This window comes from Allobosea sp. 05T439 (assembly GCF_056396005.1).
The window spans coordinates 1-57,671 of record NZ_JBFTKP010000031.1 but is presented as its reverse complement, the minus strand read 5'-3'; the positions used below and the strand labels follow the sequence as shown (position 1 = coordinate 57,671).

45 protein-coding genes, 2 tRNA genes and 1 pseudogene (1 of these 48 running past the window's edge) are annotated in these 57,671 nt (G+C 64.9%); 32 read left to right on the top strand and 16 right to left on the bottom strand.

Annotated elements, in window-relative coordinates; genetic code table 11:
- The 3 genes from accB to AC1DIO_RS26475 form a co-directional block, all read right to left on the bottom strand.
- A protein-coding gene (accB, locus tag AC1DIO_RS26485) for an acetyl-CoA carboxylase biotin carboxyl carrier protein (protein ID WP_441489988.1) crosses the window boundary here: on the bottom strand, positions 1-269 show its 5' portion. Its footprint begins 190 nt before the window's first position; 269 of the gene's 459 nt are visible here — the first part of the coding sequence; its start codon is at positions 267-269; its stop codon lies off the left edge, out of view.
- A gap of 82 nt (positions 270-351) precedes the next feature.
- Positions 352-810, bottom strand: coding sequence for a type II 3-dehydroquinate dehydratase (aroQ, locus tag AC1DIO_RS26480; RefSeq protein WP_113512750.1), 459 nt, complete (start codon positions 808-810; stop codon positions 352-354).
- 124 nt (positions 811-934) lie between these two features.
- On the bottom strand, positions 935-1,750 hold the full coding sequence (locus AC1DIO_RS26475; protein WP_441489989.1) for a DsbA family protein: 816 nt from the start codon (positions 1,748-1,750) through the stop codon (positions 935-937).
- A 350-nt stretch (positions 1,751-2,100) separates the two neighbouring features.
- Here AC1DIO_RS26475 and AC1DIO_RS26470 point away from each other — a divergent pair, with 350 nt between their 5' ends.
- Both AC1DIO_RS26470 and AC1DIO_RS26465 read left to right on the top strand, forming a co-directional pair.
- Positions 2,101-3,291, top strand: coding sequence for an aminotransferase class I/II-fold pyridoxal phosphate-dependent enzyme (locus tag AC1DIO_RS26470; RefSeq protein WP_441505387.1), 1,191 nt, complete (start codon positions 2,101-2,103; stop codon positions 3,289-3,291).
- Positions 3,292-3,382: 91 nt separating this feature from the next.
- Positions 3,383-5,650 (top strand): mechanosensitive ion channel family protein, encoded by a 2,268-nt coding sequence (locus AC1DIO_RS26465; protein ID WP_441505388.1) that lies wholly within the window; start codon positions 3,383-3,385, stop codon positions 5,648-5,650.
- Between the two features lie 4 nt (positions 5,651-5,654).
- On the opposite strand, the gene AC1DIO_RS26460 is transcribed toward AC1DIO_RS26465, so the two are convergent.
- Positions 5,655-6,020, bottom strand: coding sequence for a hypothetical protein (locus AC1DIO_RS26460; protein WP_441489992.1), 366 nt, complete (start codon positions 6,018-6,020; stop codon positions 5,655-5,657).
- 58 nt (positions 6,021-6,078) lie between these two features.
- Entirely contained in the window at positions 6,079-8,826 is a 2,748-nt protein-coding gene (locus AC1DIO_RS26455; RefSeq protein WP_441489993.1) for an Rne/Rng family ribonuclease, read from the bottom strand.
- A gap of 615 nt (positions 8,827-9,441) precedes the next feature.
- Between AC1DIO_RS26455 and AC1DIO_RS26450 the strand changes: the two genes are divergently transcribed.
- The 5 genes from AC1DIO_RS26450 (at position 9,442) to AC1DIO_RS26430 (ending at position 16,390) form a co-directional block, all read left to right on the top strand.
- The gene (locus AC1DIO_RS26450; RefSeq protein ID WP_476854337.1) at positions 9,442-10,722 is read left to right on the top strand and encodes an N-acetylmuramoyl-L-alanine amidase; all 1,281 of its coding nucleotides are present in this window, start codon (positions 9,442-9,444) and stop codon (positions 10,720-10,722) included.
- 203 nt (positions 10,723-10,925) lie between these two features.
- On the top strand, positions 10,926-13,376 hold the full coding sequence (locus tag AC1DIO_RS26445; RefSeq protein WP_441505390.1) for a penicillin-binding protein 1A: 2,451 nt from the start codon (positions 10,926-10,928) through the stop codon (positions 13,374-13,376).
- Between the two features lie 120 nt (positions 13,377-13,496).
- The gene (locus AC1DIO_RS26440; RefSeq protein WP_441489996.1) at positions 13,497-14,009 is read left to right on the top strand and encodes a DUF1697 domain-containing protein; all 513 of its coding nucleotides are present in this window, start codon (positions 13,497-13,499) and stop codon (positions 14,007-14,009) included.
- A gap of 120 nt (positions 14,010-14,129) precedes the next feature.
- Positions 14,130-15,258 (top strand): peptide chain release factor 2 gene (prfB, locus tag AC1DIO_RS26435; RefSeq protein WP_441489997.1). Its coding sequence is split into 2 segments (ribosomal slippage): positions 14,130-14,198 and positions 14,200-15,258, totalling 1,128 coding nucleotides; the frame shifts between segments, so codons are not numbered across the junction.
- 16 nt (positions 15,259-15,274) lie between these two features.
- Complete coding sequence (locus tag AC1DIO_RS26430; RefSeq protein WP_441505391.1) at positions 15,275-16,390, top strand: SGNH/GDSL hydrolase family protein; 1,116 nt, start codon at positions 15,275-15,277, stop codon at positions 16,388-16,390.
- Between the two features lie 372 nt (positions 16,391-16,762).
- On the opposite strand, the gene mdoH is transcribed toward AC1DIO_RS26430, so the two are convergent.
- Positions 16,763-18,922: a glucans biosynthesis glucosyltransferase MdoH gene (mdoH, locus tag AC1DIO_RS26425; RefSeq protein WP_441505597.1), complete on the bottom strand. Its 2,160-nt coding sequence runs from the start codon at positions 18,920-18,922 to the stop codon at positions 16,763-16,765.
- Positions 18,923-18,927: 5 nt separating this feature from the next.
- A complete protein-coding gene (locus AC1DIO_RS26420) occupies positions 18,928-20,364 on the bottom strand; it encodes an OpgD/OpgG family glucan biosynthesis protein (protein WP_441489999.1) in 1,437 nt (478 codons plus the stop codon).
- Between the two features lie 442 nt (positions 20,365-20,806).
- Between AC1DIO_RS26420 and glmU the strand changes: the two genes are divergently transcribed.
- Both glmU and glmS read left to right on the top strand, forming a co-directional pair.
- A complete protein-coding gene (gene glmU, locus AC1DIO_RS26415; protein ID WP_441490000.1) occupies positions 20,807-22,186 on the top strand; it encodes a bifunctional UDP-N-acetylglucosamine diphosphorylase/glucosamine-1-phosphate N-acetyltransferase GlmU in 1,380 nt (459 codons plus the stop codon).
- A gap of 107 nt (positions 22,187-22,293) precedes the next feature.
- Positions 22,294-24,120 carry a glutamine--fructose-6-phosphate transaminase (isomerizing) gene (gene glmS / locus AC1DIO_RS26410; RefSeq protein ID WP_441490001.1) on the top strand — a complete coding sequence of 609 codons (1,827 nt, stop codon included), beginning with the start codon at positions 22,294-22,296 and terminating at the stop codon, positions 24,118-24,120.
- A gap of 19 nt (positions 24,121-24,139) precedes the next feature.
- Here glmS and AC1DIO_RS26405 read toward each other — a convergent pair whose 3' ends face one another.
- Positions 24,140-24,538 (bottom strand): YbaN family protein, encoded by a 399-nt coding sequence (locus AC1DIO_RS26405; protein ID WP_441490002.1) that lies wholly within the window; start codon positions 24,536-24,538, stop codon positions 24,140-24,142.
- 166 nt (positions 24,539-24,704) lie between these two features.
- Here AC1DIO_RS26405 and AC1DIO_RS26400 point away from each other — a divergent pair, with 166 nt between their 5' ends.
- On the top strand, positions 24,705-25,388 hold the full coding sequence (locus AC1DIO_RS26400; protein WP_441490003.1) for a DUF502 domain-containing protein: 684 nt from the start codon (positions 24,705-24,707) through the stop codon (positions 25,386-25,388).
- 37 nt (positions 25,389-25,425) lie between these two features.
- Here the strand turns inward: AC1DIO_RS26400 and AC1DIO_RS26395 are convergent, their stop codons facing one another.
- Both AC1DIO_RS26395 and recG read right to left on the bottom strand, forming a co-directional pair.
- Entirely contained in the window at positions 25,426-26,259 is an 834-nt protein-coding gene (locus tag AC1DIO_RS26395) for an AraC family transcriptional regulator (protein ID WP_441505392.1), read from the bottom strand.
- 189 nt (positions 26,260-26,448) lie between these two features.
- Positions 26,449-28,551, bottom strand: a complete 2,103-nt coding sequence (gene recG, locus AC1DIO_RS26390; RefSeq protein ID WP_441505393.1) for an ATP-dependent DNA helicase RecG — start codon at positions 28,549-28,551, stop codon at positions 26,449-26,451.
- 145 nt (positions 28,552-28,696) lie between these two features.
- Here recG and AC1DIO_RS26385 point away from each other — a divergent pair, with 145 nt between their 5' ends.
- Both AC1DIO_RS26385 and mfd read left to right on the top strand, forming a co-directional pair.
- Complete coding sequence (locus tag AC1DIO_RS26385; RefSeq protein ID WP_441490006.1) at positions 28,697-28,993, top strand: FAD assembly factor SdhE; 297 nt, start codon at positions 28,697-28,699, stop codon at positions 28,991-28,993.
- Positions 28,994-29,013: 20 nt separating this feature from the next.
- A complete protein-coding gene (mfd, locus tag AC1DIO_RS26380; RefSeq protein ID WP_441490007.1) occupies positions 29,014-32,562 on the top strand; it encodes a transcription-repair coupling factor in 3,549 nt (1,182 codons plus the stop codon).
- Between the two features lie 198 nt (positions 32,563-32,760).
- On the opposite strand, the gene rnd is transcribed toward mfd, so the two are convergent.
- Positions 32,761-33,900: a ribonuclease D gene (gene rnd, locus AC1DIO_RS26375; RefSeq protein ID WP_441490008.1), complete on the bottom strand. Its 1,140-nt coding sequence runs from the start codon at positions 33,898-33,900 to the stop codon at positions 32,761-32,763.
- Between the two features lie 327 nt (positions 33,901-34,227).
- On the opposite strand from rnd, the gene aspS reads away from it, so the two are divergent.
- Genes aspS through AC1DIO_RS26355 form a run of 4 tightly spaced genes read left to right on the top strand, consistent with a single transcriptional unit; the run spans position 34,228 to position 37,642 of the window.
- On the top strand, positions 34,228-36,003 hold the full coding sequence (gene aspS, locus AC1DIO_RS26370; RefSeq protein WP_441505598.1) for an aspartate--tRNA ligase: 1,776 nt from the start codon (positions 34,228-34,230) through the stop codon (positions 36,001-36,003).
- Positions 36,004-36,036: 33 nt separating this feature from the next.
- Positions 36,037-36,384, top strand: coding sequence for a hypothetical protein (locus AC1DIO_RS26365; RefSeq protein ID WP_441505394.1), 348 nt, complete (start codon positions 36,037-36,039; stop codon positions 36,382-36,384).
- Positions 36,385-36,396: 12 nt separating this feature from the next.
- Complete coding sequence (locus tag AC1DIO_RS26360; protein WP_441505395.1) at positions 36,397-36,699, top strand: hypothetical protein; 303 nt, start codon at positions 36,397-36,399, stop codon at positions 36,697-36,699.
- A gap of 43 nt (positions 36,700-36,742) precedes the next feature.
- On the top strand, positions 36,743-37,642 hold the full coding sequence (locus tag AC1DIO_RS26355) for a glycosyltransferase family 2 protein (protein ID WP_441505396.1): 900 nt from the start codon (positions 36,743-36,745) through the stop codon (positions 37,640-37,642).
- A gap of 113 nt (positions 37,643-37,755) precedes the next feature.
- Here the strand turns inward: AC1DIO_RS26355 and AC1DIO_RS26350 are convergent, their stop codons facing one another.
- From AC1DIO_RS26350 to AC1DIO_RS26340, 3 genes are all read right to left on the bottom strand, one after another.
- A complete protein-coding gene (locus AC1DIO_RS26350; RefSeq protein ID WP_441505397.1) occupies positions 37,756-38,574 on the bottom strand; it encodes a class I SAM-dependent methyltransferase in 819 nt (272 codons plus the stop codon).
- A gap of 67 nt (positions 38,575-38,641) precedes the next feature.
- Positions 38,642-39,337 carry a CatB-related O-acetyltransferase gene (locus tag AC1DIO_RS26345; RefSeq protein WP_441490013.1) on the bottom strand — a complete coding sequence of 232 codons (696 nt, stop codon included), beginning with the start codon at positions 39,335-39,337 and terminating at the stop codon, positions 38,642-38,644.
- The gene (locus AC1DIO_RS26340) at positions 39,327-41,168 is read right to left on the bottom strand and encodes a hypothetical protein (RefSeq protein ID WP_476775431.1); all 1,842 of its coding nucleotides are present in this window, start codon (positions 41,166-41,168) and stop codon (positions 39,327-39,329) included. Before AC1DIO_RS26340 ends, AC1DIO_RS26345 begins: the two co-directional genes overlap by 11 nt.
- 182 nt (positions 41,169-41,350) lie before the next feature.
- Between AC1DIO_RS26340 and AC1DIO_RS26335 the strand changes: the two genes are divergently transcribed.
- The 10 genes from AC1DIO_RS26335 to AC1DIO_RS26290 all read left to right on the top strand — a co-directional run bounded on the left by AC1DIO_RS26335 (position 41,351) and on the right by AC1DIO_RS26290 (position 49,122).
- Positions 41,351-41,827, top strand: coding sequence for a DUF192 domain-containing protein (locus AC1DIO_RS26335; RefSeq protein ID WP_441490015.1), 477 nt, complete (start codon positions 41,351-41,353; stop codon positions 41,825-41,827).
- A gap of 284 nt (positions 41,828-42,111) precedes the next feature.
- Entirely contained in the window at positions 42,112-42,717 is a 606-nt protein-coding gene (locus AC1DIO_RS26330; RefSeq protein WP_441505399.1) for a transglutaminase-like cysteine peptidase, read from the top strand.
- 83 nt (positions 42,718-42,800) lie between these two features.
- On the top strand, positions 42,801-43,607 hold the full coding sequence (locus AC1DIO_RS26325) for a hypothetical protein (RefSeq protein ID WP_476854336.1): 807 nt from the start codon (positions 42,801-42,803) through the stop codon (positions 43,605-43,607).
- A gap of 1,452 nt (positions 43,608-45,059) precedes the next feature.
- Positions 45,060-45,136: transfer RNA gene (locus tag AC1DIO_RS26320), tRNA-Pro, on the top strand.
- Between the two features lie 66 nt (positions 45,137-45,202).
- A complete protein-coding gene (locus AC1DIO_RS26315; protein ID WP_441490017.1) occupies positions 45,203-45,508 on the top strand; it encodes an ETC complex I subunit in 306 nt (101 codons plus the stop codon).
- Positions 45,509-45,545: 37 nt separating this feature from the next.
- Positions 45,546-45,622 (top strand) — tRNA-Arg (locus AC1DIO_RS26310).
- A 66-nt stretch (positions 45,623-45,688) separates the two neighbouring features.
- The gene (locus AC1DIO_RS26305; RefSeq protein ID WP_441490018.1) at positions 45,689-45,904 is read left to right on the top strand and encodes an alkylphosphonate utilization protein; all 216 of its coding nucleotides are present in this window, start codon (positions 45,689-45,691) and stop codon (positions 45,902-45,904) included.
- 371 nt (positions 45,905-46,275) lie between these two features.
- Complete coding sequence (locus tag AC1DIO_RS26300; RefSeq protein WP_441505475.1) at positions 46,276-47,964, top strand: ArnT family glycosyltransferase; 1,689 nt, start codon at positions 46,276-46,278, stop codon at positions 47,962-47,964.
- A 64-nt stretch (positions 47,965-48,028) separates the two neighbouring features.
- Positions 48,029-48,778 carry a glycosyltransferase family 2 protein gene (locus AC1DIO_RS26295; RefSeq protein WP_441505476.1) on the top strand — a complete coding sequence of 250 codons (750 nt, stop codon included), beginning with the start codon at positions 48,029-48,031 and terminating at the stop codon, positions 48,776-48,778.
- Positions 48,778-49,122, top strand: coding sequence for a lipid-A-disaccharide synthase N-terminal domain-containing protein (locus tag AC1DIO_RS26290; protein WP_113519074.1), 345 nt, complete (start codon positions 48,778-48,780; stop codon positions 49,120-49,122). The genes AC1DIO_RS26295 and AC1DIO_RS26290 overlap by 1 nt, the downstream gene beginning before the upstream one ends.
- Positions 49,123-49,168: 46 nt before the next feature.
- Here the strand turns inward: AC1DIO_RS26290 and AC1DIO_RS26285 are convergent, their stop codons facing one another.
- Both AC1DIO_RS26285 and metC read right to left on the bottom strand, forming a co-directional pair.
- Positions 49,169-49,891 (bottom strand): transporter substrate-binding domain-containing protein, encoded by a 723-nt coding sequence (locus AC1DIO_RS26285; protein ID WP_441505477.1) that lies wholly within the window; start codon positions 49,889-49,891, stop codon positions 49,169-49,171.
- A 20-nt stretch (positions 49,892-49,911) separates the two neighbouring features.
- A complete protein-coding gene (gene metC, locus AC1DIO_RS26280; protein WP_441505478.1) occupies positions 49,912-51,102 on the bottom strand; it encodes a cystathionine beta-lyase in 1,191 nt (396 codons plus the stop codon).
- A gap of 274 nt (positions 51,103-51,376) precedes the next feature.
- Between metC and AC1DIO_RS26275 the strand changes: the two genes are divergently transcribed.
- The 6 genes and pseudogenes from AC1DIO_RS26275 to AC1DIO_RS26250 all read left to right on the top strand — a co-directional run.
- Positions 51,377-52,390, top strand: coding sequence for an amino acid ABC transporter substrate-binding protein (locus AC1DIO_RS26275; RefSeq protein WP_441505479.1), 1,014 nt, complete (start codon positions 51,377-51,379; stop codon positions 52,388-52,390).
- A 156-nt stretch (positions 52,391-52,546) separates the two neighbouring features.
- Complete coding sequence (locus AC1DIO_RS26270) at positions 52,547-53,569, top strand: amino acid ABC transporter substrate-binding protein (RefSeq protein WP_476770740.1); 1,023 nt, start codon at positions 52,547-52,549, stop codon at positions 53,567-53,569.
- Between the two features lie 159 nt (positions 53,570-53,728).
- The gene (locus tag AC1DIO_RS26265) at positions 53,729-54,751 is read left to right on the top strand and encodes an amino acid ABC transporter substrate-binding protein (protein WP_441505481.1); all 1,023 of its coding nucleotides are present in this window, start codon (positions 53,729-53,731) and stop codon (positions 54,749-54,751) included.
- Positions 54,752-54,886: 135 nt separating this feature from the next.
- Positions 54,887-56,080 (top strand): amino acid ABC transporter permease, encoded by a 1,194-nt coding sequence (locus AC1DIO_RS26260; RefSeq protein WP_441490026.1) that lies wholly within the window; start codon positions 54,887-54,889, stop codon positions 56,078-56,080.
- A gap of 10 nt (positions 56,081-56,090) precedes the next feature.
- On the top strand, positions 56,091-57,467 hold the full coding sequence (locus AC1DIO_RS26255) for an amino acid ABC transporter permease (RefSeq protein ID WP_441490027.1): 1,377 nt from the start codon (positions 56,091-56,093) through the stop codon (positions 57,465-57,467).
- A 41-nt stretch (positions 57,468-57,508) separates the two neighbouring features.
- A pseudogene (locus AC1DIO_RS26250) lies at positions 57,509-57,671 on the top strand (amino acid ABC transporter ATP-binding protein); the annotation flags it as partial.

Below are 57,671 nucleotides of genomic sequence, written 5' to 3'. Positions count from 1 at the left end.
CGGCGATAGGCGGTGCCGACCATCGGGGAGGGCACGGTGCCGGGGTGGGCGGCTGCCGACTTGACCTCGACCGGCGCGGTCGCGACCGGTGCATGGGCCATGGCCGGGGCATGCGAGGCGACGGGCACCTGCACGGTTGCGGAGATGGTGCGGGCCACACGGACGCGCAGATCACCCTTCTCGACCTCGATCTCGGACAGGTCGGTCTCGTTGAGGAGCTGCGCGAGTTCGCGCACCAGTTCGGGATCGATCGGGCTCTTGGTCGCCATGGCGGGTTTCACCGTCTTCGTCGTCTTGGTTGAGAGGATGGGCAGCCGCGAGGCGCCACCCTGCTGGATTGAGCCGGCCCGTTCAGGCCGCCGTCTTTTCCGCGCGCTTCTGGAGAAGCGGCACGATCGCGTCGAAAGCAAGGTCGTAGCTGGCGACGCCGAAGCCGCAGATCACGCCAACGCAGACCGGTGCCATGTAGGAATGGTGCCGGAATTCCTCGCGGGCGTGCACGTTGGAGACATGGACCTCGATGGCGAGGGCCTCGGTGCCCTTGATCGCATCGCGCAGCGCGACGGAGGTGTGGGTGTAGGCGCCGGCATTGATGATGATGCCGGCTCCCGCCAGCCCTGCCTGCTGCACGCGGGTGACGAGCTCACCTTCGAAATTGGTCTGGCTGAAGGTCAGCTCGACCCCGGCAGCGGCGGCCCTCGCCTTAAGGCGTTCCTCGACGCCGGCGAGCGTCACCGAACCGTAGGTTCCGGGCTCGCGGGTGCCGAGCAGATTCAGATTGGGTCCGTTCAGGACGTGGACGGCGACCATGGCTCGCGTTGATTCCTCAAGCCGCGAAGCTGCGGCGTCGGCGTCGTCTTAACCGGAACGGCGGGACAGGGGAAGCCTGTGACGCCGGCCTGCGATGAGAGCCACCACAGGCCGGCCGGTTTCATCAGCCGCTGCAGGTGGCCTTGCCGCATTTGCGGACGGCTTCGATCTTCTCCTTCAGCGCCGCGGCGCCAACGGCGCCGAAGACAACTTCGTCACCGATGATGAAGGCCGGAGTGCCGGTCAGGCCGAGCCGATCGCCGAGTGCGACCGTGGACTCGATCGCGGCGCGGGTTGCAGGCGCGTCCATGTCCTTGCGGGCGCGCTCGACATCGGCGCCGGCGTCCTTGGCGATCTCCAGCGCCTTGGCGCCGTTGATCCGGCCCTTGGTCGCCATCAGCTTGTTGTGGAAATCCCAGTACTTCTGGCCCTGCAGCTGGTTCTTCACGGCGATGGCGACACGGCTCGCCTCGACCGAATCGGGGCCGAGGATCGGGAAATCCTTGATCACGACGCGCAGCTTCGGGTCGTCCTTGGCGAGGGTGCGGACATCGTCGAGCGCCCTTTTGCAGAAGCCGCAATTGTAATCCATGAACTCGATCAGGGTGACATCACCCTGCGGATTGGCGGCGATGATCGATGTCGCGGGATCGACGAGGTTCGCCTTTTCGCTGGCGACGGCGCTGCGCTGTGCCTCGGCCTGAGCGACCTGATTGCGGCGCTCGAGTTCGACGAGCGCTTCCTGGATCAGTTCAGGGTTCTTCAGCAGCGTCTCGCGAATGAGATCGGTGACGGCCTTGCGCTGTTCGGGTGACAGGGGCTGTCCCTGCGCCTGAACCGGAGCGGCGGCCAGGGTTACGGCGAGGCCGAGCCCGCCCAAGACCAGACCCGCGCGCCTGATTCCGGCGAAGGCCGGGCGGAGCAGGGTGAACAGAGCCATGTCGTCATCCTTTCGGGCTCGCCGGCCCTTGGCCACGGCAAGCGTTGAACCGGTCATCTTGCGCCCCTTCTCCGCTCTCGCGCGGGCAGCGTCAATTCACAGCTTTGCCAGCGGTTGCGGCGGGAGCATGACCTGACCTGTGCGCAGCGTCGCTCAACACCATTGCGAATGCGATGGTCGGTCACCTCCTGTCGCCGAGTTGGAGACGGGGCAGGCGCAAGCCGGCCTCTCGAAGGAGGCCCCCGGTCGTCGTCTGTGCCACAAACGGCTTCCCACGCTCCCTCCTGATGCTCTAGGGCACTGCTTCAAGTGGCGGGCGGGGCTCCGCCGGTTCCCGACGCGAGATCTGCATGACAACCGATGTTCACCGCCTAGCGACGCCGCCCGCGCTCTCCGCTCGTGCGGCCGAGGTCGCACCCTTCATCGTCATGGACGTGATGAACCAGGCCGCAGCGATCGAGCGGGCCGGTGGTTCGGTCGTGCATATGGAGGTCGGGCAGCCTTCCGCGCCGACACCGGCCAGCATCCGCGCTGCAGCGGCGCGCGCGCTCGAGCATGGTCGCATCGGCTATACGCAGGCGCTCGGCACCGACTCTCTCAGGGCGCGTATCGCGCGCCACTATCAGGACGCCTATGGCGTCAGCATTCCAGCCGATCGTGTCATCGTGACCACCGGTTCGTCGGGTGGCTTCATTCTCGCATTCCTCGCCTGTTTCCAGCCGGGCGCACGCGTCGCGATCACGGCGCCGGGCTATCCGGCCTATCGCAACATCCTGACCGCGTTGGGGCTGGAACCGGTCGCGATCGAGGTTGGCCCGGAGACCCGCTACGCGCTGACCCCGGACCTGATTGCGAAAGGTCACGCCGAGCGCCCGCTCGCGGGCGTCCTGACCATGAGCCCCGCCAATCCGACCGGCGTGGTGATGGCACCAGACGCGATCGCTGCCGTCGCCGCTGAATGCCGCCGGCTTGGGTTGTGGTACATTTCCGACGAAATCTATCACGGCTTGACCTATGAGACGCCCGCGACGACGGCGCTGAGCGCCGATCAGGACGCGATCATCGTCAATTCGTTCTCGAAATATTACTGCATGACGGGCTGGCGCGTCGGTTGGCTCGTGGTGCCGCAGCGCATGGTGCGCACGATCGAGCGGTTGCAGCAGAATTTCTCGATCTCGGTGCCGTATCTCAGCCAGGTGGCGGGTGAGGCGGCCTTCGATGCGACTGCCGAGTGCGAGGCAATCAAGGCCGGTTATGCCGCCAACCGCGCCTATTTGCTGAAGGCTTTGCCTGAAATCGGCCTGGGCGATTTCCTGCCTGTCGACGGGGCCTTCTACATCTATCTCGACATCGGACGATATTCGAACGATTCCATGGCCTTCTGCCGCGATGTGCTCGAACAGGCTCATGTCGCGATCACCCCCGGCCTCGATTTCGACGGGGGGCGTGGCGCACGCACGGTGCGACTTTCCTTCGCCGGTTCGCTGGCTGAATGCGAGGACGCGGTCTCGCGCTTGGGCATGTGGCTGAAACGGCGCTGAGAGCCTGTAACGATGCCAGCGCGGAATGCTTGCCAAATGGATGTATTCCCGTCCAAGTCATAGGAGAGCAGACAAGGGGGAACCGGTTTTGATGCGAGCTTTCTTTGCGTCTTCGCGCGGTCATGCCCTCCCGGCGGCGCTGGTCCTCCTTGCCTTTCTGCTCATCGGATCGGGATCCGCAGCGTTCGCCCAGGCGTCCGGTGACAACAGCGTGACCCTGATCCTGCGCGGGGACGAGGCGCCCGACGCGCTGCGCAAGACCATCACGACGCTGGAGGCGGGGGGGCGCAAGGTCATTCTCCGCATGGCTGGCCCCGGCGAGGCCGTCGCAACTGCACCGGCGGCAGCGGCCACACCTGTCAAGCCCGCGCCTGCGGAAACGCGCGTTGCGGTTGCCGAAACGCGGCTGGAGGAGGTTGCCAACCATTTCGTCGAAGGGTTCGACTATGGCAACGCCTCGATCCCGTCCGCGACGCGCATACCGAGCGACTGGGCTCGCGCCTGGGCCGCCAATCAGAATGGCGCCACGGGAATGTCGGCGGGGGCCCGCGTCCTGCTCGTCCTGTTTGCCGCCACGGCTTTCGCCGTCATCCTCTGGAAAATGACGCGCGGCTTGATCGCCAAGCGCCTGGTGCCGCGGGACGACACGCTCTTCGAACGGTTCGTTGCCTCCTCGATCGGCTTTGCGCACGATTTCGCCGCGCTCGTGGCCCTATGGCTCGCCGGGCGAACCCTGGTGCGGTGGCTTCTGCCGCAGCTCGATTTCGCGCAACACATCGCCACGGCCGAACTCTACGGACTGGGGATGTTGTGGTCGTTCGCGATGGCCGGGCGGTTCCTGCTTTCCCCGGGGAACCCGGCGCGGCGCATCCTGCCTCTGCCGCGTGCCGAACGGCATTTCGGGCTGATCATGATCTATGCCTTCTTCGGGCATATCGTTCTGGTCGTGAACGCGCTCGGCGAAGGCTCGGCGTCGGATCCTGCCTCGATTGCCGGATGGTTCGCGGTGTCCTCGCTGCTGCTGACGGCCTACAAGGTCTGGTGGTTCTGGTACGCACGGCATGACCTTGTCAGCCTGGCGCAGCCCGGCCCCTCGGCAAGCGGCTTGCGCCGCTTGGTTGCTGCGGCGACGCCCTGGCTCTTGATGGCGAGCGCCGTGTTGATCTGGGCCGTGGGCCGCAGCGCCGCTGTCATGCCTGATGGCGCGCACTGGGGCGTCAAGGCGGGGACCACGCAGTTCATCGTCGTGCTTGCTCCGATCGTGGCGTCGGGGCTTGGGGCGCTGATCCGCTCGTGGCTGAACTGTCGCTCCGTGGAGCGCGAGCAGACCCCACTCTCGAGTGCAATGGGCAGGACCTTGCAATCGAGCGTGGTGGGCTTCGTCTGGCTCTGCGCCCTCTATTTGCTGGTCCGGCTCTGGAGCGGTTTCGTCATGGACGCCGATGCGCCCGATACCGTGTCGTTCGGTCAACGCCTCCTCAGTGTCGCCTCCCTGGCCTTCATGGGATGGATCGCGCTGACCTTCCTGCGTGCCTTCTTCGATGCCTATACGCCGCGTGCCGTGCATGCAGGGCCGACAGACGAGGAAGCTCCCCCAGACGACCATGTCCCGTCCAGGCTCGGCACGGTGCTCCCGGTGCTGCGCGGTGTCGTGCTCGGGGCCGTGATCGGCCTGACCAGCCTTGTCGTGCTATCACGGCTGGGTGTCGATATCGGGCCCCTCTTGGCCGGCTTCGGCATCCTGGGCCTCGCCGTGTCCTTCGGTTCGCAAGCGCTCGTGCGCGATATCGTCTCCGGCTTCTTCTTCATGGTCGAGGATGCCTTCCGCGTCGGCGAATACGTCGATACGGGGCGGCTCAAGGGCACGGTCGAGAAGATTTCGCTACGCTCGGTACAACTGCGCCATCAGAGCGGACAGATCCATACAGTGCCCTTCGGCCAGATCCCGTCCCTGACCAATGCCAGCCGCGACTGGGCAACGGTGAAGTTCAACGTCCGGCTCGACCGCTCCGCCGATATCGAGAAGGCGCGCAAGACAATCAAGAAGATCGGCCTCGCGTTGCTGGAGGACCCGGAATTCGGACCTCACTTCATCGCGCAGCTCAAGATGCAGGGTGTGGCCGAGATTGCCGACACTGCGATCGTCATCCGGCTGAAATTCACCGCCAAGCCGGCTCAGGCCGGTGCGCTCCAGCGTGAGGCGCTGAAGCGGATGTATCAGGCGCTCAACGATGCCGGCGTAGCCTTTGCCTCGAACGCCGTGACCGTCAGGGGCGGTGAAGGGCAGGCCTCTGCCGGGGCCGCCGCATCGATCACGACCATCCAGCCGCCGACGCCGCTGGCGCCTTCGGCCGGGTAGGGTCTCAACGACTGGCTTCGAGGATGAAGAAGAAGCCGAAGCCAATGGCTGTCAGCAGGAGGCCAAGCCCGAGTCCGAGGCGGGCGGCAGAAATCTGGGCGACGAGTTGGGTGCGAAAGCCCGCTCGCTCTGCCTCATGCTCACGGCCATGCTTGTGGAATTGGCTGGCATAGAGATCCGGCGTCATCTGGTGGCCGACGGGCCGGTTTTCCTCGAGCTCGAAGCGGATCGCCACGAAGGCGATGAAGAGGCCGAGCAAGCCGACGCCGAACCAGCCGATCGCCTGCAAAGCCAGCCAGGCGAGACCGAGCAGCGCCGCGATGCAGACGACGACGAGCGCCAGTCGCTCAAAGCTTCTCGGCGGCGGCATCGACGGTCACCCCCTTAACGAAGAAGGCCGCTGCGAGTGATCGCAGCGGCCGGAAGTCTTACTTGCGTCCGGCGAGCTTGTTCCACCAGCCGCCGCGCTTCGGCCGGTCCGGATCCGGCGGGGTCAGGACGACCGCGACGGGTTCCTCGACGACACGCGGGGCAGGTTCGGGAGCGGGCTCAGCTTCGGAGGTGATCGGCGTCTCGACCGGAGCAGCCGGAGCTTCGACTGCGGGGGCGGGAGCCTCGGCGGCGACGCCGTCCTCGGTGATCGGTACGACCTTCTTGCGTGCCCGACTACGCTTCGGCTTCTCGGCCGGTGCGGCCTCGGCGGCGACGGTCTCCGTCACGCCCTCGGCTGCCTTCGCCGCTTCGGGGGCTGCCTCTTGCTCGGTTTCGGCCTTGATCTTGCGCGTGCTGCGGCGGGCGCGGCGCGGCTTGGCCTCCTCGACGGCTTCGGCTGCAACCTCGGCGACAGGCGCTTCGGCTGGCTCGGCTACGGGAGCCGGGGTGGCTTCCGCGACAGCGGGGCTGTCGGCGTGCTCGTCGCCATCCTCGTCGCCTTCATCGCCTTCGGCGTCGCTGCCGCCCTCGATCTGCTGGCCGTTCGCATCGCGCTCGCCACCACGCCGGCGCCGACGACGGCGGCGGCGCTTGCGTCCGCCGTCCCCACGGGCTTCGCCATCGCCGCGTTCCGCAACGGCGTCTGCCTGGGTAGCGTCTTCCTGCTCGTCTTCGCTTCCTCCGGCGGCCTCCGCCTCGGCCGCTGCATCGAGCGCATCGTCATCGACATGCGCGATCGCCTCGGCCTTGAAGGGGCTCGGAACGACGCGGCCTTCATTGCCGACGAACTCGCCGCGCTCGACCTCGAAATAGCGGGTGCCGAGCAGGGTCGCGTCGGCCGAGACCGTGATCGCGATGGCGAAGCGTGTCTCGAGGTCGGTGAGATGCGCGCGCTTCTGGTTGAGGACATAGAGCGCCACTTCAGGCCGCGTCCGGACCGAAAGATTGTGCGAGGCGCTCTTGATCAGGGTCTCTTCCAGCGCGCGCAGGATCTGCAGCGCCACCGAGGAGGTCGAGCGGATCATGCCGGCACCCGCGCAGTGCGGGCAGGGGACCGAGGAGCTCTCGAGGACGCCGGTGCGGATGCGCTGACGCGACATCTCCAGCAGGCCGAAGGCCGAAATCCGGCCGACCTGGATGCGCGCACGGTCGTTCTTGAGGCAGTCCTTGAGCTTCTTCTCGACGGCGCGGTTGTTGCGATTCTCCTCCATGTCGATGAAATCGATCACGATGAGACCTGCAAGATCGCGCAGCCTGAGCTGGCGGGAGATTTCCTCCGCCGCTTCGAGATTGGTCTTGAGAGCCGTGTCCTCGATATTGTGTTCGCGGGTCGAGCGGCCCGAGTTGATATCGATCGCGACCAGAGCTTCGGTCTGGTTGATGACGATATAGCCGCCGGACTTCAGCGTGACGGTGTTCGAGAACATTGCGTCGAGCTGGCTCTCGACGCCGAACGAGGCGAAGAGCGGGGTCTGGTCGCGATAGGCCTTCACGCTCTTGGCATGGCTCGGCATGAGCATGCGCATGAAGTCCTTGGCCTCGCGGTAGGCCTCCTCGCCGGCGACATGAACCTCGTCGATGTCCTTGTTGTAGAGATCGCGGATCGAGCGCTTGACGAGGTTTCCTTCCTCATAGACGAGCGCCGGCGCGACGGAGCCGAGCGTGAGTTCGCGCACGCTCTCCCACATCCGCATCAGATACTCGTAGTCGCGCTTGATCTCGACCTTGGTGCGGGAGGCGCCGGCCGTGCGCAGGATGATGCCCATCCCTTCCGGCACCTCCAGTTCCTGGGCGATTTCCTTGAGGCGCTTGCGGTCCTCGGCATTGGTGATCTTGCGCGAGATGCCGCCGCCCTTGCCGGTGTTCGGCATCAGCACCGAATAGCGGCCGGCGAGCGAGAGATAGGTGGTGAGCGCCGCGCCCTTGTTGCCGCGCTCTTCCTTGACGACCTGGACCAGGATGATCTGGCGGCGCTTGATCACCTCCTGGATCTTGTACTGGCGGCGCGAGTGGCGCGGGCGCTCCGGCATATCGTCCAGGGCGTCGCCGCCGCCGAGCTGCTCCGGCTCTTCCTGCGGCTCGTCGTGGCCATGGTCGTCGCTGTCTTCGCCGTTCTCGTCCTCGTCATTCTCGGACGGACGGCGCGCTTCCTCGTTGTCAGCGGACGCCTCGCCGACTTCTGCAGAGGCTTCGATCACGGTCTCGAAGGTCAGCGGCGCAGCGTTCTCGACGACGGTCTCGTCACTCGATTCTGCGACCTCCGGTGCAAAATACTCGCCGAAGGCGGGCGCGCCTTCGTTGACCATGGCGGCTTCCTTGCCGTCGGTCTCGACGACATCGGCGCTGACGGTCTCGTCGTTGCTCGCCTTCTTGGCGCGTCCGTCGCGGTCACGCCGGCCGCGGTCGCGGCGGCCGCGCTTCTCGCGGCGTTCCTCGTCGCGCTCTTCCTCGCGGTCGGCGCGTGCTTCCTCGGCGAGCAGGGCCTGCCGGTCGGCCACCGGAATCTGGTAGTAGTCCGGATGGATTTCGGAGAAGGCGAGGAACCCGTGACGGTTGCCGCCATATTCGACGAATGCGGCCTGGAGCGAAGGTTCGACCCGCGTCACCTTCGCCAGATAGATATTGCCCCGCAGCGGCTTGCGGCTGGCAGATTCGAAATCAAATTCCTCGACGCGCGAGCCGCGCACCACCACGACCCGGGTCTCTTCCGGGTGTGTTGCGTCGATAAGCATCTTGTTGGCCATAAGAGATTTCCATTGGCGCAGCCGCCGACAGGACCCGCCGGGCTGCGGAAGGATATCCGCTGCCGCGGGCAGGGGCGCCGCGCATGAGCCGGCATGAACCGGCATGTTGCAGGAGGGAGTGAGGGATCAGGACGCGATGGCGGATCGGGAAGCCTGCCCGGGCAAAAAGCCCGCCGCAGTCCCGAAGGTATGGACGATGCACCGATGAGCTAAGCGGCGTCGTATGCCCCGACATCTGACCTAACCTGCAGTGCGTGCGTCGAAGACGATTGCACCGCGTTTGCACGCTCGCGAAAGACTGCCATGCGTCGAACCTCATGCCTGACGCAGGCCGTCCGCGGACGATCCGTTGGCGGCTGCCCTGCCGCGACAAGTCCTGTAAGGGCCTGTCGCTTCGCCGTGTCCCGGACGCCAACGGATCCTCGAATCCGGATGCGCGCTACGGGTGGCTTTGCAATGCAACCACCCCCATTACAGACAGGTGACAGTGATTTGCAAGTCACATCGCTTGGGCAACATCATGGCGGTGGCGCCGGGGCGGTTCTCGCCATCACAATTGCGTGGTAACCGGCTGTTAAGCTTCTGCGTCGCTATGGTTAAGCCTTGGTGACGCCAATGGGATCCATTCGCCTGACGTTCCATTCCCACAGCGCTGGCCTGAACCGGCTGACGGTTTCAGGCGTGGTCCGTCTGATGCTCGGGTCCTGGTTGATTCTAGCGCCATGCGCGCCGGTAAACGCCAATCCTGCGCCCAGGACTGCAAACGAGTTTCCAGTCGCGACCGATGCCAGGATCGAGCAGGCCGGTGAGGTCGTCAGGCTCACCATGGCGCTCTCGCGTCCCGTCGAGATCAGCGCCTCGGTGATGGCCGCGCCCGATCGGGCGGTGATCGACCTGCCATCGGTCAATTTCCAGGTTCAGCCGAATACGGCGCGCAAGAGTGCCGGCTTCGTCAGCGCCTTCCGTTTCGGGATGTTCACGGCCGATCGTTCCCGCATCATTCTGGATCTCGCTCAGCCAGCCGTGGTCGCGAAGGCCGAGGTCCGCAAGGTGCGCGGCGGATTCGGCGAGCTGGTCGTGGAGTTGAAGCGCGCAAGCCGGGCCGAGTTCCAGGCAGCTTCGGTGCGCCCGGCTCCGCAGTCGCAGGAGGGGCCGGCGTCTCAAGTGCCCAAGCCGCACGGCGAGACACGCCAACTCGTGGTGATCGACCCCGGACATGGTGGGATCGATCCCGGTGCCGTGGTTGCCTCGATCGCCGAGAAATCCGTCGTCCTCGCCTTCGGGCTGGCTCTGAAGGAGCAACTCGAAGCCGGCGGCCGCTATCGGGTGATGATGACGCGCGATGACGATACCTTCGTACCATTGGGGCAGCGCGTGAAGATCGCCCGCGCCGCCGGCGCCGATCTCTTCATCTCGATCCATGCCGATTCGCTGACGCAGGCGCAGGATGTGCGCGGCGCAACGATCTATACCGGCTCGGAGCGCGCCACCGACGCCGAATCGGCCCGGCTCGCCGCCAAGGAAAACCAGGCGGATGCCGTCGCGGGCCTCGACGCGGCCGAGGACGTGCAGGACGTCGCGGGCATCCTGATGGATCTCGCCAAGCGGGAAACCCGGACATTCTCTTCGGTCTTCGCGCGAAATCTGGTCGAGAAGCTCGGCGGTTCGGTCAAGCTGCACAAGGTACCCTTGCGTTCCGCAGGATTTCGTGTCCTGACCGCGCCGGATGTTCCCTCCGTACTGATCGAGCTCGGCTATATGTCGAGCCCCAAGGATGCGGAGTTGCTGAATTCGCCATCCTGGCGAGCGCAGGCAGTCGGGGCGGTCCACAACGCGATCGATGGCTATTTCACCAGTACGCTTTCGGCTGGAAAAGCTGCCGCGAACCAACGTTGAGACCTGTTGATGCGGTTGGCGAAGATTGTGGTCGTTAGGCCACGGTTCCGCCATCTCAGCCGTGTTATAGACCTGATTTGGAAGCGACGAGGACGAGAGCTGGGAGCGAGACGGTGGCAGCCGTTTCTTGCACGAGATCGGCTCTGTTGCGGCGAACCCGGCGAGACCGGTCACTGCACAGCAATCAGGGGCATGGGCCTTAGATGCGGTTTATTCTGCGACTCTTCGGGTGGCTATTCGCTGCGGGCACGATCGTATTCGTCATCGGCGCGGTCGTGGCCGGCGGGTTCATCTGGCATTATTCGAAGGATCTGCCCGACTCGGCGCAGCTGCGGAACTATGAGCCGCCGGTGATGAGTCGTGTGCATGCCGGTGACGGCAGCCTGATCGCCGAATTCGCCCGCGAGCGCCGCCTCTATCTGCCGATCCAGGCGATTCCCAAGCTGGTCGTCGACGCCTATCTCTCGGCTGAGGACAAGAATTTCTACAAGCATATGGGTGTCGACCCTGAGGGGCTTGTCCGCGCGGCGATCACGAATTTTCGCAACCGCGCGTCCGGTCGCCGGCCGCAGGGCGCCTCGACCATTACCCAGCAGGTTGCGAAGAACTTCCTCGTCGGCTCGGAGCAGTCGCTGGAGCGCAAGATTCGCGAGGCGCTGATCGCGCTGCGCATCGAGGGGACCTATTCCAAGGACAAGATCCTCGAGCTCTACCTGAACGAGATCTATCTCGGAGCTCCGGCACCAGGGCAGGGCAGCTACGGCGTTGCCGCTGCCGCACTGAATTATTTCGGCAAGTCGGTGCATGAGCTGAACCTGCAGGAGGTCGCCTATCTCGCGGCTCTGCCCAAGGCTCCGACCGACCTTCACCCCTTCCGCAATCGCGAACGGGCGATCGAGCGTCGCAACTACGTGCTCGATCGCATGGCGGAGAACGGTGTGGTCAAGCGCGAGGAGGCCGAGGCCGCCAAGAAGCAGCAGCTCGGCGTCAACCCGCGTACGATTTCACCCAACAACATCGCGGCCGGCTATTTTGCCGAAGAGATTCGTCGCGAACTGCAGGATCGCTACGGCGAGAAGAAGCTGCTCGAGGGCGGCCTTTCCGTGCGCGCCACCGTCGATCCCAAGATGCAGCTGCTTGCCCGTAAGTCGCTGGTCGACGGGCTCGTGCGCTTCGACGAGGCGCGCGGCTGGCGCGGTGCCATCCAGAAGCTCGACATCAGCGCGCGCGACTGGGGCATTGCGCTCGGCGACTTGCCGGTGCTCGGCGACGTGGCGCCCTGGCGCCTTGCCGTCGTGCTCGATGTCAGTGGCGACAGCGCGCGACTCGGCCTGCATCCGGGACGCGAGAATTCCGGTCATCTCCGGACCGAGCGCGATACCGTGACGCTGACGGGTGACGGCATCCGCTGGACCCGACGCGCCCGCGTCGCCCAGGCCGTCTCGGTCGGCGATGTCGTCTATGTCGAGCCGATTGACAGCAGGCCCGGCCAGGTCCGCCTGCGCCAGATGCCCGAGGTCAACGGTGCCATCACCGTGATGGATCCGTATTCCGGCCGCGTGCTGGCCATGGTCGGCGGCTTCTCGCATGACCAGTCGGAGTTCAACCGCGCGACGCAGGCGCTGCGCCAGCCGGGCTCGTCCTTCAAGCCTTTCGTCTACGCCACTGCGCTCGACAACGGCTATACGCCGTCGAGCATCGTGCTCGACGCGCCGATCGAGGTCGATCAGGGCGGCGGCCTCGGTGTCTGGCGGCCTGAGAACTATGATGGCAAGTCGACCGGGCCACGCACCCTGCGCTACGGCATCCAGTTCTCCAAGAACCTGATGACGGTCCGCCTTGCCAAGGATGTCGGAATGCCGCTGATCGCGGAATATGCCCGTCGCTTCGGCATCTATGACGACATGCTGCCGGTGCTCTCGATGTCGCTCGGCGCCGGTGAAACCACCGTAATGCGCATGACGGCGGCCTATTCGATGCTGGTCAACGGCGGCAAGCGCATTCGTCCGACCTTGATCGACCGCATCCAGGATCGCTTTGGTGGCACGATCTATCGTCACGATCAGCGCGTCTGCGAAGGCTGCAATGCTGACAAATGGGCGAGCCAGAAGGAGCCGCGCCTGATCGACAATCGCGACCAGGTGCTCGATCCGCTGACGGCCTACCAGATGGTTTCACTGCTCGAAGGCGTGGTGCAGAACGGCACGGCGCAGGTGGTCAAGTCGGTCGGCAAGCCACTCGCGGGCAAGACCGGCACGACCAACGAGGCCAAGGACGTCTGGTTCGTCGGCTTCTCGCCGGATCTCGCGGTCGGCGTCTATATGGGCTTCGACAAGCCGAAGTCGCTGGGCAACTCGGCGACGGCCGGCCAATATGCCGCTCCGATCTTCCGCGACTTCATGATGGCTGCGCTGAAGGACAAGCCGGCGACGCCGTTCCGCGTGCCGGCCGGCATCAAGTTGATCCGCGTCGATCCGCGCAGCGGCATGCGTGCCGGTGGCGAAGGCGGCATTCTCGAAGCCTTCAAGCCGGGTACCGCTCCGCCCGACAGCTACTCGGTCATCGGTGCTGCGGGTGAGGGTGGCGGCGCGCCGTTCAACGTCTCTCCCGGCGGCGGGCGCAGCGTCGGGTCCGGCACCGGCGGCCTGTACTAGATCCGTTATCGCCGGCGTGGGAGCGAAGGCCAGATCGGCCCCGTGTCTCGCGCCGGCGTTCTGTATCCCGGCCGGCGAGGGCGCCGGCATTGGGCCGAACTCTGCATGCGGCGAGACGCCATGACGGCCTATATAGCCCTGTTGCGCGCGGTTAATGTCGGGGGAACGGGAAAACTCCCGATGACCACTTTGAAGGCGATGTGCGAGGAAGCTGGCCTTAGCCAGGTGCGCACCTATATCGCCAGCGGCAATGTGGTGTTCACGAGCGATGCGGACGAAGCGCAGATCAAGTCGGTGCTCGAGGACAAACTCCGGACCCATGCGGGAAAGCCAGTCGGTGTGCTGGTCAGATCTGCCGCCGAGATGTCCGGGGTGCTGGCGCGCAATCCCTTTTCGGACAAGCCTGGTAACCGCACGGTGGCGATCTTCGTCGACGAGCCGCTTCCCGCTGACACCCTGGACCATGCCCGCGGTATCCGGGGTGAGCTGGTGCATCTCGCCCAGCGCGAAGTCTATATCTTTTATGGCGACGGGATGGCGGATTCACGCTTGCGCATTCCGGCCTGCGACCCCGGCACGGCGCGCAACATGAACACGGTGGCGAAGCTCGTGGAGATGACTGCACCTCTCTGATGGCCTCGCGGAGGCTGGAAAACATTCTGTGCCGTTTACACCCGCGCCTTTCGCCCCTATCTGAACAGCTCCGTCCGGCATGCCGGATCGAATCCCATCAAGGAAAGTTCTGCTGGCATCATGCGTCCTGAAGTTCAGACCCAACTTGATAACGCCAAGCAGTCGATTGGACTGCTGAGGAGGCATCTTTGACTGGGATGTCGCACAACGACGCCTCGCGGAGCTGAACGCACTTTCCGAAGGCCCCACCTTCTGGGACGATGCCGAGCAGGCACAAAAGCTCATGCGCGAGCGGACCTCGCTCGAAGACCAGATCAACGGCATCCTGAAGCTCGAGCGCGATCTCGACGATGCCCTGACGCTGATCGAGCTGGGCGAGATGGAGAGTGATGCCGCCTCCATCACGGAAGGCGAAGTCGCGATCAAGGCTGTCGAGCAGGAAGCGGCACGCCGGCAGGTCGAGACACTGCTCTCCGGAGAGGCCGACATGCTCGATACCTATGTCGAAATCCATCCTGGCGCCGGCGGTACCGAAAGCCAGGACTGGGCCGAGATGCTGCTGCGCATGTACCGGCGCTGGGGCGAGCGGCGGAAGTTCAAGGTCGAGATGCTCGACTATCAGGATGGCGATCAGGCCGGCATCAAGTCGGCGACGCTGCAGTTCAAGGGCCACAATGCCTATGGCTGGCTGAAGACCGAATCGGGCGTGCACCGGCTCGTGCGCATCTCGCCATTCGATTCGAACGCCCGCCGGCAGACCAGCTTCGCATCCGTCTGGGTCTATCCCGTCGTCGACGACCGGATCGTTATCGACGTCAAGGAATCGGATTGCCGGATTGACACCTACCGCGCCCAGGGCGCCGGCGGGCAGCACATCAACACGACCGATTCGGCGGTGCGCATCACGCATATCCCGACGGGGATTGCGGTCACCTGCCAGCAGGAGCGTTCACAGCACAAGAACCGCGCCAAGGCGTGGGACATGCTGCGCGCCCGCCTCTACGAGGTCGAGCTGAAGAAGCGCGAGGAAAAGGCGAATGCCGAGGCGGCCTCCAAGACCGATATCGGCTGGGGCCACCAGATTCGCTCCTATGTGCTGCAGCCCTATCAGCTGGTGAAGGACCTGCGCACCGGAGTGAGCTCGACGGCGCCGTCGGACGTGCTCGACGGTGATCTTGACCCGTTCATGGAGGCGTCGCTCGCGCAGCGCGTCTATGGCACCGAGGTCGAAGTCGAGGATATCGACTAGAGCAATGAGCGGGAGCATGACGGTGGAGAAACCTCGCTCCCGCCTGCGCAACGGCCTGATCAATCTTGGCGTGTCGCTGGCCAGCCTGCTGGTGTTTCTCGCGTTTTGCGAGCTTGTTCTGTTTCGCTTCGTGCTGCCGGGCAGCGACGTGCCGCGCAACGACTTCGCCAATGAACTCGTGCGCTATGCTCCGAACCAGACCGGCGTCTGGCGCGTGCGCGACGAGATCGCGGCGCCATTCTCGATCAACGCCAAGGGGTGGAATTCGCCCTTGCCGGATTATCCGGCCGAGCGCATTCCCGGGCGTCGACGGGTCGCCTTTGTCGGCGACAGCTTCGTCGAGGCCCTGCAGGTTCCGGTCGGGCGCAGCGTCGCCGACGTGATTCAGGGTGGCCTTGCCAGCGCGGGCCCCGTCGAGGTCTACCGCTACGCCATCGCCGGGGCACCCTTCAGCCAATATATCCAGATGATCGACCGTGAGGTGCTGGCGGCGAGGCCGGACCAGATCGTCGTGCTGCTGGTCCATAACGACTTCGACGAGAGCTTTGTCTTCACGCCGGGCCGGTATACGTCGAGCTTCCTGAAGCTGCGTGTCGAGGGCGGCAAGGTTCTAGGCGAGATCGCGCCTGAGCCCTGGCGTCCCCGCGCCGTGGAGTGGCTCAGGCAGACCGCGACGGCGCGCTATTTCCTCTATCGCTGGCAGGTGCGCCCGCAGGCTCTGCTGGATGCGTTCCTCGGGCCGGCCCAGGCCGAGGATACGCGCTTTGCGGCCAATATCGATGTCGCGTCGGTGCTGAGTCGCGAGGCCGATATCCGCGCCGCGACGGATTACATGATGGTCCGCCTTGCGGCGCAGGCCCGCAGTATCGGCGCCCAGTTGCTGGTGGCCATGGATGGCGATCGCAGCGCGATCTACGCCGGCCGCCCCGACAGCCCGGCGCTGAAGCTCAACCGTATCGCCGCCGAGGCCGCATCACGGGCGGGGATCGCCTTCCTCGACCTGCACCCCGTCTTCGCCGAGGACTGGGCTCGCAACCAGCGGCGATTCGAGTTCGCGGCGGATGCTCACTGGAACGAGAATGGCCACGCCGTCGCCGCTCGGGCGATCCAGGATGTCCTCACCAGGCAGTGAGCAGCCCGAGGACTTAAGCGCCAGACGGCGAATGCGCGTTGGCACGAGGCTGGTGATTTCGGCTGGGATGATGCGGAACCGCGGATCTTCCGGCGACCGGAAAGCCCAGGGAACCCTGACCGGGCCAGTGAAGGCTCTCTTCCCGCATGGGCCACAGCTCCGAGCCGCCGAAGCCGCCCGGCCGGGATGCTGGTTTGAATGCAGCGTGCTCTGAGGCCGCAGCCGCTTGCGAAGCGACCGGGCGCTCAGAAGGCGGCCATGTAGCGAATGGCTGACGCTCAAGCGCAGCGTCGCGGGTATGCAGGGCAGACGACGACCGGCGATCTGTTTCCCGTCCCCCGCCGTCGCTCCGAAACTGACGAGCTTCCCCGTCTAGTCCTTCGACGGCTGCAACGAGGACAGCAAGCCAACCAGAGCGCGGTCGTGAAGCACGACCATACGTTCCCTCGGCTTCAGCCAGATCGCGGCCTCGTCGATCGTTTCCGCGTCGACCAGCTTTGCCTGTGCGACGGCGCGCTCGGGCTCGACTTCACCGCGGCGGCGCGGATGCCCCTCGGGGAGCATCATGTCGTGCTCGGCACGCAGGCGCGGATCGGCATGCAGCGCCTTGAGGCCGTCGGCTTCGTCGAAGCCCGCCTTGGCGAATTCCTCCTGCAGCGCATTGGCACGCAGCGCGATCGCCGGCGGGTCGCCTTCCTCCGGCGTCACCAGGAGCTTGTGCCGCTTCAGCCAGAGCCCGAGCGCGAGCTGGCCCGATGCCCAGGACAGCGGAATGGCCAGCACGAGACCCACGATCGTCGGCGACATCCAAGCGAAGAGCGAGGTCGCGATCATGAAGGCCGAGATACCGGCGATGGCGCCGAGTGCGGTGTGCATTCGGTGGCGCCGGATGATGTCCTTCAACGGAATCGAGCCGTCGTCGCGGCGCTGCGGGTTCCAGCCCGTGTCGCGTCCGAGCAGGATCTGGAAGACCGAACCCGATTGGATCAGCATCATGATCGGCGCGAAGAAGGCGGAGAACAGGATCTCGAGCAGCGACGAGAGAATAAGCCGGATGGTACCGCCGCAGGCGCGCCGCAGCTTGCCGTCGAACAGGGTCAGCAGCAGCCCAAAGAGCTTTGGTGCGAGCAGGATCGCCATGGTGAGGGCGAACAGGTTCAAGGCGCGCTCGGGGTCGAAGCGCGGCCAGACCGGGAAGAGCGTGAACTCCTGGGTGAAGTATTCAGGGCGCGCGTAATTGACCTGCAGCACGATCAGGATGCCGACCACGAGCTGCATCAACCAGAACGGCGAGGCGAGATAGCCCATGATGCCGGTGGCGAAATGCTGGCGCGTCGACCAGACGAAACCCTTCGCGCCGATGATGCGCGAGTGCTGGAGATTGCCCTGCGCCCAGCGGCGGTCGCGCACTGATATGTCGATCAGGGAGGGCGGGCTCTCCTCATACGAACCCGTCAGGTCGGGAAGCATATAGACCGACCAGCCGGCGCGGCGCATCAGCGCGGCCTCGACGAAGTCATGGCTCAAGACATGTCCGCCGAAGGGCGGCTTGCCGTTCAGATCGGGCAGTCCGCAATGATCGGCGAAGGCCTTGGTGCGAATGATCGCGTTATGGCCCCAGTAATTGCCGTCGCGGCCCGACCACATGGCGAGGCCGGTCGCGATCACCGGTCCGTAGACCCGTGCCGCGAATTGCTGCAGCCGCGCGAAGAAGGTGTTGCGATTGATGATCAGCGGCAGCGACTGGATGATTCCTGCGTCGGGATCGGCCTCCATCGCGACAGCGAGGCGCACGATGCAGGTGCCGGTCATCAGGCTGTCGGCGTCGAGCACGACCATGTGCTCGTAGTCACCGCCCCAACGGGTGACGAAATCGGCGATGTTGCCGGCCTTGCGGTGATGGTTCTTCGGGCGGTGCCGGTAGTAGACGCGCGCGCCGGGGCCGAGCCGTTCACGCAGAGCGAGAAAGGCGCGCTCCTCGGCGATCCAGACATCAGGATTGGTCGTGTCCGAGACGATGAAATAGTCGAAATGCGCCCCGAGGCCCGTGGCCTCTACCGATTCCCGGATCGCGGCCAGCGCCGCGAAGGTTCGCGCGGTCGACTCGTTGTAGATCGGCATCACCACGACGGTGCGATGCTGGAGGGATTCCGCCCGTTCGGTCCGGCCGGTCCTAAACAGCAGGCCGAAGAACCCCATCAGTGCGCTGGTGAAGGCGAGTGCGATCCACGAGAAATTGACCGTGAACAGCAGCAGCAAGACGTACTGCAGGAAGGTCGTGCGGCTGACCGACACGACATGGTACATTTCCCAGGCGCCATAGGCGGTGAGCGCGAGACCGCCACCGAAGACGAAGAGGCGCTTCAGCCACGGCGTCGTCCAGGCCAATGGTGCGGCGGGCTTGCGGCGTTCCGAGGCCTTCCAGCTGCGGAAGGACTGGACCGGCATCACCAGCCGGTTCTCAGGCGGGGTCGCTGCCTCCGGACGGGGCAAGCCCGGACGGGGAGCGGTTTCGACCGCGCGCGGCGGCATCTCGGTCACCACGTCCATCGATTCAACCACGTTTCCGATACGGGCTGGCCGCCGGCTTCGAGCACAAGGCGCAGTTCGGAGAGATTCTCATTGCCAGGGTCGACCTCGAAGCGGACCCGCATCAGCTTGCGTTCCGGATAAGGCCAAAGACGCAAACCCTGGATCGCCCCGGTCGTCGCCGTGATATTGGCGCGCGTCGCGGCAACCACAGCGGGGTCCGCCAGCTTGTCACCTGTGAACTCGACCATGAACCGTCGACGCCGACCCTGCGTGCCGCGGCCTTGACGCATGCGCGTGGCCAGGGCGAGCGGTGGTCGCTCGGGTGGCTGCCAGCACCAGGCCTGGCGATAGGCGATCGTGGTTTCGCTGCCCGCGGCGATCGGCTGGCGCGGCCGCCAGTAGGAAATGATGTTGCTGTTGATGTCGGAATCGCTTGGGATCTCGATCAGCTGGACTGAACCGGCTCCCCATTCTCCAAGCGGCTCCATCCAGACGCTGGGGCGAAGCTCGAAGCGCTGGTCGTCATCCTGGAACGCTGCCGGATCGCGCTCCCGCTGGACGAGACCGAAGCCGCGCGGATTGGTGTCGACGAAAGAAGAGACCTGCAGATTGGTCGGGTTGCTGACCGGGCGGTAGATCCATTCGCCGGCGCCGGTGAGCATCTGGACACCGGAGACCTCGTGCACGGCCGGGCGGACGTCGTCGAAGGTCCGGCGGCTCTGAGGCCCCGACATGAAGGTGCCCGTGGTGCAGCCGAAGCCGACATGGTCCAACACCTGCCGCGCGAACAGGGTCATCTCGACATCGATGAATGTGACGTCGCCGGGGCGCAGAGTCATCCGGGCCGCACCTGACAGGCTCTCGGAATCGAGCAGGGCGTGAATCACGAGCATGCCCGATGCCGGATTGGGGCGCTCGATCCAGAAGGCGCGGAAGAAGGGAATCTCCTCGCCCCGCGTCTCGCCGGGACGCAGGATCAGCGCGCGCGCCAGCGCACCGAAGTTCTGGCCGCGCGCCACGGCGCGGAAGAAGGTCGCGCCCTGGAAGATCGCAACCTCGTAAGGCCGCTCGAGCCCGGCGGAGACCCGGAAGCCGGAGAACTGCAGATCGACGCCCGCCGGGGGGGGAGCAACCTTGCCGTAGTCGAACTTGCCGCGATCGAACGCAACGCGGCGCACGACATCGTCTTCGACCGTGAACAGGCTGACGGGAGCAGAAAAGACGTAGCCGCGATGCAGCGGCTCGACCGTGAAGCCGCGGTTCTCTCCAGCCCAGATCAGGCCGCCGGGTTGCGCACGAATCCCGGAGAACTGGTCGAAGGGCAGGGTGGCGTAGCCTTCGGGCAGATCATTGGTCGTCACCGGAACCATCGGGCGCCGCGACAGCATGCGGGCGGCCTCGACAACCAGTGCGGCATCGAAACGCTGACCTTCCGCGATCACCGACTGTACAGTTGCGGCCCAGCTGGCCTGAGAAAATGCAGGGCTCGTGCCCATAAGCGGCGCGGCGGCGAGGCTGTACGCCGCACCCTCCAGAAACCATCGGCGATTCAAGGATTTCGACATTATTTCCAACATACGCGGGCGGCGCAGTCGCACCCCAGCGCTTCTAGATCATTTCCCGGCTGGCTGAAAAGCGGTCGCCGCTTAAAAATTGCGTGCGGCCAGCGACTTGGGCAACGCGTTTGCGTTGCCGGCGGAAAGGTATTGCCATTGCGTCTCGCCCCTCGAATACGCCGGCCGAAGATCTCTCCGGAGGTTTTGGCAAATGCCATCAGGATCGGCTATCCACGGCGACCGCAATGCCACCATGCACCAAATCGCCCACGCGACACCGTCAGGGTCACGGGAGCGAAAGGCTAGATCCGCAGGGAAGCCGACAATCATGACCGAAATACAGCCCGGACGTACCTGCCTTGCAGTTATTCTCGCCGCGGGCGAGGGCACAAGGATGAAATCGCAGCGCCCGAAGGTGCTGCATGAGATGGCCGGCCGCTCGCTGCTCGGTCATGCGCTCGCGGCAGTTGCTGCGGCGGGGGCAGATGCGGTCGCGGTGGTGATCGGGCCGGATCGGCCGGACGTCGCAGCCGAGGTCGAGGCGCTCCTGCCGTCGGCACGCGTCTTCGTCCAGGCCGAGCGCCGCGGCACGGCGCATGCGGTGCTGGCGGCGCGTGCGGCGCTGGCCGAGGGCTATGACGATATCCTCGTCGCCTTCGCGGATACGCCGCTGGTTCGGCCCGAGACCTTCCTGTCGCTGCGGGCTGGGCTCGCCGATGGTGCGCCGGTTGTGGCGCTGGGATTCGAGGCTGCCGACCCGACTGGCTACGGGCGGTTTGTGATGCGCGACGGCGTGCTGGAAGCGATCGTCGAGCACAAGGATGCGAGCGCGGCCGAGCGGACGATCCGGTTCTGCAATGCCGGGCTGATGGCCTTGGACGGTCGGCACGCACTTGCCATTCTCGATTCAATCGGCAGCTCGAACGCCCAGAACGAATTCTATTTGACCGACGCCCCGGCGCTCGCTCGCGCCAAAGGCTTGAAGGTGGTCGCGCTGAGCGCCCCCGAAAGCGAAGTGCAGGGCGTCAATGACCGCGCCCAACTCGCTGCTGCGGAAGCAGAGTTCCAGCGCCGCAAGCGCCTGGCGGTAATGAAGGAGGGTGCGACGCTGATTGCGCCCGAGACCGTGTTCTTCAGCTACGACACGACAATCGGCAGCGATGTCCTGATCGAACCCAATGTCGTTTTTGGCCCCGGCGTCAGCGTTGCCGATGGCGCGGTGATTCATGCCTTCTCGCATCTGGAGGGCGCCGAGGTTGGCCCGCAGGCGAGTGTCGGGCCTTATGGCCGGCTGCGCCCCGGCGCGAAGCTGGCGCGCAAGGCCAAGGTCGGGAACTTCGTGGAGATCAAGGCGGCGGATATCGGGGAAGGAGCCAAGGTCAGCCATCTCACCTATATCGGGGATGCGAGCGTCGGCGCCGAGGCCAATATCGGTGCCGGTACGATCACCTGTAATTATGACGGATTCTTCAAATACAAGACGACCATCGGTGCCGGCGCCTTTGTCGGTTCGAACTCGTCGCTGGTTGCCCCGGTGACGATCGGCGATGGGGCTTATGTCGGCTCCGGTTCGGTCATCACCTCCGATGTTCCGCCTGACGGGCTGGCGATCGCTCGCGGCAGGCAAGTCGGGCGGGACGGTTGGGCGAAGGTGTTCCGAGATAGGGCAAAGGTCAGGAAGCTGAGCGCGGCCAAGAATACGGATTGAATCGACGCCGAAACCGCCTGTTCACAGTCTGACATTCAACGTGATTGGGTGTTTTTGGCGTTCGCAGCTACACGGGCCGGCAACGGCAACACTCAAAGAGGTCGGGCATGTGTGGCATTGTGGGGATCCTGGGCAAGGAAGCCGTAGCCATTCAGGTGGTCGAGGCGCTGCGGCGGCTCGAATATCGGGGTTATGATTCCGCCGGCGTCGCGACGCTGGAGAAGGGTCTGCTCACGCGCCGCCGTGCCGAGGGCAAGCTCAGGAACCTCGAGATCCGCCTGTCGAACGAGCCGCTCGATGGGATGATCGGCATCGGCCATACGCGCTGGGCGACGCATGGCAAGCCAAACGAGACCAATGCTCACCCGCATGCGACCGAGAAGCTCGCGGTCGTGCATAACGGCATCATCGAGAACTTCCGCGAGCTGCGCGCCGAGCTCGAAGCTGCGGGCCGCGTCTTCGAGACCGAGACCGATACCGAGATCGTCGCCCATCTCGTCACCAGCGAGATGGAGCGGGGCAAGAATCCGGTTGCGGCGGTTGCAGCCAGCCTGCCACGCCTGCGCGGTGCCTTTGCCCTCGCATTCCTGTTCCAGGGCGAGGAAGACCTGTTGATCGGCGCTCGCAAGGGCTCGCCGCTCGCGGTCGGCGTCGGCGATGGCGAGATGTATCTCGGCTCTGACGCGTTGGCGTTGGCCCCTTTCACCAATCTCATCGCCTATCTGGAAGAAGGCGATTGGGTCGTGCTCCATCGCAAAGGCGCGACCTTCTACGACGTCACGGGCGCGCAGGTGGAGCGTCGCGCGCAGCGGGTCGCCGCCGGCACCTTCCTGGTCGAGAAGGGCAACTACCATCATTTCATGGCCAAGGAGATCCACGAGCAGCCGGAGGTCGTCGGCCATACGCTGACGAAGTATCTGGACATGGCTGCGGGAACCGTGCGCCTGCCCTTCGATGCCCCCTTTGACTGGAAGGCGCTGTCGCGGCTGTCCATCTCGGCCTGCGGAACCGCCTATTATGCGGGACTGACGGCGAAGTACTGGTTCGAGAAGCTGGCGCGGTTGCCCGTCGAGATCGATGTCGCCTCCGAGTTCCGCTATCGCGAGGCGCCGCTGCCCAAGGACGGTCTCGCGCTCTTCGTTTCGCAATCGGGTGAAACCGCCGATACGCTTGCCTGCCTGCGCTACGCCCGTCAGGAAGGGCAGCACGTCCTTGCCGTCGTGAACGTGCCGACCTCGACAATCGCGCGAGAGAGCGATGTCGTGGCGCCGACCCTGGCCGGGCCGGAGATCGGCGTGGCTTCGACCAAGGCCTTTACCTGCCAGTTGACCGCGCTCGCGAGCCTGGCCCTTGCGGCGGCTCGCGCCCGCGGCACGCTTTCGGAGGCGGAAGAGGCCCGATATGTCCGCGAGCTGATCGCGCTGCCGGGATTGATGGCGCAGGCATTGACGCTGGAACCCGAGATCGAGAAGCTCGCCCGAAAGCTGTCGAAGGCACGCGACGTGCTCTATCTCGGCCGGGGCACGAGCTTCCCGATGGCGCTCGAAGGCGCTCTGAAGCTCAAGGAAATCAGCTATATACACGCCGAAGGTTATCCGGCAGGTGAGCTGAAGCATGGTCCTATCGCACTGATCGACGAGGACATGCCGGTCATCGTCATCGCACCGCATGATACGCTGTTCGAGAAGACCGCCTCCAACATGCAGGAGGTCGCGGCACGTGGCGGCCGGATCATCCTGATCACCGACGCCAAGGGCGCTGCCGAATGTGGCATCGAGCCCGAGGTGACGATCGTGATGCCGGATATGGACCCGCTCTTCGCACCGATCGTCTATGCAGTCCCGATCCAGATGATCGCCTATCAAACGGCCGTCTTCATGGGCAAGGACGTCGACCAGCCGCGCAACCTGGCAAAATCCGTCACTGTCGAGTGATCAATCCTCGGTCGAGTGATCAATCCTGGCGGGTCGGCTCCGGCCGGCTCGCGACATAGCTTCCGGCGGCGAGCAGGCTGGCGCCGCTGGCCCAGAGCGCGACAGGCGGAGCGTCGCTCAGCGCCACCAGTCCGAAGCTGAACAGCATGGAGCCGCAGGCGATCCATTTCGCCCGACGGTCGATCGCGCCGGTTGCGCGCCAGCGACGGACGTGCGGACCCAGCCTGGGATGGCCAAGCAGCCAGGCCTCGAAGCGAGGCGAAGACCGCGAAAAGCACCAGGCCGCGAGAATCAGGAAGACTGTTCCCGGCATCAGCGGCAGCACGAGGCCGATAACCCCGATTCCCGTGAACACCCAACCAGCGGCGAACATCAGCGGCCTGTACCAGCGGCGGAGTTGCCGGGGTGTTTCGGTCACGAAATCCATCCGCATTCGCGTCGGCACGTGAGACGGGGCTGGTCAGCAGCACCGGCTCGGCTATCCTGCTCATATCGCGATGCAGCGCCGCCGAGGCAAGCACGCCCTGTGGAGATCGGATTCCCGGACCGCCATGACGTTAGACGGCCCTCCTGATCCCAGCCACATGCTTCAGCCGGATTTGCTGCGGCCGACTGCGGGCACGCGGCTACGCCGCTATTTCCTGACCGGGCTCGTGATCGCGGGGCCGCTGGCGATCACCGCTTCGGTGACCTGGTGGTTCATCAACCTGATCGACGGGGTGGTGAAGCCGCTGATCCCCAACAATTATCTGCCCGAGACCTATCTGCCTTATCCGATCCCCGGCTTCGGGCTGGTGATCGGATTGATCGGCTTGACGCTGCTCGGCTTCCTGACGGCCAACCTGGTCGGGCGTACCCTGCTCGATGCTGGGGAGGCGATCCTGCACCGGATGCCGGTGATCCGCGGCCTCTACAAGGGCGTGAAGCAGGTTTTCGAGACGATATTCTCGCAATCGGGCACATCGTTCCGCAAGGTCGGCATGGTGCAGTTCCCGCAGCCGGGCATGTGGTCCATCGTTTTCATCTCTCAGGAGGCGGCGCCCGAGATCAGCTCACGGCTGCCGGATGGCAGCGAACAGATCGGCGTCTTCCTGCCCTGCACGCCGAACCCGACCACGGGTTTCTTCTTCTACCTGCCGCGTCGCGAGGTGGTGGAGCTTTCAATCTCCGTGGAGGACGGCGCCAAGCTCATCATGTCCGCCGGGCTGATCCAGCCGGGGGAGAATGGCTCGAAGGCGCCACCAGGCAACGGCAAGTCCCAGAACTGATCTGCGGACTTGCCGTCCTTTTTGGTCCGGGAGGTCGTCAGGCCTTCAACGGAACCCAGATTTCGACGGTTCCGGTACCGCTTTGCGGATCGAAGCGCTCGTCATAGCGCTCGAAGCTCGGCCCTTCCGAGGCTTTCCAGCCCTTCTTCGGCAGCCAGTCGCGCCAGATTGCGTCGAATGTGCCCTTGATGCCCGAGATATGGCCGTGATGCAGGAACACGACATAGTTCTGCTCGGGAATGCGGATGCGGTCGAATTCGGGTGGCAGGTCGGAAAAGGATTTCACCTCGACGCCAGCGAGATAGTCGAAGCTGCCCTCGTCGTCGGCGTTGTAGCAGACCCCGTAGCCGATGCCCCCGATCTGGCCCGGGACATGGCCGAAATGCGGGGTGAGCTTCTGCCAGAGCGACGGAATGCCGGCAGTGGTCTCATAGGTGTAGCGGCTGCCGAACCCGGCAACGAGCATGCTCTTGCCGGTCAGTGAGCGGGGTTCTTCCAGGATAACGGTTGGGCTTGCGTCCATGACGATGGGCTCCACGAGCTTGAGCGCCGAGAGGTCGCGCCGCTCGCGCAGTTCTTCGGGCGTGAGGCCGAATTGCTCGCGAAAGGCGCGGGTGAAGGCCTCGTGAGAGCCGTACCCCCAGTCCAGCGCGACGGAGAGGATGTCCGGCGCGCCATTCGCCAGTCTCCGGGCGGCTTCGGTCAGCCGGCGTTCGCGCACATAGCGCATCACCGAGCGGCCGGTCGCGTTGCCGAAGGCGCGGCAGAGATGGAAGCGCGAGACGCCGCTGACCGAGGCGATCTCGTCGAGCGAGATCCCGGAGGCGAAGCGGCTCTCGACGCACCACACGGCTTTGCTGATTGGGTCCATTGTGGTTCTCACGAAGGCACACCCGGACGATGCCGATCCCGCGCTACGGCCGCTTGATCGGGATTGATCTCCCGCAGGATCTCCAGCGCTAAAGCATCGGCCCGAAAAGTGGATTGCGGTTTTCGGGAAAGCCGATGCAATCACAGATGGCTAGATCGTCGGACCGGATACGATATCCGGTCCGACGATCTAGCCGGCGCGCAAAAGCTTGATCGCGACGTCCCTCTCGAACAAATAGAGCAGCGTCCTGACGGCTTCGCCGCGTTCGCCGGCGAGGTGCGGGTCGCGCTCTATCAGGAGCCGCGCATCATCGCGAGCGGCGGCCAGCAGATCGCCATCGATTTCGGGGCGGGCAACGCGCCAGTCGGGGGATCCGGACTGGCGCGTGCCGAGCACCTCGCCTTCGCCACGCAGGCGCAGATCTTCCTCGGCAATCCGAAAGCCGTCCTCGGTCTCGCGCATGATGGTCAATCGCGCTTCCGCGACCGGACCCAACGGCCCCTTATAGAGCAGGAGGCAGGTCGATGCGGCCGAGCCGCGCCCGATCCGCCCGCGTAGCTGGTGGAGCTGGGCCAAGCCAAAGCGCTCGGCATGCTCGATCACCATGACGCTGGCATTGGGCACGTCGACCCCGACCTCGATGACGGTGGTCGACACCAGGATGCGCGTCTCGCCGGCAACGAAGGCCGCCATCGCAGCGTCCTTGTCGCGCCCGGGCATCTGGCCATGCAGCAGCCCGACCCTGGCGCCGAAGTGCCCCCCCAGTTCCTCGAAGCGCTCCTGCGCGGCGGCGACATCGAGCGTGTCCGATTCCTGAACGAGCGGGCAGACCCAATAGACCTGCGCGCCGGCCTCCACCGCGCGGCCGACTGCGCCAACGACCTCGTCATAGCGTTCGAGCGAGATCGCGCGTGTCGAGATCGGTTTGCGGCCGGCCGGCTTCTCGGCGAGCACCGAGACATCCATGTCTCCGAACCAGGTCAGCGCCAAGGTGCGCGGGATCGGCGTTGCCGTCATGACCAGCACGTCGACGGCCTCGCCCTTCGAGCCCAGCATCAGGCGCTGATGGACGCCGAAACGGTGCTGTTCGTCGACCACCGCCAGCGCGAGATCGTGGAAGACGACGCCTTCCTGGAACAGCGCATGGGTGCCGACCACGATGGCGATCTCGCCGCTCGCCAACCGCTCGAGCACCTGGCGTCGGCCGGCGCCTTTCTCGCGGCCGGTCAGCAGGGCGAGCTTGAGCCCGGCCGTTTCTGCCAGCGGCGCCAGCCGTTCGGCATGCTGGCGCGCCAGGATTTCGGTTGGCGCCATCAACACCGATTGCCGGCCGGCTTCGGCGGCTGCGACCATCGCCATCAGGGCGACAACGGTCTTTCCCGAGCCGACATCGCCCTGCAGCAGACGCAGCATGCGCTCGGGCTTCTCCATGTCCGAATGGATATCGGCCACGGCCTGGCGCTGGCCATCGGTGAGCGAAAAGGGCAGGGCTGCTTCGATCGCCTTGAGCATGCGGCCGTCACCGGCGGTGACGCGCCCGGCTGCCTTCTTCTGCTGCCGGCGCACCAGGGCAAGCGCGATCTGGCTCGCCAGCAATTCGTCATAGGCAACGCGCCTGCGTGCGATCGTGTCACCCTCGACGGCGCGCAGGTCCGGCGGGTGGTGTAGGGCACGGATGGCCTCGGCGAAGGAGGCGAAGCCGGCCTTCTGCAGAAAGCTGCGGTCCTGCCATTCGGCGAGCTCCGGACATTTTTCCGCCGCTGCTGCCACGATGCGTGTCATGACGCGGGGCCCGATGCCTTCGGTCAGGCCGTAGACCGGCTCGATCGACGGCAGGCTGGCGAAGGCCCGGGCATCCATGATGCGGTCGGGGTGGACCATTTGGCGCATACCGTCCCAGAGCTCGAGCTTGCCCGAGATGATGCGGAACTCGCCGACCGGCAACGTCTGCTGGAGATGGCGGACATCGGCATGGAAGAAGACCAGGGTCACGTCCCCGGTCTCGTCCTCGACGATGACGCGATAGGGAGCTTTGGCCTTGCCGGGCGGGGCCGGGCGATGCTCGGTGACACGGGCCGAAAAGGTCGCGACATCGCCGACCGGAGCGTCGGCGATGCTGGCGCTGGGGCGACGATCGATCGCGCCCGTGGGAAGGTGGAAGAGCAGGTCGACGACCCGCGCTGGCTGCGTCTCGTCGCCGAGCAGCTTGTCCAGAAGCTTGCCGAGCTTGGGGCCGACGCCGGGCAATATCGTCGCGGGAGCAAAGAGCGGATCAAGCAGGGAAGGACGCATCTGCCTCGGGTGGGAACCGGAATTGCGGGAAACGCGGCGGTTCGGCCACTGACTCGCCCCGACACCATCGCTATATAGCCTGCATCGGCAGGTTCCGCGACGGGGCCGGCCCGTTCCGCCATTTGCATTTCATGCGAGGCTTACGATGAGTGGCTCTTCCCGCACCAGTGCCGATCTCGATCCGCGCCGCCGCAAGATCCTGTTCCGTGCCTGGCATCGCGGCATGCGGGAGACGGACCTGATCATGGGCCGCTTCGCCGACGCCGAGATCGGCACGTTGAGCGATGCCGAACTCGACGAGTTCGAGCAACTGATCGAGGTTCTCGACCGAGACCTGCTGTCCTGGATCACAGGAGAGGCCGAGGTGCCGGTGAACTACGATACGGCCGTGTTCCGACGGCTGAAGGCGTTCCACAACCACAGCAAGCCGATTCACGTCTGAGCACGCAGCGACAATCCGATATGAGCATTCCGCCCCCCGCCCAGCTCGCCAAGCTGCAGATCGACCGCATCCTCGACGCGCTGAAGCGGGGCGACAAGCCGACGCTCGCCAGCGTGCCGGACGGGTTCGACGCCGTCGTCCTTGCCGATCTCGTCCGGACCCGGGCGAAGAAGGTGGAAGGCGCGGCAATGCTCGTCTTCGTCGCGCGTGACGGGCAGCGGCTGCAGGTTCTGGAAAATGCGCTCCAGTTCGTGGCGCCCGATCTGGAGGTGATGAGCTTCCCGGCCTGGGACTGCCAGCCCTATGACCGCGTCTCGCCGGCTCCTGCCATCGTGGCCCATCGCATGACGACGTTGTCGCGACTGGCCAAGACCAAGTCAGGCGACAAGCCGCGTCTGCTGCTGACGACGGTCAACGCCGCGCTGCAGCGCGTGCCGGCCTTCAGCAAGGTGGCCTCGGAGAGCTTTTCGGCTGCGCCAGGCAACATGGTCGACACAGAGCAACTCGCACGCTGGCTCGACATGAACGGCTACCTGCGGACCTCGACGGTGCGCGAGACCGGCGAGTTCGCGGTGCGCGGTGGCATCGTCGATCTCTTTCCGCCCGGCATGCCTGCGCCGATCCGCCTCGACTTCTTCGGCGACGCGTTGGAATCGATCCGGACCTTCGACCCCGAGACGCAGCGCACCACGGGCCAGTTGCGCGGACTCGATCTCGTGCCGATGTCCGAGGCGCAGATGACGAGCGAGAGCATCAAGCGCTTTCGCCAGTCCTATATCACGAGCTTCGGCACGCCCGGCCGTGACGACATGCTCTACGAGGCGGTCAGCGAAGGCCGGCGGCCTGCGGGGCTCGAGCATTGGCTGCCCTTGCTGGCCGACCGGCTCGACACGCTCTTCACCTATCTGCCGGATGTGCCGCTGGTTCTCGACGCGCAGGCCGAGGATGCGGTCGGCGAGCGCATCAGCCTGATCAAGGACTACTACGATGCGCGCAAGGCCGCCCTCGACCAGGGCGGCACGGGAGGGACGCCCTACAAGCCGTTGCCACCCGATGCGCTCTACCTGTCCCCGGCCGAATGGCGCGGCGTGATCGACAATGCCGGCGTCGCGTCGCTGACGCCGTTCCAGCTGCCCGATAGCGACGGCAAGCTGATCGTCGATCTCGGCGCCCGCCAGGGTCGAAGCTTTGCGGCCGAGCGCGCCGACAATGCCGGCAGCGTCTTCGATGCGGCGGTCGCCCATGTGAAAGCGCTGCAGGCCGATGGCCGGCGCGTCATCCTTGCGGCATGGTCGGAGGGCTCCCGCGAACGCCTGGCCCATGTGCTGGCCGATCATGGCCTCAAGACCGTACAGACCACGGGGTCCCTGCGCGCGGCCTTCGATCTGAAGCCCGGCATCACGGCACTCGCGGTCTGGGGCTTCGAGACCGGCTTCGAGGCCGGCAAGCTTGCGGTCATCGGCGAGCAGGACATCCTGGGCGACCGCCTCGTGCGCCCGCGCCGCAAGACGCGCCGGCCGCAGGATTTCATCGCCGAGCTGTCATCGCTCGCGCCCGGCGACCTTGTCGTCCATGTCGATCACGGCATTGGCCGCTTCATTGGATTGCAGAGCATCACGGCGGCCGGAGCGCCGCATGATTGTCTCGAAATCCACTATGCGGGCGATGCCAAGCTGTTCCTGCCGGTCGAGAATATCGAGCTGCTCTCGCGCTATGGCTCGGAGGACACCGAGGTTCCTCTTGACCGGCTTGGCGGCGGTGGCTGGCAGGCGCGCAAGGCCAAGCTGAAGCAGCGCATCCGCGAGATGGCGGGCAAGCTGATCCAGATCGCTGCCGCCCGCGCGCTGAAGGAGGCGCCGCGCCTCGTTCCGCCGGACGGGCTCTATGATGAATTCCGGGCTCGCTTCCCGTTCGAGGAAACGGAAGACCAGCAGAACACGATCGATGCGGTACTGGACGATCTCGCGGCCGGTCGGCCGATGGACCGCCTGGTCTGCGGCGATGTCGGCTTCGGCAAGACCGAGGTGGCGCTGCGTGCCGCCTTCACGACGGCGCTGGCCGGCAAGCAGGTCGCGGTCGTGGTGCCGACGACATTGCTCGCCCGCCAGCATTACCGGAATTTCGCCGAGCGCTTTGCGGGGTTGCCGGTGAAGGTCGGCCAGGCCTCGCGCTTCGTCTCGGCTCAGGATCTCAAGGCGGTCAAGCAGGGCATCGCCGACGGCACCATGGACATCGTCGTCGGTACCCATGCCCTGCTCGGCAAGGGCGTCGAGTTCAAGGATCTCGGCCTCGTCATCGTCGACGAGGAGCAGCATTTTGGCGTCAACCACAAGGAGCGGCTGAAGGAGTTCCGCGCCGAGGTGCATATGCTGACGCTGTCGGCCACGCCGATACCGCGTACGCTCCAACTCGCCATGACGGGTGTGCGCGAGCTCTCGATCATTGCGACCCCGCCGGTCGACCGGTTGGCCGTGCGGACTTTCGTCACGCCGTTCGATCCGCTGATCGTGCGCGAGGCGTTGCTGCGCGAGCGCTATCGTGGTGGCCGCAGCTTCTATGTCGTGCCGCGCATCGAGGACATCGCCGAGGTCAAGGACTTCCTCGACAAGCAGGTACCCGAGGCCAAGGTCGGCATTGCCCATGGCCAGATGGCGGCGGGCCAGCTCGAGGACGTGATGACGGCCTTCTACGAGGGCCAGTACGACGTTCTGCTCTCGACCACGATCGTCGAGTCCGGGCTCGATATCCCGACGGCTAACACCCTGATCGTGCATCGCGCCGACATGTTCGGCCTCGCCCAGCTCTATCAGCTGCGCGGGCGCGTCGGCCGCTCGAAGATCCGCGCCTACGCGCTCTTCACCATGCCGGCCAATCGCAAGCTGACCGAGCAGGCCGAGCGCCGGCTGAAGGTTCTGCAATCGCTCGACACGTTGGGTGCGGGGTTCCAGCTCGCCAGCCACGATCTCGACATCCGTGGCGCCGGCAACCTGCTCGGCGACGAGCAATCCGGGCACATCAAGGAGGTCGGCTACGAACTCTACCAGCAGATGCTCGAGGAGGCGGTGGCGCAGCTCAAGGCCGGCATCGACATCGTTGCCGAAAGCCAATGGTCGCCAAGTATCCAGATCGGCGCGCCGGTGATGATCCCCGAGCACTATGTCACCGACCTGACGCTGCGCCTGACCCTCTACAAGCGGCTCTCGACGCTCGACGAGGATGGCGAGATCCAATCCTTCGGTGCCGAGCTGGTCGACCGTTTCGGGCCGCTGCCGGAAGAAGTGCAGCAACTTCTGGAGATCGTGGCGATCAAGGCGCTCTGCCGCCGGGCCAATGTCGAGAAGGTCGAGGCCGGACCGAAGGGCATCATCGTTGCTTTCCGCGACAACGAGTTCGCCAATCCCGAGGGGCTGGTCGGCTATGTCGCGAAGCAGGGAACGCTGGCCAAGGTCCGTCCCGACATGCGCGTCGTCTTCATCGACGACTTCGAGACGGCGGAGCAGCGGCTCAAGGGCACGCGCCGGTTGCTGACCGATCTGGCGCGCATCGCCGAGCGAAAGAAGGCGGCGTGAGCATCAGCACGAGACGCTGGCCTTAGCCTCGTCTGTCATGGGAGGGGCGCGGCGGCGAAGCAATCCCGGCCTCTGCCTGAGGGGATTGCTTCGCTCGTGACGACGAGACAGGGCGTCTCTGACGCAAGGCATAGGCCCGAAACGCGGACGGCTTTCGGGAAGGCTGCTGCAAGCGCAGAAGGTTAGATCATCGGCCGCTCAGGCGACGGTCACGCGCCCGCGGGAGATCTTCAGGCTCAGCTGCCCGTTCTTCAGCGCCAGCGCCTTGTTGCCGAAGACTTCGCGGCGCCAACCCTGCAGGGCCGGTACATCGGCCAGGTCGTCCGAGGCGATGGCCTCGAGATCGTCGGTCGAGGCCAGGATCTTGGGGGCGACGCGTTCGGCATCGGCGGTCGCCTTCAGCAACACCTTGAGCAGGTCGAGTACGGCGCCATTGGTCGGGCGTCCGCGCTCGCGTTCGAGACGGGGCAGGGTCCTGGGATCGAGCGCCAGGCCGCGCTCGATCGCCGCGAGCACCTCGCCGCCGGCCCGCGAGCGCTCGAAGCCGTTCGGCACGGAGCGAAGCTCCGCCAGCGCCTCGACCGAGCGCGGACCGCGCTGAACGATATCCATCAGCGCATCGTCCTTCAGCACCCGCTGGCGCGGCACGTCGCGGCTTTGCGCCTCCCGCTCCCGCCAGGCGGCGATCTCCATCAGCAGCGCGACTTCCTTGGGCTTGCGAATCCGGCCCTTCAGGCGCTGCCAGGCGTTCTCGGGCCTGACCTCATAGGTGCCTGGCGAATTCAGGATCGCCATTTCCTCGGCAACCCAGCCCTCACGGCCGCTGGCGGCGAGATCGGCCGATAGGGCGAGATAGATGTCACGCAGATAGGTGACATCGGACTCGGCATAGGTCAGCTGCGCCTCGGTCAACGGTCGGCGCGACCAGTCGGTGAAGCGCGAGGATTTGTCGATCCGCGCCTTGGCGAGGTCGTTGGCGAGCTGCTCGTAACCGACGGAGTCGCCATAGCCGCAGACCATTGCGGCGACCTGCGTGTCGAATAGCGGGGTCGGGAGCATCTTGCCGATGATCCAGATGATCTCGAGGTCCTGCCGTGCGGCGTGGAACACCTTGACGACGTTCTGGTCGGCCATCAGCGCCAGGAAGGGCGCGAGGTCGATTTCGGGGGCGAGCGGATCGACAAGCACCGCCTCGTCGGGCGAGGCGAGCTGGATCAGGCAGAGCTTCGGATAATAGGTCGTCTCCCGCAGGAATTCGGTGTCGACCGTGACGAAGGGATGCTGGGCCAGCCGCGCGCACGCCTCGGCCAGATCCTGTGTGGTGGTGATGAGGCTCATGATTAGCGGCTTAGCGGAGGAACGGGTTGTCCGTCGAGTCCGCGTTTCATGCTTCTGCTCGCCGGCGCCGCATGACCTTCAGAAGAACGGGCCTGTCCTTCGGGGCCCGGACAAGGTCATCTGCCTTGTCTACGTATTGAAACCTTCACACCATGGTGCGACGGCCTCTGCCGCCTCCTTGCGGCGAACAGCTGGAATGCCGGCTTCGCGCATCACGATTATCGCTGCCATTCTTGACAATCCGCGCGCCTGCGTGTGCTTACGCCGAAGGTTTCAGCTGGCCTTGCGCCGGCTCCTTCGCATTTCCGAGAGACGAGTCCCGTGACCTTGCATCGCTATCGCTCCCACACCTGCGGCGCCCTTCGCGAGAGCGATATCGGCAATCAGGTTCGCATTTCGGGCTGGTGCCACCGCATCCGCGACCATGGCGGTGTGCTCTTCATCGATCTGCGCGACCATTACGGCATGACCCAGGTCGTGATCGATCCGGACTCGCCGGCTTTCGCCGAAGCGGAGAAGATTCGGGCCGAGTGGGTCATCCGCATCGACGGCAAGGTCAAGGCTCGCCTCGAGGGGACCGGGAACGCCAATCTCGCGACCGGTGCGATCGAAGTCTTCGCCGCGGCGCTCGAAGTGCTGGGTCCTTCAGGCGAGCTGCCGCTGCCGGTGTTCGGCGATCTCGAATACCCCGAGGACACGCGCCTGAAATATCGCTTCCTCGACCTGCGTCGCGAGAAGCTGCACAACAACATCATGCTGCGTGGCAAGGTCATCGACTCGCTGCGCAACCGCATGAAGACCTCGGGCTTCTCGGAATTCCAGACGCCGATCCTGACCGCGTCCTCGCCGGAAGGCGCGCGCGACTTCCTGGTGCCGAGCCGGCTGCATCCCGGCCATTTCTACGCCCTGCCGCAGGCACCGCAGCAGTACAAGCAGCTGCTGATGATGGCGGGCTTCGACCGCTATTTCCAGATCGCGCCCTGTTTCCGCGACGAGGATCCGCGCGCCGACCGTCTGCCGGGCGAGTTCTACCAGCTCGACGTCGAGATGAGCTTCGTCACGCAGGAAGACGTCTTCCGCACCATGGAGCCGGTGATCGCCGGCGTTTTCGAGGAATTCGGCGGCGGCAAGTCGGTCACCAAGAACTGGCCGCGCATTCCCTATGCCGAGTCGATCCGCAAATACGGCTCGGACAAGCCTGATCTTCGCAACCCGCTCGAGATGCAGGATGTGTCGGAGCATTTCCGCAGTTCGGGTTTCAAGGTCTTCGCCCGCATCCTGGAAGACGAGAAGAACCAGGTCTGGGCGATTCCGGCACCGGGCGGCGGTTCGCGTGCCTTCTGCGACCGCATGAACTCCTGGGCTCAAGGCGAAGGCCAACCCGGCCTCGGCTACATCATGTGGCGCGAAGGCGCGGGTGCTGGCCCGATCGCCAACAATATCGGTCCGGAGCGGGTCGAGGCGATCCGCATCGCGCTTGGTCTGAAGGATGGCGACGCTGCCTTCTTCGCAGCGGGCAACCCCGACAAGTTCTACAAGTTCGCCGGCGCCGCCCGTAACAAGGTTGGCTCGGAGCTCGGCTTGATCGACGAGAACGCCTTCGCTTTCGCCTGGATCGTCGATTTCCCGATGTACGAGTACAACGAGGACGAGAAGCGGGTCGATTTCTCGCATAACCCGTTCTCGATGCCGCAAGGCGGGTTGGAGTCGCTGCAGAAGGACGATCCGCTGGCGATCAAGGCCTTCCAATACGACATCGCTTGCAACGGCTACGAACTCGCCTCGGGCGGCATTCGCAATCACCGCCCTGAGGCGATGGTTAAGGCCTTCGAGATCGCCGGTTATGGCGAGGAGACGGTGATCGAGCGCTTTGGCGGCATGTACCGGGCCTTCCAGTATGGCGCGCCGCCGCATGGTGGCATGGCAGCGGGTATCGACCGCATCATCATGTTGCTCGCCGGCGCCAGCAACCTGCGCGAGGTCGCGCTGTTCCCGATGAACCAGCAAGCGGTCGATCTGCTGATGGGGGCGCCCTCCGAGGTCGGCCCGAAGCAGCTGCGCGAGCTCCATATCCGCCTGAACCTGCCTGAAAAGAACGGCTGACCCCCCGCCATGCCTGCCCCGACCGGAGCGCGCTTGTCCGCGCTCGCCTGCCTGCTCGCGCTGCCGCTAACCGCCTGTGTCACCGCTGCGCCCCACACAAGCTCGGGGCGGGCGGTGGAGCTTGCCAATCTGGTCTCGCGCTCGATCGCCTGCCGTGCTGGAGCACCACGCACCAGCACACTCGACCGCTTCCTCGACGCCGAGCGTGCCCGTGGCGCGACGCCGGAGCAGATCGCGGGAGCGCGCTCGACCTATGTCACCGTTTCGGAGGCGGCGACCATCAATCAGGATGTCCGGCCCGAAGCCTGCTCTGCGGAAGAACGCAGCTCCTTGAAGCCACGCATGGCGCGCGTCCGGGCCGGCGATTTCAGCGGGCTCTGAGCGCGATCAGCCATGCCCTTCGCCAGAGCCTTCCTCTGCAGCCTGCTTCTGCCTGCGCTTGCGGCCTGTACGACGACTGCCGGTCCAGTGCCCGGCACGGCGGAGTTTGCGGCCGTCAAAGTCTCGCGCGGCTATGATTGCGGTGTCGCCGTCGATCGCCGCCGTGTGATGGCGGGGCTTGCCCCGGCCGAGCGCGGACGTTTCGTCGTCGTCAATGCCAGCCTCGCGGTGAAGTCCTACAAGGCGCCGCGCCACTGCGATGCCGCCGAACGCAGCGCGGTTCAGCACGAGCTCGCCGGTCTCACACGGCGCTGAATTCTGCTTGCCTGCCGGGGGCGATCCCGGCCAGAAGGCAGGAATGCCGCCCGCGAACGAGTTGCTCCCGCTCCAAGAAACCGTCACCGCGGTCGTCGTCGCCTATGACAGCGCCGATGTCCTGCCGGCCTGCCTGGATGCGCTACGGCGCGAAGGCGTGCCTGCCATCGTCGTCGACAATGCCAGCAGTGACGATTCGGCCGCAATCGCGCGGGCGCATGGCGCAACGGTGATCGCGAGCCCCAGGAATGAAGGCTATGGCCGAGCCAACAATCTCGGCATCGCAGCCTGCCGCACTCCCTACGCGCTGATCGTCAATCCCGACCTCGTGCTGCAGCCGGGCGCCATGGCGGGGTTGCTGGCTGCCGCTGGGCGCTACCCCGATGCCGGGATGCTGGCTCCGCGCATTGTCGAGCCGTCAGGGCGCGTCTTCATCCAGCCGCGTTCGCTGCTGTCGCCGGCTCATCTCAATCATTCCGGCGCGGCAATTGTACCGGAGGGGGATGCCTGCCTGCCGTTTCTCTCGGGCGCCTGCCTCCTGCTCCGCTGCGAGGCCTTCGAAGCGCTGGGCGGTTTCGATCCGCGAATCTTCCTGTTCTACGAGGACGATGATCTTTGCCGCCGGATGAGGGACGCCGGGCATGCGCTCGTGCATGTGCACGATGCACAGGCGCATCACGCGCGCGGCCGTTCCAGCAAGCCCAGCCCCGGCCGCCGTTTCAACGCACGCTGGCATCTCGCCTGGTCGCACGCCTATATCTCGGCCAAATACGGGCAAGTCGGGCCGTCGTCCTTTGCGATTTGCGAAAACATCGCAAAGACAGTCGGTTACGCCTTGATCTTCAACCGCCTCAAGATGATGGCGCATGCCGGATCTGCCGCTGGCGCGCTGGATTGGCGGCGGGGACGGACGGCGCTCTCGCGGCAGGGCCTGGACGAATAGCTCGCGCGCCTTAGATCATCGGACCGGATATCGTATCCGGTTCGATGATCTCACCCTTTGTGTTTGCATCGGCTTTGCCCCGAAAACCGCAATCCACTTTTCGGGCCGATGCCTTAGAGGTGCAGGTCCTTCATGGGGGTGGTGATGATCCTGCGGATCTCGCGCAACTGCCTGAAGACGAGCCGTGCCTTGCGCAGCACATTGCTGTCGGCCGAGAGCAACTCGGCCTCACGTGCGGCAAAGGCGGCTTTGCCCTGCAGGGCAGGGATTGGGCTCAGCGGCAGCGGGGTGTTCGGCAAGGCCGAGAGATCGAGCTCAGTCAGAGCCGGCTCGGCTCCGCGAAGGCTCTTGCCGATCATGCTGCGCGCTACGTCGAGGCGGCTTGCGGCGGCATCCCGGACCGGCTTCTGCATCACGGCGCTGGAATCGCGCCACTGGATGCCCCTTCGATAGGCCGGAACCCATTGCACCTGAGCTTCGAGCAGGTTCAGCCCGGCATAGCGGGCCAGGGCAGGGAAGGCATCGTCGTAGAAGCGCCAGCAATCGACGGGGAAGCGGTGCCGCGGACCGCCGCCCGGTGAGGTGATGAACGCGAGTCCATTGCCCTTCAGCACGCGCGAAATCTCAAGGATGGTGATCCAGAAATACTCTGCATGCTCGAAGACCTCCGAGCAGGTCACGACATCGACCGAGCCGGTGGCGATCTCTTTCCAGTCATAGGGATCGGCCACCGCCACATCGACGTTCAGCCCCGGCTCGATGTCCATGCCGACAAGTTTCCAGGCCGGGTTCGACATGACGTCGCGGTTGGACAGGCTCTGTCCGTCGACAATGGCCGAGCCGACGTCGAGCACGGTCAGCGGCGAGGTCTCGACTGCGGAGAGATAGGCCTTGCGGAAGACCCGCGCCTTGTCGTTGGCAGAATCATGCATGGGGGCGGTCCGGCAATGGAGGGAGGCCGTATCGGAGGGGGAGCCTTCGATCCTGAACGGCGAACTATCAGGAAACGGCTCTCGGAGGCAAATCCTCGATCCTGTCGGACATCAAGACCGGGATCAGTCGTCTGATGTCGGCCTCGGGCCAGGCCCACCATTGGCTCGCCAGCAGGGTCGCGATCTTCTCCTCCGTCAGGCGGTGCCGCAGCAGCCGTGCCGGATTGCCGGCGACGACGCCATAGGGCGGAACATCCTTCGTGACGACGGCGCGGGCGCCGATGACGGCGCCATGACCGATGCGGACTCCGGAGAGGATCAGCGCTTGCGACCCGAGCCAGACATCATGGCCGATGACGACGTCGCCGCGCGAGACCTGATTGCCGGGATGGTGCTTCGCTTCGGGCCATAGCCGTGGGTAGTCGTGGAATGGGTAGGTCGTCGCCCATTCCGTGCGGTGGTTGCCGCCGAGCAGGATCTCGACCCCGTCTCCGACCGAGCCGTAGCGCCCGATGATCAGGCGCGCCCCGCTTCCGGCGAAGCGCACCTTCGGCCGCCCATAGGTGTAGCGTCCGACAACGATCTGCCCCGGGTGCCGAGCGATCAGGTTGGCCAGATACAACCGGGCCTGGTTGTCGGGGTTGAAGCGCCGGCGCAGAAAACTGCGCGGGCCCTGTGGCAGCCCGGCCCACCACGCTGCGATCGCGGAGGGCCGCCAGGACTCGTCTTCGGGAAGAAGCTCGACAGACCAGTTATTCGGCATTGGCCTTGAGGTCGATCTTGTCGAAGATCTCGGTCGGATCGGTGATCGTGATGACGTCGGCGAGGCCGAGACCCCCTGTCGCCTTCGCATTGGCCTGGACGGTCAGCGTGCCTGGCTTCGCCGCAAAGCGCGAGACCGCCGCGGTCAGGGTCTTGGCCGCGTCGGACGGGCCGAGGACCGCGGCAAGGCCGAGGCTGGCCATCATCGCATATTCGCGCCGCAGATCGTCGGGCTTGCGCTTGTTCTTGCGGGCCTCGTTCTCGATGAACTTCTCGAGCAGACCGAGATTCTTCAGCCTGGCATCCAGGCTGCGGGCTGTCGCGCCGAGTGCCGCAACCTGTGCGAGCGCGAGATCGCTGGAGAACAGGTCCTTGGTGACGTTACCGAGGGTACCCGAGGCCTCGAACTGTGCCATGCCGCCGCTCCCGAGCGAGAGCGTACGGATCGCAAGCTCGTTGCGTGCGGGGTCCCAGGCGAGGTCGAGCTTCGCGGAGAGGTCGAGGGCGCGGTAGCCCATGGCAATCAGATCCGCGGCCGCGGGATTGCCGGTTGCCTCGCTCACCGGAGCGGTGAGCTTGTCGATCGTCAAGGCAAGCTTGGTGGGGATGCCGTTGATCTGGTCGGCGGCAGCAATCTCGAAGGTACCGAGCCCGACGCGGATCGGGGCCTGCGCTGGCTGACCCGGCTTTGCCGTTTGCGGCACATCGACCGAGAGCCCGGCAAGCCGGATCGTGCCGAGTTTGGGGATCAGTTTGCGGAAATCGAGCGAATCGATCTCGGTTTCGGGCTTGGCCAGGACCTCCTTCAGGCCCTTGAACATGGGCGCGAGCGAAAAGCCGGAATAGCTGAGCGACTCGAACCCTGCCTTGGCGCCCGCACCCGCGAAAGAGAAACCTTCCACGGCGTAGCCGGACCTGGCCGGCGCATCTTCGCCATACGCCATCCTGGCGATTCTCACGTCCATGGCGACCGGCGCTTCGCCCGGATTCGGCGGAACGGAGAGTGCCATCACCATATCGCGAACCTCGCCGCTGCCATAGTCGATGGCATCGAACAGCGAGAACATGGAAAGCGCCATGCGCTTGTCGGCCTCGAGCCGGGCAGGGTCGCGCTCGGCCTTCGAGCTGAGCCCTGCCTTCTGGTCGGCCTCTGCCTGCGCGATGATCCGCGACAGGAGCTCTCCGACCGGCTCGTCTCCGACGCGCATCTTGAAATCGCGGCTGGTCGCCTTGCCGAGCGAGATCTTGCCGAGCTGGCCCAGATCGATCGCGTAGCCGTCCTGCTCGAAGCGGCCGAAGATCGGCTGCATGGCTTCTTCCACGCCGGGTTTGGCGCGCTCGCTCAGCACGCGTGCGAGATGGCGCATGTCGAACGCTTCGAAGCTGATGCGCTTGATCTCGCCCTTCATCGCGCCGGTCGGCCCACCGGTCGCGGATATCGCTCCGCCTCCCGCCGAGCCGCGGCCGATCTTGCCGTCGCGAATCTCACTGAAGCGGATGTCGCGGTACGTCGTGACCTGCCTTTGCGGCCCGAGAACCTGCTCGACCGTCAATTCGGGCGCACTGATTTCCGACGCGGTGAGGCGGCCCGTCCGGGCAACCGCGCTCTCGCCGGTGCTGCCATTGAACAACGAGACAAAAGCTTCGCGCTCGAGGCTGGAGCCCTTCACATCGACCTTCGGTATCGCGACGACGATCGCGCCAAGGTCCAGGCGGATATTGTCGATCTGGAAATCGGCTGCCCAGGACGGCTGCGCCAGAACGAGGATAAGGGCTGCGGCCGCCGTTATGCGCAGGCGGCGCATCGGGCTGCGAAGGGTCGACGTGATCATGACGGTCTCCAGATGGCGGCAGCGAACCTGCCGCAACGCAGCGAGGAAAGGAAGACGACTTGCTCTCGCGGACGCAGGAAAAACTTGACCGCCTCGCTGCGATCTTTCGTATCTGTCTCAGATCCGCCATCCGGCCTGTGCAGGAGCGGTGCGGGCGACGAATGCAATGGAGCTTAGAGACGATGCGGTCCGCCCGACGATTCCCTGCAGCCTGCCTTGCCTTGCTGCTTCTGGCTCTTGCCCCCGTCATGGCATTCGCGCAGCAGGCGGCTCCCGCGACCGGGCTGGAAACGCTTGCGATCGTCGGCAGCGGGCAGCGCCATGTCTTCCAGGTCGAGGTCATGCGCACGCCCGATCAGCGAGCGCGTGGCCTGATGCACCGCAATTACCTGCCGCCGGACCGCGGCATGCTGTTCGATTTCGGCCAGGTCGAGCCGGTCGCGATGTGGATGCAGAATACCTTCATCCCGCTCGACATGCTGTTTATCCGCGCTGATGGAACCGTCGTGCGTATCGCCGCGCAGACCGAGCCGCTCTCGACCCGTACGATACCCTCAGGCGAGCCGGTGCTCTCGGTCCTTGAGATCAATGGCGGCATCGCCGCCAAGCTCGGCATCAAGCCTGGCGACAAGGTGGAGCATCCGCTCTTCAAGCGGTGAGGCGGTTTTTCGCGCGCAGGGCAGCGTTGCGATCGTCCCTCGAAACCGGTCGGCCAGGCCTGTATTCCTCCTGCATTCCTGGTGAACGCGCGGGCCGTGACGGCCACCGCATGAAGGGCGTCGCGCCGTCGAAGCTCTGTGGATTGCGGAAGAAATCTGGCGGCGAATCACAGAATTGCCCACTTCCTTAATCAAAGGCGGTCATCCCGGATTTCATCCCCGCTACCCAGCACGCTTGCGAAGGACGGATCATGACGACACGTGCCGTGGTCGCAACGCTAGCGATGTGCGTTGCGCTGATCACCGGAGGCCGCCCGGATGACGCCCATGCCGAGCAGATCGCGGCCGCGACTCGGGGGCGCACCTCGCCACCAGCTGCGTTCCTCACCTTCTGCGCGAAGAATCCGGCGGAATGCGCACGATCGGGGCCTGTGGTGCGTAGCGTCTCGCTTTCTCCCCAGCGCCACGGTGAGCTGCAGGAAGTGAATGCGCATGTGAATGCGACCATTCAGGAGGTCTCCGACCTGGCGCATCATGGTCAGGAAGATGTCTGGAGCATACCGGCGGATGGTCGAGGCGATTGCGAAGATTTTGCGCTCCTGAAGCGCAAGCTGCTGATCCAGCGCGGTTGGCCGTCATCGGCGCTGCTGATGACGGTTGTCGGAACGCCCGAGGGGGAGGGCCATGCCGTGCTGACGGTGGTGACCGATTCGGGAGATTTCGTTCTGGACAACAAGAGATCGCGCATCCTGCTCTGGTCGCAAACAGGCTATGTCTTCTTTAGCCGGGTGGCGCAGGCCAATCCGCGCCAGTGGGAATCGATCGACGGCGGGAATGCGAGATTCACCGCAGCAACGCGACACGGGTTCCATCCTCAAGCCGGCCGTTAGCCGCCAGACAGCAAACGCCCCGGAGTGACTCGGGGCGTGTCTCGTTTCACATGCTCTGAAGACACTGGCGGTTACCGGCCACCGTGGTTGCCGCCATTGCCACCGCCTTGACCGCCGCCATTGCCGCCACCCTGGCCACCGCCATTGCCGCCACCGTGGCCGCCGCCATTGCCGCCACCCTGGCCACCGCCATTGCCGCCACCGTGGCCGCCGCCATTGCCGCCACCCTGGCCACCGCCATTGCCGCCACCCTGGCCACCGCCATTGCCGCCACCCTGGCCACCGCCATTGCCGCCACCGTGACCGCCGCCATTGCCGCCGCCGTGACCGCCGCCATTGCCGCCACCCTGGCCACCGCCATTGCCACCACCGTGACCGCCGCCATTGCCGCCACCCTGGCCACCGCCATTGCCACCGCCGTGACCGCCGCCATTGCCGCCACCATCGCCGCCGCCATTGCCACCGCCGTGGCCGCCACCATTGCCACCGCCGTGGCCGCCGCCATTGCCGCCACCGTGACCGCCGCCATTGCCACCGCCGTGGCCGCCACCATTGCCGCCGCCGTGGCCGCCACCATTGCCGCCACCGTGACCGCCGCCATTGCCGCCACCGTGACCGCCGCCATTGCCACCGCCGTGGCCGCCACCATTGCCGCCGCCGTGACCACCGCCATTGCCACCGCCGTGGCCGCCACCATTGCCGCCACCGTGACCGCCGCCATTGCCACCGCCGTGGCCGCCACCATTGCCGCCGCCGTGACCGCCGCCATTGCCACCGCCGTGGCCGCCACCATTGCCGCCGCCGTGACCACCGCCATTGCCACCGCCGTGGCCGCCGCCATTGCCACCGCCGTGACCGCCACCATTGCCACCGCCGTGGCCGCCGCCTGAGCCACCGTTGCCACCGGAGCCACCGCTACCGCCGGAACCGCCACTGCCGCCGGAACGGCCGTCACCTCCGGAGCCGCCACCGCCGCCCGAACTGCCGCTCCCACCGGACCCAGCGCCCCCACCGGGCCCAGCGCCCCCACCGGATCCACCGCCTCCGCCGGACCCGCCGCCCGAACCCGAACCGCTGCTGTTGCTCGCTGTGCTGGCGCCGCCGCCAGCAGGATTTCCGCCTTCGCCGCCGTTGCCGTTACCGTTGCCTGCCGGATTTCCGGCGCTGCCGGGTGCTCCTGAAGACAGTGCTCCCGTTGTCAGCGGCGGGCACGCCCAGTACTCGCCGCCGTCCTGCTGGTAGAGGGCACATGCCTGATTGGGCGCGCGCGTCCGGCGACCGTTGGGGGTGACAGCGGTGTAATACTGAACGCCGCCAGGGGCAGCCCCCTGGAAGGCGGGCGCCCCGGTGCCGATCGCCGCCGTGGCGCGCGGTGGACAGGCCCACAAGGGTCCGCTGTCATATTCCTGAATGACACAGTCCCGACTCGGCGCCCGCGTTTTGCGCCCGTTGGCCGTGACCGCGTTGTAATACCGCACCCCGCCGGGACCGGGGAGGCTGGAAGCCGATCCGGATGTCGCAGCCGCACTGCTCGCGGACCAATCCAGGCCTACAGGTCCACTCATCCTGTTGCGGCCGGACGGATCGCACTGCCAGAGCCTCTGGCTTCCGATGAGTTTGCTTTCGCAGGAACGATAGGGCTGTTGCGTCGGAGTGCCGTCTATCGCGAGGCCTTCATAATATTCGGGAAGGCCACGAGCGGCAGGATTCTGTGCGTAGGATAATGTTGATGTTGTAGCAAGCAAGCCGGCAATCAGTATGCTGGATTTTAGATATTTCATAGCAATGCCTCCCGCCCAGGGAGGCATTAAGCCGCCAGGGCGCTAATTGGTTTTTCTTTGAAATGCGAAGTTCATCTTCAATATTTTTCGTGCTTTCTCATTTTTGAACATATCGAGATTTGTTGGTTTTGCTCAATTTGGCTTTTACGCTAGGTCGTTTCTCCTTAGGGGGGATTTGCCTACACCCCGCACGAGGCTCCCTCGTCATCCGAAAAGGTAGGCATTCCGGCCAGAGGGCTCGAAAGTGCAGCATCTCGCATTAGCCCGTTGCAGGAACGGCAGGGCGCGAAAGTGGTAGATTGCATCTGCGCGCAGGGTGTCGGCGCACGCGAAGGCGAACGAATTGAGTGTGCTTCGACGGCCGTACGGCCAATTTCGTCGTTCGGGCTCTGGGTTGCGCGAAGGCACGGCGGGAAATGCCTGACGAATTTGCCTGGGAATTTCATCGGAACTTACGGTTCCCATGGCGGCAGTTCGGTGCTATCTCGTTGCGCGTCGCATGTGGCCGTCGAGGAGCGTGTGCGATCGTTTCGTGAGTGATTTGATGCACTTGCAGACAGTCGGGGTATAGCGCAGCCCGGTAGCGCATCTGCTTTGGGAGCAGAGGGTCCCAGGTTCGAATCCTGGTGCCCCGACCATTCTCGAGATCGCCTGGCCCGCTGTCGCGGGCCAATGGAATGACGAGCTGACGGCCGAGCCAGAGCATGACCGCACGCATTTACCGCCCAGCCCGCAATGCCATGCAGTCCGGCACGGCAAAGACCGAGCGCTGGCTGCTGGAATTCGAGCCGGAGCAGCCGCGCCAGATCGAACCGCTGATGGGGTGGACATCCTCTGCCGATATGAAGAGCCAGGTGAAACTCTGGTTCGACACGGAGGATGAGGCAGTGGCCTATGCCACGCGCAACGGCATCGCCTATCGGGTGGAGCAGCCCCATGTGCCGAAGCGGCGCGGCATGGCCTATTCGGATAACTTCAAGTTCAATCGTGTCGGGCAGTGGACCCACTGACCAACCATTTGGCGCCTGACCGGGCGCTTTCGACTACGGGCCCGTAGCTCAGTTGGATAGAGCAGCAGCCTTCTAAGCTGCTGGTCGCAGGTTCGAATCCTGCCGGGCTCGCCACTTCTATCGATCGCAGTCGCGGGACGCGCTGAGATCCACCAAGAATCGCACAGACGGATTCCCGCGATGAGCGACGTGAAGGACAGCAACGGCAATGTCCTGAGGGACGGCGATTCCGTGACGCTGATCAAGGATCTCAAGGTGAAGGGGACCTCCGTCACCTTGAAACGCGGTACCCTGGTCAAGAACATCCGCCTGACCGGCAGCGAGGATGAGATCGAGTGCAACGCCGAGAAGGTGAAGGGACTTGTGCTCAGAACGGAATTCCTGAAGAAGGCCTGACGCTGGCCCGAAGGGTCCAACCTTCTCCCCCGAGTTTCGGAGCCGCCGGAATCGACGGCGCCTGCGCATCGTAGGTCGAAGATCATCCGGCCGAAAAGGACGAAGGCCGCGAGGACTGCGCCAGAGAAGCCTGGCCACGGATAATCCTCCTGCCTCGTCGTCGCGGTTGCGGCGCCCGCAAGGGATATCCTGCGTTTGGCTTGCAGGAGGGGAGGTGGCGTCGTAAACGGCGTGCGTCGCCGGGACGCGGGCCGTTTTGCCTTGATCGCGCCCGAAAGCCCCGCCATGCCGGCGGCGCCCTGGGTCGATACCTGGCCTTGCGACATTCATGCCTGCGATGAACGCGACCTGGCCGGTCGCGAGGATGGACAATGCTTTCGCTCCGGCCCGTGTTTGACCGCATCTCCGTTTTCGCATCGGCCAGCCATTGGCGCGCCTGCGTCTTCCTGCTTCTGCTCTCCCTCGCAGCCTTCCTGCCGGGATTCACGAGCCTCCAGCCGCTCGATCGCGACGAACCGCGCTTCGCCCAGGCGAGCAAACAGATGCTCGAGACCGGCGATTTCGTCGATATCCGCTTCCAGCAGGAGGCGCGGCACAAGAAGCCCGTCGGAATCTATTGGCTGCAGAGCGCGGCTGTGACCGCCGGCGAGGCGCTGGGTGTCCAGGACCCTCGTCATCAGATCTGGCTCTATCGCGTGCCGTCGCTGATCGGCGCGGTTGCCACGGTGCTGCTGACCTATTGGGCGCTGCTCGCCTTCTTCAGCCCGGGCGTGGCGCTGCTCGGCGGGGCTCTGATGGCCGCTGCTGTGCTGCTCGGCGTCGAAGCCCGGATCGCCAAGACCGATGCGGTGCTCGCAGCCTGCGCGGTGGCGACGATGGGGGCATTGGCGCGCGCCTGGCTGGATTGGACCCGCTCGCTCGCCTTCGTGCCGGACCGCCGCAACTGGCTGGTTTTCTGGGGCGCGACAGCGATTGCCCTGCTGATCAAGGGGCCGATCGTGCCGATGGTCTGGGGACTCGCCACGATCGTGCTATGCATCCGCGAGCGCTCCTGGCGTTGGTTCTCATCGTTGCGCCCGTCCTGGGGGCTGCTGCTTTGCCTGCTCGTCGTGCTGCCCTGGTTCGTGGCGATCGCCTGGAAGACCGGCGGCAGTTTCTTCACGGCCAGCGTCGGCAACGATATGTTGGGCAAGGTCGCGGAGGGCCAGGAGAAGCACTGGGGTCCGCCCGGGCTCTATCTGCTGATCTTCTTCGGCACCTATTGGCCGGCGGCTGCTTTCGCCGCGATGGCGATCCCCTTTGCCTGGGTGCGTCGCCGCGAGCCGCAGATCATCTTCCTGCTGGCCTGGATCGTGCCGTCCTGGATCGTCTTCGAGGCGGTGCCGACCAAGCTGCCGCATTACGTGCTGCCGCTCTATCCGGCGGTCACGACGCTGCTGCTTCTGGCGATGGTCAATGGCGGCATCGATCGCCTTCGGCGTGGCGCGACCGCGACCGCCGCGCTGGTCCTGCTGGTCCCGACGGCGCTTGTCGGCGTGATCATCTATGCCAACTGGACGCTGGATCGCACCGTACCCTATCTCGCACTTCCAGTTTTCGCGCTGGCGCTGTTCGTGGCCTGGCGCGTCGTCATGGCGTTCCGGCAGGGCGACCTGGAGGGTGCGCTCTGGCGCTGCGTCCTGGCGAGCCTCCTGCTCTCGATCGGCGTCTACGGCTTTGCGATCGAGAGCCTGCGTTCGCTCAAGCTCTCGCCCCGTCTGGCGGAAGCCGTCCGGGCGGTCGGCTGTGCCGATCCCGCAGTGATGACCGTGGGTTATCGCGAGCCGAGCCTCGTCTTCCTGACCGGGACCGATCTTGCCATGGGGCCGAATGGTGCGGCGGCCGCTGCCTTCCTGAAGGAGCCCGGCTGCCGGATCGCGCTCGTCGAAAAACGCTTCGAAGCGGAGTTCCATGCCGGCGTCGCCGCCGCCGGGATCACGCCACGTCTCGTCACCTCGATTCCCGGCTTCAATCTCAATGGCGGCAAGCGGCTCGAGATGGCCGTGTTCGCGCGACAGTGAAACCTGCTTGCCCTGTTTGCGCGCTTGACGCAGTTTGCGCGCCGTTTTCCCGGATGAAGCTTTCGTGACCGAGACACAACCCATCACCTTGCCGCAACTCAGCGTTGTCGTGCCCGTTCGCAACGAAGTCGGCAATGTCGGGCCGCTGCTGGCCGATATCGAGGCGGCCTGCCAAACGCTCGGCGCCTTCGAGGTGATCTATGTCAATGACGGCTCGACCGATGGCACGGCGGCCGCGCTGCGCGAGCTCGGCACGACGCGCCCCTGGCTGCGTGCGATCCGCCACGAACAATCCTGCGGGCAGAGCGCGGCTGTGCGTACCGGTGTCCGCCACGCCCGGGCGCCGGTCGTGGTGACGCTCGACGGTGACGGCCAGAACGATCCGGCCTTCATCCCGGCGATGGTGCAGGCCCTGCACAAGGCCGGATTGCAGGCCGGGCTCGTCCAGGGCCAGCGTGTCGGACGCAAGGATACCGGCTTCAAGAAATGGCAGTCGCGCATTGCCAATGGCGTCCGCGGCCGCATTCTCAAGGACGGCACCCGCGACACGGGCTGCGGGCTGAAATGCTTCCGCCGTGAAGCCTATCTCGCCTTGCCCTATTTCGATGCGCTGCACCGGTTCATGCCGGCCCTGATGGTGCGGGAGGGCTACCAGGTCACGCATGTCGACGTACGCGATCGCCCGCGCCTGACCGGTGTCTCCAATTATGGCTTCTTCGACCGGCTCTGGGTCGGTATTCTTGATCTCGCCGGCGTCTGGTGGCTGATCCGCCGTCGCAAGCGCGTGCCGCAGATCGTGCCGGAGACGCTCTGATGCTGATCGACCTCCAGCAAATGATCGGCGAATATTTTCACGACGTCTTCGTGAACAATATCGACTGGTGGGTTCTGCTTGGCGTCGTGGCGCAGGCGCTCTTCACCATGCGCTTCGTGGTGCAATGGCTGGCGAGCGAGAAGGCCAAGCGGTCGGTCGTGCCGATGACCTTCTGGTGGTTCTCGATCGGCGGCGGAGCCCTGCTGCTGGTCTATGCGCTTTACCGCCGTGACCCGGTCTTCATTCTCGGGCAGGGCTTCGGCCTGTTCGTCTATTGCCGCAACCTGCAATTCGTCCTGCGCGCCAGGGCGAGGGGCGAGGATACCAACGCCGGTCCGGGCTAAAGCACGTCCTGACCACTGGATTGCGGCTTGCGGGAAAGCCGCTGAGCTAACCGACTTCGAAATCGCTGGCCGCGAAGCCGTATCGCGCCATCATGGCGCGGTGCCAATCGCTGCCGATCAGCCCGTCGAGAGCCTGATCGAACCGGGTCCGCAGATCCGCCTGCGATCTGGCGAAGGCAAAGGCGCCCTTTGCGGGTTCTCTGTCCTTCGCTTCGGCGGCCACGGGCACGATGGCAAGGGAGGCATCGGGGGTGTGACCGAGGAAGCCACGATGCGCCATGGCGACGCTGGCATAGGCCTCGGCACCTCGATCCCTGACCATCTGCACGGCGTCTTCCTGCGTCGCGACGCGCAAGACGCGGTTTCGCGGAATGCCGGCCGCGAGGCCCGACTGCTCCTGGACCTGGTCGGCCACCACAACGAGGCGGGCGCTTCCATCCTGCGCCAGCGCCTCGTAACTGCAGAAGCGATCTTCATCACCGTGCCTGACGAGGAGTCCGTCGCTCAGCGCCCAGACTGGCCGGCTGAAATCGACGCTTCTCTTCCGCTCCGGCGTGACGAAGAGCGGCGTGGTGATGGTCCAGCGCCCATCGACAAGGCCTGGCAGCAACTCGGAGAAGCTGGTCAGGCGCATCTCGACCGAGACAATGCCGATCTCCCGCAAGGTCTCGGTCATCAACTCGACATCGCTGCCGAGCGCGCGGCCATCGGGGCCGGGCCAGCAGAAGGGCGGCTCATCGAGATAGGCGAAAATGATCGCCTCTCGCATCGCCGCTCCGGCCTTTGGAATCACACCGCTGCCCGGAGGCGGGCAAAGCCGGCATCAAGATCGTCCTTGAGATCTTCGAGATCCTCCAGTCCGATATGGAAGCGGATGGTCGGCCCCTTGAAATCAGGCTCCGTTGCCGTGCGATAGCCCTTGCAGTCGAAGGGGAGGGCAAGGCTTTCATAGCCGCCCCAGGAGGCCCCCATCCCGAACAGGGTAAGTCCGTCGAGCATCGCGCCGACAGCCTTCTGCGCCACCGGCTTCAACTCGATCGCGAACAGGGAGGAGGCGCCGGTGAAATCGCGCTTCCACAGATCGTGGCCGGGATCGTTCGGCAGGGCAGGGTGCATCACGCGCGCCACCTCGGGACGGGCGGCGAACCAATTGGCCATCTCGATACCGGCGGGCATCTGCTCCTTCAGGCGGATATGCATCGTGCGGATGCCGCGCAGCGTGAGGAAAGCATCCTCGGGCGCGATGATGACGCCGAGCAGTTCCCAGGTCTCGCGCAACTGCCTGTAGAGTTCGGGGGTACGTGCCGAGATCGTGCCGATCAGCACGTCGGAATGGCCGGCGTAATACTTCGTGCCGGCCTGAACCGAGAGATCGACCCCGTATTTATGCGAATCGAAGAACAGCGGCGTCGCCCAGGTGTTGTCCATCAGCACCAGGATGTCGCTGGCATGGGCGGCCGCGACGATGGCCGGAATGTCCTGCATCTCGAAGGTCTGTGAGCCCGGAGCCTCGGTCCAGACCGCCCTGGTATTCGGTTTGAACAGCTTTGCGATGTCGGCGCCGGCCGCCGGGTCGTAATAGGTGACCTCGACGCCCATGCGCGGCAGGACCTTGTCGCAGAAATGACGCGTCGGCCGATAGACGCTGTCAGTGACCAGGAAGTGATCGCCGGACGACAGGGTCGCGAGCATGGGCAGGGTGCAGGCGAGCAGACCTGACGGGCAAACGACGGTTCCCGCACCGCCTTCCATGGTGTTGAGCGCCGCGATCAGCGCATCGATCGTCGGATTCCCTTGCGTGCCATAGGTGTAGCGGGCCTTGCGCGCCAGGAAATCCTCCATGTTCGGGTAGATTACCGTCGAGCCGCGCACGATCGGCGGATTGACGAAACCGTAGCTGTCGGCGGGATCCCGGCCGGCAAGGGCGAGGCGGGTCTTTTCGCGAAGCTGCGCGAACGCAGATGGAGACAGTTTTTTCATGGAGCCGGCGCTGGAGGGAGGTCCCGATCGAGGCAGTCAGGCTTGACCACATTTTGAAAGTCGCATGTGATGCAAGGGGTGGATAGATGCGTTCCAGGAAAGGGTCCCTTGCTTGACGCACATGCGCTGCTCTGGCAATCGACGCAGGGGAACGTCGCTCAATATATGGGCAACAAGTGGGGCGCGCACTCCCACTGGCGACGCAACTGAAGACTGCCCGCTGGCTGCGGCCAGCCGGGAGACCTCAACGGGAGAGAGTTCGATGGAAAAGTTCATGGCAGTTGCGATCGCGGGGCTGGGCCTCGCGATGACCGCTACGGTGGCAACGGCCCAGGCGCCCGCAACGCTGGCGCAGGTCAAGTCCCGCGGCATCCTCAACTGCGGCTCGAATACCGGTCTTGCTGGCTTCGGCGTGCCGGACGCTCAGGGCAACTGGCAAGGCCTCGATGTCGATTACTGCCGCGCGATCTCGTCGGCGATCTTCAACGACCCGACAAAGGTCAAGTTCATTCCGCTGTCTGCCAAGGACCGTTTCACGGCCCTGCAGTCCGGCGAAGTCGATGTGCTCGTGCGCAACTCGACCTGGACGATGTCGCGCGACACCGCGCTCGGCCTGCTTTTCACCGGCGTGAACTATTACGACGGCCAGGGCTTCATGGTCCGCAAGAAGCTCGGCGTCACCTCGGCTCTTCAGCTCTCCGGCGCGTCGGTCTGCACCCAGCAGGGCACCACGACCGAACTCAACCTCGCGGACTTCTTCCGCGCCAACAACCTGAAGTATGAAGTCGTCGCCTTCGCCTCCTCGGACGAGACGGTCAAGGCCTATGACGCTGGCCGCTGCGATGCGTTCACCACGGATGCGTCGGGCCTCTATGCCGAGCGCCTGAAGCTGACTGCGCCCGATGATCACATGGTTCTGCCTGAGATCATCTCCAAGGAGCCGCTTGGACCGGCAACCCGCAACACCGACGCCCAATGGTTCAATCTGGTGAAGTGGGTGCATTTCGCCATGCTGAACGCGGAAGAGCTCGGCGTGACCAAGGCGAATGTCGACGAGATGCTGAAGTCCTCCAACCCGGAGATCAAGCGTCTGCTCGGAACCGAGGGCAAGTTCGGCGAAGGCATCGGCCTGACCCCCGACTGGGCCTACCGGATCGTCAAGCAGGTCGGCAATTACGGCGAATCCTTCGAGAAGAACGTCGGCCAGGGTTCGCTCCTCAAGATCGCCCGCGGCCAGAACGGTCTCTGGACCAAGGGCGGCCTGCAATACGCTCCGCCGGTTCGCTGAACGCAGCTAGACATGTGGGCCTCGGCATCAGCCGAGGCCCCCTCTAAACCGCCGTCCATGCCATGAAGCCTGCGACAAACGGCATAATATCTGGCTCCCAGCCGACAAGATGATCGAGAGCGGGACGAACCTGCTTCGGAACTTGGGAGTACACAGATGAAACGGACCGTAACTGCGGTTGTAGCCACAGGCCTCATGCTCTGCGCGGCGGGCGCCGCCCAGGCGCAAACCACCACCTTGGCGCAGGTCAAGAACCGCGGGCAGCTGAATTGCGGCGTCAGCCCGGGCTTGGCTGGTTTCGGTGTCCCGGACGCTCAGGGGAAATGGACAGGCCTGGACGTCGATCTGTGCCGGGCGATCGCCGCGGCGATCTTCAACGATCCGAGCAAAGTCAAATACGTGCCGCTCTCGTCAAAGGACCGGTTCACGGCCCTGCAGGCAGGCGAGGTTGACCTGCTTTCACGGACCAGCACCTGGACGATGTCTCGGGATACCGCGCTTGGCCTGAGCTTTTCGACGGTGAACTACTATGACGGACAGGCTTTCATGGTCCGCAAGAAGCTCGGCGTCGATTCGGCGCTGAAGCTGGGCGGCGCCTCGATCTGCACCCAGCAGGGCACCACGACCGAACTGAATCTGGCGGATTTCTTTCGCATCAACAACATGAAGTACGAGGTGGTGGCCTTCAACACAGGGGATGAGACGATCAAGGCCTACGAGGCCGGTCGCTGCGACGCTTTCAGCGACGATTCCTCGGCTCTCTATGCGCAACGGCTGAAATTCGAGGCGCCGGATGACCATATCGTGCTTCCGGAGATCATCTCGAAGGAGCCATTGGGCCCGGTCGTTCGGAGCAGCGACACGCAATGGTTCAACCTGGTGAAATGGAGTCATTTCGCCATGCTCAATGCGGAGGAACTCGGTATCACCAAAGCCAATGCCGATGAGCAGCTGAAATCGACCAATCCGGAGGTTCGGCGGTTGCTCGGTGTCGAGGGCAAGTTTGGAGAAGCGATCGGCCTCAGCCCGGATTGGGCCTATCGGATCGTCAAGCAGGTCGGCAACTATGGCGAGTCCTTTGAGGCGAATGTCGGATCAGGATCGATCCTGAAAATCGCCCGCGGAAAGAATGCGTTGTGGACCAAGGGCGGACTGCAATACGCTCCTCCGGTGCGTTGAACAAAAGACTAGGCGGGGGCATTCTTGCCTCCGCTTCATTGACCGATGCCGAAGACGGAGGCGCGCTGAAAGGACGTACGGTCGGGCCCAAAAATCTGGTCCGAGACTTGCAAGGTTCGAGAACGGGAAAAACCCGTTCCGGCAACAGGGGAAATAAGAATGAACAGGTTTGTCAGTGCAGCGCTCGCCGTTGCAGCAACCGGTGCTTTCGCGGGCGGAGCGCAGGCCCAAACGGGGCTGCTGGCTCAGGTGAAGAGCCGGGGGCAATTGATCTGCGGTGTCGGCCCGGGCCTTGCGGGTTTCGGTATCCCCGATGCTCAGGGCAATTGGAGCGGCCTCGACGTCGATCTCTGTCGCGCCATTTCGGCTGCGGTCTTCAATGATCCGGCCAAGGTCAAATTCATCCCGCTTTCGTCGAAGGACCGCTTCACTGCCCTGCAGTCCGGCGAGGTCGACCTGCTCTCGCGCAACACGACCTGGACCATGTCGCGCGACACGTCGCTCGGCCTGAACTTCGCTGGCGTGAACTACTATGACGGGCAGGGCTTCATGGTCCGCAAGAAGCTCGGGATCGATTCAGCCCTGAAGTTGGCGGGCGCCTCCGTCTGCACCCAGCAGGGCACGACGACGGAACTCAATCTCGCGGACTTCTTCCGCGCCAACAAACTGAAATACGAAGTCGTCGCCTTTGCGAGCGCCGACGAGACGATCAAGGCCTATGAATCGGGTCGCTGCGACGCCTTCACGACCGATGCGTCCGGGCTCTATGCCGAGCGCCTGAAGCTCGGCGTCCCGACCGACCATATCGTCCTGCCGGAGATCATCTCCAAGGAACCGCTCGGTCCCGTCGTGCGCCACGGCGACGACGCCTGGCTCGATATCGTCAAATGGACCCATTTCGCCATGCTGAACGCCGAGGAACTCGGTGTGACCAAGTCCAATCTCGATGAGATGCTGAAATCCGAGAACCCGGAGATCAAGCGCCTGCTCGGCACCGAGGGCAAATTCGGGGAGGCTGTCGGCCTGAGCAACGACTGGGTCGTCCGCATCGTCAAGCACGTCGGAAATTACGGTGAGTCCTTCGAACGGAACGTCGGCGCCAACTCGCTGTTGAAGATCGCTCGCGGCCAGAACGCGCTCTGGACCAAGGGCGGCCTGCAATACGCGCCGCCGATCCGCTGATATTCGCGCTGCGCGGCGACCGCCGCGCAGCGCTCGCTACCGCCGAACGGCACGGACAAAAAGACGGCTGGCGATGCTCGATGCGGGCATTGCCGGACCACCGGCCGCCACCCAAGAACAAGAAGGGCGTGACACGTGACGACCATACCGACGGAGCCGGTCCAACCGGGCAAGGCCTCACTGCTCTACGATCCGAAGATTCGAGGCTATGTCTATCAGCTTGCCCTCTTGGCCGTCGTCGGGTTCCTCATCTACTCGGCCGCCTCCAATGCCATCGAGAACCTCCGGGCGCAGAAGATCGCCTCGGGCTTCGGCTTCTGGCACAATGCCGCCGGCTTCGACGTCAACCAGAAGCTGATCCCGTTCAGCGCCTCGGGCTCGACCTATGGCCAGGCCTTCTGGGTCGGCCTGCTGAACACCTTGCTCGTCGCCTCGATCGGTATCGTGCTGGCGACCTTCCTCGGCTTCTTCGTCGGTGTGGCGCGCCTGTCCAGCAACTGGATCCTCGCCAAGATCGCCATGGTCTATGTCGAGGTCATCCGGAACCTGCCGCTGCTGCTGCAGCTGTTCTTCTGGTACAACGCAGTGCTCAAGCCGCTGCCGAACCCACGCCAGTCGATCGCGCTTCCGGCCGGCATCCTGCTGAATAACCGCGGCCTCTATCTGCCCGATCCGCAACTCGAGCCTGGCGGCAGCCTGATCGTCCTGACCTTCCTGCTCGGGATCGTGGCGGCGATCACCTTCCGTTACTGGGCCCGCAAGCAGCAGACGGCAACCGGCAAGCAGTATCCGATCGGCTGGGTCGCTCTCGGCCTCGTCGTTGTGCTGCCCTTCTTCGTCTATCTGCTGATGGGCCGGCCGATCACCTTCATCTATCCCGAGCTCGCCGGTTTCAACCTGCGCGGCGGCATCCAGATCTTCCCGGAATTCGTGGCCTTGCTGATCGGCCTCACCACTTATACCGCGGGCTTCATCGCCGAAGTCGTGCGCGCGGGTATTCTCGCCGTCTCCAAGGGACAGTCGGAAGCAGCCCATGCGCTCGGCCTGCGGCCTGGGCCGACGCTGAAGCTCGTCGTGATCCCGCAGGCGATGCGCGTGATCATTCCGCCGCTGACCTCGAACTACCTGAATCTGACGAAGAATTCTTCGCTGGCGGTCGCCATCGGCTATCCCGATCTCGTCCAGGTCTTCACCGGCACGGTGCTGAACCAGACGGGGCAGGCGGTCGAGGTCGTCGCCATCACCATGGCGGTTTATTTGACGATCTCTCTCGTCACCTCGCTGTTCATGAATATCTACAACAAGCGCATGGCGCTGGTGGAACGGTGAGGGCGCCCCGATGACCGATGCAACCACCGAGAACTCCGCCTTCTTCATCCGTCGCGAAACCTTGCCGCAGGAAGCAGCTCCGCTATCCGTGGCAGGCCCGCTTGCCTGGGTCCGGGCCAACCTCTTCTCCGGACCCGTCAACACGATTCTGACGCTGGTCTGTGCCTATATCGTCGTCACGAGCCTGCCGGAGATTATCCGTTTCTACTTCCTCGATGCGGTCTGGACGGGCTCAAACCGCGATGCCTGCCTTGCCGAGAAGGTCGGCCGGCCGGTCGGCGCCTGCTGGGCCTATGTGGCCGACCGCTTCCAGTATTTCGTCTACGGCTCCTATCCGGTCAGCCAGCGCTGGCGCGTCAACATCGTCTTTGCGATGTTCGCGCTCGGCGTCGTCTGGCTGCTCTGGAACAACGCCCCCCTGAAGAAGCTCGGCGCCTTCTTCTTCTTCGTGCTGTTGCCGATCAGTGCCTATGTCTTGCTGCTCGGCGGTCCCGGTGCGCTCAATTTATTGCGCTACCTGATCATCGCCACGGTCGCGCTGGCGGCGGTGTACATGGTGTTGTCCTTCGTGCCTTCGCTGGCGCGCTTCCACACCGGAGCCGGACAGCTCGCAGTCGAACATGAGCTGCCGCCCTGGAAGCGTTTCTATCGGCCCAAGCGCCTGATCCTGATGGCTCTTGTCGCCTTTGGCCTGATCGCCATTCTGGACCAGAGCGTCGGCCTGCCTCGGGTCGATACCGGCCTCTGGGGCGGGATGACGGTGACCTTCCTGATCGCGGCGGTCGGCATCGTCTTTTCGCTGCCGCTCGGTGTCGTGCTGGCGCTCGGACGGCGCTCCCGCCTGCCGATCATCCAGCTGCTCTCGGTGATCTTCATCGAGTTCGTGCGCGGCGTGCCGTTGATCACGGTGCTGTTCATGGCCAACACGATGCTGCCGCTCTTCGTGCCGCAGGAATGGTCGCCCGACCGCTTGCTGCGCCCGCTGGTCGGTGTTGCCCTCTTTGCGGCGGCCTATATGGCCGAAGTCATTCGCGGCGGCCTGCAGGCCATCCCGAAGGGCCAGTACGAAGGGGCGATGTCGCTCGGCCTCGGCTACTGGAACATGATGCGCCTGATCATCCTGCCGCAGGCGTTGCGCATCGTGATTCCAGGCATCGTCAACACCTTCATCGGGCTGTTCAAGGATACGACGCTGGTCACCATCGTCGGCATCTTCGACTTCCTGCGGACCATCGAGGCGACCCTGGTCGATCCGACCTGGGCGACGCCGACGACACGCGCGACGGGCTATGCTTTCGCCGCGATTTTCTATTTCCTGTGCTGCTGGGGCATGTCGCGCTATTCGATCTCGGTCGAACGCCGTCTTGCTGCCGGCCAAAGACGTTGAGGGAGACCAAGAACATGGCAATGGCAGAGAGCAACATCTCGATGCGTCCGGCGGCGCTGAAGCAGACCTCCCTGAACACGGATACGGCCGTGGAGATGATCGGGGTCAACAAGTGGTATGGCGAGTTCCATGTGCTGCGCGACATCAACCTGAAGGTGGCGCGCGGCGAGAAGCTGGTGATCTGCGGCCCCTCAGGCTCGGGCA

Coding starts and splice junctions, on each gene's coding strand:
- aroQ (WP_113512750.1), bottom strand. CDS start 810: ATGGTCGCCGTCCACGTCCTGAACGGACCCAATCTGAATCTGCTCGGC.
- AC1DIO_RS26475 (WP_441489989.1), bottom strand. CDS start 1,750: ATGGCTCTGTTCACCCTGCTCCGCCCGGCCTTCGCCGGAATCAGGCGC.
- AC1DIO_RS26470 (WP_441505387.1), top strand. CDS start 2,101: ATGACAACCGATGTTCACCGCCTAGCGACGCCGCCCGCGCTCTCCGCT.
- AC1DIO_RS26465 (WP_441505388.1), top strand. CDS start 3,383: ATGCGAGCTTTCTTTGCGTCTTCGCGCGGTCATGCCCTCCCGGCGGCG.
- AC1DIO_RS26460 (WP_441489992.1), bottom strand. CDS start 6,020: ATGCCGCCGCCGAGAAGCTTTGAGCGACTGGCGCTCGTCGTCGTCTGC.
- AC1DIO_RS26455 (WP_441489993.1), bottom strand. CDS start 8,826: ATGGCCAACAAGATGCTTATCGACGCAACACACCCGGAAGAGACCCGG.
- AC1DIO_RS26450 (WP_476854337.1), top strand. CDS start 9,442: ATGGGATCCATTCGCCTGACGTTCCATTCCCACAGCGCTGGCCTGAAC.
- AC1DIO_RS26445 (WP_441505390.1), top strand. CDS start 10,926: ATGCGGTTTATTCTGCGACTCTTCGGGTGGCTATTCGCTGCGGGCACG.
- AC1DIO_RS26440 (WP_441489996.1), top strand. CDS start 13,497: ATGACGGCCTATATAGCCCTGTTGCGCGCGGTTAATGTCGGGGGAACG.
- AC1DIO_RS26430 (WP_441505391.1), top strand. CDS start 15,275: ATGACGGTGGAGAAACCTCGCTCCCGCCTGCGCAACGGCCTGATCAAT.
- mdoH (WP_441505597.1), bottom strand. CDS start 18,922: ATGCCGCCGCGCGCGGTCGAAACCGCTCCCCGTCCGGGCTTGCCCCGT.
- glmU (WP_441490000.1), top strand. CDS start 20,807: ATGACCGAAATACAGCCCGGACGTACCTGCCTTGCAGTTATTCTCGCC.
- glmS (WP_441490001.1), top strand. CDS start 22,294: ATGTGTGGCATTGTGGGGATCCTGGGCAAGGAAGCCGTAGCCATTCAG.
- AC1DIO_RS26400 (WP_441490003.1), top strand. CDS start 24,705: ATGCTTCAGCCGGATTTGCTGCGGCCGACTGCGGGCACGCGGCTACGC.
- AC1DIO_RS26395 (WP_441505392.1), bottom strand. CDS start 26,259: ATGGACCCAATCAGCAAAGCCGTGTGGTGCGTCGAGAGCCGCTTCGCC.
- recG (WP_441505393.1), bottom strand. CDS start 28,551: ATGCGTCCTTCCCTGCTTGATCCGCTCTTTGCTCCCGCGACGATATTG.
- AC1DIO_RS26385 (WP_441490006.1), top strand. CDS start 28,697: ATGAGTGGCTCTTCCCGCACCAGTGCCGATCTCGATCCGCGCCGCCGC.
- mfd (WP_441490007.1), top strand. CDS start 29,014: ATGAGCATTCCGCCCCCCGCCCAGCTCGCCAAGCTGCAGATCGACCGC.
- rnd (WP_441490008.1), bottom strand. CDS start 33,900: ATGAGCCTCATCACCACCACACAGGATCTGGCCGAGGCGTGCGCGCGG.
- AC1DIO_RS26360 (WP_441505395.1), top strand. CDS start 36,397: ATGCCCTTCGCCAGAGCCTTCCTCTGCAGCCTGCTTCTGCCTGCGCTT.
- AC1DIO_RS26355 (WP_441505396.1), top strand. CDS start 36,743: ATGCCGCCCGCGAACGAGTTGCTCCCGCTCCAAGAAACCGTCACCGCG.
- AC1DIO_RS26350 (WP_441505397.1), bottom strand. CDS start 38,574: ATGCATGATTCTGCCAACGACAAGGCGCGGGTCTTCCGCAAGGCCTAT.
- AC1DIO_RS26345 (WP_441490013.1), bottom strand. CDS start 39,337: ATGCCGAATAACTGGTCTGTCGAGCTTCTTCCCGAAGACGAGTCCTGG.
- AC1DIO_RS26340 (WP_476775431.1), bottom strand. CDS start 41,168: ATGATCACGTCGACCCTTCGCAGCCCGATGCGCCGCCTGCGCATAACG.
- AC1DIO_RS26335 (WP_441490015.1), top strand. CDS start 41,351: ATGCGGTCCGCCCGACGATTCCCTGCAGCCTGCCTTGCCTTGCTGCTT.
- AC1DIO_RS26330 (WP_441505399.1), top strand. CDS start 42,112: ATGTGCGTTGCGCTGATCACCGGAGGCCGCCCGGATGACGCCCATGCC.
- AC1DIO_RS26315 (WP_441490017.1), top strand. CDS start 45,203: ATGACCGCACGCATTTACCGCCCAGCCCGCAATGCCATGCAGTCCGGC.
- AC1DIO_RS26305 (WP_441490018.1), top strand. CDS start 45,689: ATGAGCGACGTGAAGGACAGCAACGGCAATGTCCTGAGGGACGGCGAT.
- AC1DIO_RS26300 (WP_441505475.1), top strand. CDS start 46,276: ATGCTTTCGCTCCGGCCCGTGTTTGACCGCATCTCCGTTTTCGCATCG.
- AC1DIO_RS26290 (WP_113519074.1), top strand. CDS start 48,778: ATGCTGATCGACCTCCAGCAAATGATCGGCGAATATTTTCACGACGTC.
- AC1DIO_RS26285 (WP_441505477.1), bottom strand. CDS start 49,891: ATGCGAGAGGCGATCATTTTCGCCTATCTCGATGAGCCGCCCTTCTGC.
- metC (WP_441505478.1), bottom strand. CDS start 51,102: ATGAAAAAACTGTCTCCATCTGCGTTCGCGCAGCTTCGCGAAAAGACC.
- AC1DIO_RS26275 (WP_441505479.1), top strand. CDS start 51,377: ATGGCAGTTGCGATCGCGGGGCTGGGCCTCGCGATGACCGCTACGGTG.
- AC1DIO_RS26270 (WP_476770740.1), top strand. CDS start 52,547: ATGAAACGGACCGTAACTGCGGTTGTAGCCACAGGCCTCATGCTCTGC.
- AC1DIO_RS26265 (WP_441505481.1), top strand. CDS start 53,729: ATGAACAGGTTTGTCAGTGCAGCGCTCGCCGTTGCAGCAACCGGTGCT.
- AC1DIO_RS26255 (WP_441490027.1), top strand. CDS start 56,091: ATGACCGATGCAACCACCGAGAACTCCGCCTTCTTCATCCGTCGCGAA.